The sequence below is a fragment of the Sulfitobacter sp. G21635-S1 genome, from assembly GCF_027213915.1.
Classification (GTDB): domain Bacteria; phylum Pseudomonadota; class Alphaproteobacteria; order Rhodobacterales; family Rhodobacteraceae; genus Sulfitobacter.
Genome location: NZ_JAPWGV010000038.1, coordinates 1 through 44725 on the forward strand (window position 1 = coordinate 1; position 44725 = coordinate 44725).

General features: G+C 62.6%; 48 protein-coding genes. 31 read left to right on the forward strand and 17 right to left on the reverse strand.

The window, feature by feature from the left end; all coding sequences use genetic code 11:
* Positions 1-77 precede the first annotated feature (77 nt).
* Positions 78-446 (forward strand): response regulator, encoded by a 369-nt coding sequence (locus O4H53_RS24850; protein WP_114274668.1) that lies wholly within the window; start codon positions 78-80, stop codon positions 444-446.
* A gap of 117 nt (positions 447-563) precedes the next feature.
* Here O4H53_RS24850 and O4H53_RS24855 read toward each other — a convergent pair whose 3' ends face one another.
* The 4 genes from O4H53_RS24855 to O4H53_RS24870 form a co-directional block, all read right to left on the reverse strand.
* Positions 564-923 (reverse strand): Hpt domain-containing protein, encoded by a 360-nt coding sequence (locus O4H53_RS24855; protein WP_269367620.1) that lies wholly within the window; start codon positions 921-923, stop codon positions 564-566.
* On the reverse strand, positions 920-1897 hold the full coding sequence (locus O4H53_RS24860) for a response regulator (RefSeq protein WP_269367621.1): 978 nt from the start codon (positions 1895-1897) through the stop codon (positions 920-922). The genes O4H53_RS24855 and O4H53_RS24860 overlap by 4 nt, the downstream gene beginning before the upstream one ends.
* Positions 1898-2079: 182 nt before the next feature.
* The gene (locus tag O4H53_RS24865) at positions 2080-2922 is read right to left on the reverse strand and encodes an NAD-dependent epimerase/dehydratase family protein (RefSeq protein WP_269367622.1); all 843 of its coding nucleotides are present in this window, start codon (positions 2920-2922) and stop codon (positions 2080-2082) included.
* A 34-nt stretch (positions 2923-2956) separates the two neighbouring features.
* Positions 2957-4159 carry an NAD(P)/FAD-dependent oxidoreductase gene (locus O4H53_RS24870; protein WP_269367623.1) on the reverse strand — a complete coding sequence of 401 codons (1203 nt, stop codon included), beginning with the start codon at positions 4157-4159 and terminating at the stop codon, positions 2957-2959.
* A 265-nt stretch (positions 4160-4424) separates the two neighbouring features.
* Here O4H53_RS24870 and O4H53_RS24875 point away from each other — a divergent pair, with 265 nt between their 5' ends.
* From O4H53_RS24875 to O4H53_RS24900, 6 genes are all read left to right on the forward strand, one after another.
* On the forward strand, positions 4425-4967 hold the full coding sequence (locus O4H53_RS24875; RefSeq protein WP_269367624.1) for a sigma-70 family RNA polymerase sigma factor: 543 nt from the start codon (positions 4425-4427) through the stop codon (positions 4965-4967).
* The gene (locus O4H53_RS24880; RefSeq protein ID WP_269367625.1) at positions 4964-5656 is read left to right on the forward strand and encodes an anti-sigma factor; all 693 of its coding nucleotides are present in this window, start codon (positions 4964-4966) and stop codon (positions 5654-5656) included. Before O4H53_RS24875 ends, O4H53_RS24880 begins: the two co-directional genes overlap by 4 nt.
* Before the next feature lie 415 nt (positions 5657-6071).
* Entirely contained in the window at positions 6072-6470 is a 399-nt protein-coding gene (locus O4H53_RS24885) for a DoxX family protein (RefSeq protein WP_269367626.1), read from the forward strand.
* Positions 6471-6534: 64 nt separating this feature from the next.
* Positions 6535-7515 (forward strand): membrane dipeptidase, encoded by a 981-nt coding sequence (locus O4H53_RS24890; protein WP_269367627.1) that lies wholly within the window; start codon positions 6535-6537, stop codon positions 7513-7515.
* Positions 7512-9155, forward strand: a complete 1644-nt coding sequence (locus O4H53_RS24895; RefSeq protein ID WP_269367628.1) for a hypothetical protein — start codon at positions 7512-7514, stop codon at positions 9153-9155. Before O4H53_RS24890 ends, O4H53_RS24895 begins: the two co-directional genes overlap by 4 nt.
* 20 nt (positions 9156-9175) lie before the next feature.
* A complete protein-coding gene (locus tag O4H53_RS24900; RefSeq protein WP_269367629.1) occupies positions 9176-9643 on the forward strand; it encodes a hypothetical protein in 468 nt (155 codons plus the stop codon).
* 105 nt (positions 9644-9748) lie between these two features.
* Here O4H53_RS24900 and hrpB read toward each other — a convergent pair whose 3' ends face one another.
* Positions 9749-12157 carry an ATP-dependent helicase HrpB gene (hrpB, locus tag O4H53_RS24905; RefSeq protein ID WP_269367630.1) on the reverse strand — a complete coding sequence of 803 codons (2409 nt, stop codon included), beginning with the start codon at positions 12155-12157 and terminating at the stop codon, positions 9749-9751.
* A 79-nt stretch (positions 12158-12236) separates the two neighbouring features.
* Between hrpB and meaB the strand changes: the two genes are divergently transcribed.
* Positions 12237-13208: a methylmalonyl Co-A mutase-associated GTPase MeaB gene (gene meaB, locus O4H53_RS24910; RefSeq protein ID WP_114275021.1), complete on the forward strand. Its 972-nt coding sequence runs from the start codon at positions 12237-12239 to the stop codon at positions 13206-13208.
* Between the two features lie 299 nt (positions 13209-13507).
* On the opposite strand, the gene O4H53_RS24915 is transcribed toward meaB, so the two are convergent.
* The 3 genes from O4H53_RS24915 to fsa all read right to left on the reverse strand — a co-directional run bounded on the left by O4H53_RS24915 (position 13508) and on the right by fsa (position 15960).
* Positions 13508-14458 carry a tyrosine recombinase XerC gene (locus O4H53_RS24915; protein WP_269367631.1) on the reverse strand — a complete coding sequence of 317 codons (951 nt, stop codon included), beginning with the start codon at positions 14456-14458 and terminating at the stop codon, positions 13508-13510.
* Positions 14455-15162, reverse strand: coding sequence for a DUF484 family protein (locus tag O4H53_RS24920; protein WP_114274658.1), 708 nt, complete (start codon positions 15160-15162; stop codon positions 14455-14457). Before O4H53_RS24920 ends, O4H53_RS24915 begins: the two co-directional genes overlap by 4 nt.
* Before the next feature lie 144 nt (positions 15163-15306).
* Positions 15307-15960 (reverse strand): fructose-6-phosphate aldolase, encoded by a 654-nt coding sequence (fsa, locus tag O4H53_RS24925; RefSeq protein WP_114274657.1) that lies wholly within the window; start codon positions 15958-15960, stop codon positions 15307-15309.
* A gap of 118 nt (positions 15961-16078) precedes the next feature.
* On the opposite strand from fsa, the gene O4H53_RS24930 reads away from it, so the two are divergent.
* The 6 genes from O4H53_RS24930 (at position 16079) to O4H53_RS24955 (ending at position 22745) form a co-directional block, all read left to right on the forward strand.
* Complete coding sequence (locus O4H53_RS24930; RefSeq protein WP_269367632.1) at positions 16079-18274, forward strand: primosomal protein N'; 2196 nt, start codon at positions 16079-16081, stop codon at positions 18272-18274.
* Between the two features lie 120 nt (positions 18275-18394).
* Positions 18395-18583: a hypothetical protein gene (locus tag O4H53_RS24935; RefSeq protein WP_269367633.1), complete on the forward strand. Its 189-nt coding sequence runs from the start codon at positions 18395-18397 to the stop codon at positions 18581-18583.
* A 209-nt stretch (positions 18584-18792) separates the two neighbouring features.
* The gene (locus tag O4H53_RS24940; RefSeq protein ID WP_269367634.1) at positions 18793-20025 is read left to right on the forward strand and encodes an MFS transporter; all 1233 of its coding nucleotides are present in this window, start codon (positions 18793-18795) and stop codon (positions 20023-20025) included.
* Positions 20025-21419 carry an MATE family efflux transporter gene (locus O4H53_RS24945; RefSeq protein WP_269367635.1) on the forward strand — a complete coding sequence of 465 codons (1395 nt, stop codon included), beginning with the start codon at positions 20025-20027 and terminating at the stop codon, positions 21417-21419. Before O4H53_RS24940 ends, O4H53_RS24945 begins: the two co-directional genes overlap by 1 nt.
* On the forward strand, positions 21419-22291 hold the full coding sequence (locus O4H53_RS24950) for a 50S ribosomal protein L11 methyltransferase (RefSeq protein WP_269367636.1): 873 nt from the start codon (positions 21419-21421) through the stop codon (positions 22289-22291). Before O4H53_RS24945 ends, O4H53_RS24950 begins: the two co-directional genes overlap by 1 nt.
* A 109-nt stretch (positions 22292-22400) precedes the next feature.
* Positions 22401-22745 carry a hypothetical protein gene (locus tag O4H53_RS24955; protein ID WP_269367637.1) on the forward strand — a complete coding sequence of 115 codons (345 nt, stop codon included), beginning with the start codon at positions 22401-22403 and terminating at the stop codon, positions 22743-22745.
* A gap of 147 nt (positions 22746-22892) precedes the next feature.
* Here the strand turns inward: O4H53_RS24955 and O4H53_RS24960 are convergent, their stop codons facing one another.
* Complete coding sequence (locus O4H53_RS24960; RefSeq protein WP_114274652.1) at positions 22893-23111, reverse strand: DUF1127 domain-containing protein; 219 nt, start codon at positions 23109-23111, stop codon at positions 22893-22895.
* Positions 23112-23442: 331 nt separating this feature from the next.
* Here O4H53_RS24960 and ruvC point away from each other — a divergent pair, with 331 nt between their 5' ends.
* From ruvC to folD, 16 genes are all read left to right on the forward strand, one after another.
* Complete coding sequence (gene ruvC, locus O4H53_RS24965) at positions 23443-23949, forward strand: crossover junction endodeoxyribonuclease RuvC (RefSeq protein WP_269367638.1); 507 nt, start codon at positions 23443-23445, stop codon at positions 23947-23949.
* Positions 23946-24608: a Holliday junction branch migration protein RuvA gene (gene ruvA / locus O4H53_RS24970; RefSeq protein ID WP_269367639.1), complete on the forward strand. Its 663-nt coding sequence runs from the start codon at positions 23946-23948 to the stop codon at positions 24606-24608. Before ruvC ends, ruvA begins: the two co-directional genes overlap by 4 nt.
* 46 nt (positions 24609-24654) lie before the next feature.
* Positions 24655-25674 (forward strand): Holliday junction branch migration DNA helicase RuvB, encoded by a 1020-nt coding sequence (gene ruvB, locus O4H53_RS24975; protein ID WP_269367640.1) that lies wholly within the window; start codon positions 24655-24657, stop codon positions 25672-25674.
* A gap of 35 nt (positions 25675-25709) precedes the next feature.
* Positions 25710-26333 carry a hypothetical protein gene (locus tag O4H53_RS24980; RefSeq protein ID WP_269367641.1) on the forward strand — a complete coding sequence of 208 codons (624 nt, stop codon included), beginning with the start codon at positions 25710-25712 and terminating at the stop codon, positions 26331-26333.
* Positions 26330-26728: a YbgC/FadM family acyl-CoA thioesterase gene (locus tag O4H53_RS24985; RefSeq protein ID WP_269367642.1), complete on the forward strand. Its 399-nt coding sequence runs from the start codon at positions 26330-26332 to the stop codon at positions 26726-26728. Before O4H53_RS24980 ends, O4H53_RS24985 begins: the two co-directional genes overlap by 4 nt.
* Before the next feature lie 118 nt (positions 26729-26846).
* Positions 26847-27542: a protein TolQ gene (gene tolQ / locus O4H53_RS24990; RefSeq protein ID WP_114274647.1), complete on the forward strand. Its 696-nt coding sequence runs from the start codon at positions 26847-26849 to the stop codon at positions 27540-27542.
* Between the two features lie 2 nt (positions 27543-27544).
* The gene (gene tolR / locus O4H53_RS24995) at positions 27545-28015 is read left to right on the forward strand and encodes a protein TolR (RefSeq protein WP_114274646.1); all 471 of its coding nucleotides are present in this window, start codon (positions 27545-27547) and stop codon (positions 28013-28015) included.
* A 3-nt stretch (positions 28016-28018) separates the two neighbouring features.
* Positions 28019-29173 carry an energy transducer TonB gene (locus O4H53_RS25000; RefSeq protein WP_269367643.1) on the forward strand — a complete coding sequence of 385 codons (1155 nt, stop codon included), beginning with the start codon at positions 28019-28021 and terminating at the stop codon, positions 29171-29173.
* A 126-nt stretch (positions 29174-29299) separates the two neighbouring features.
* Complete coding sequence (gene tolB / locus O4H53_RS25005; protein WP_269367644.1) at positions 29300-30622, forward strand: Tol-Pal system beta propeller repeat protein TolB; 1323 nt, start codon at positions 29300-29302, stop codon at positions 30620-30622.
* An 87-nt stretch (positions 30623-30709) separates the two neighbouring features.
* On the forward strand, positions 30710-31231 hold the full coding sequence (gene pal / locus O4H53_RS25010; RefSeq protein ID WP_269367645.1) for a peptidoglycan-associated lipoprotein Pal: 522 nt from the start codon (positions 30710-30712) through the stop codon (positions 31229-31231).
* 16 nt (positions 31232-31247) lie between these two features.
* Positions 31248-32069, forward strand: coding sequence for a tol-pal system protein YbgF (gene ybgF, locus O4H53_RS25015; RefSeq protein ID WP_269367659.1), 822 nt, complete (start codon positions 31248-31250; stop codon positions 32067-32069).
* Between the two features lie 7 nt (positions 32070-32076).
* Complete coding sequence (gene tilS / locus O4H53_RS25020) at positions 32077-33330, forward strand: tRNA lysidine(34) synthetase TilS (RefSeq protein ID WP_269367646.1); 1254 nt, start codon at positions 32077-32079, stop codon at positions 33328-33330.
* 104 nt (positions 33331-33434) lie between these two features.
* Positions 33435-35357 carry an ATP-dependent zinc metalloprotease FtsH gene (gene ftsH / locus O4H53_RS25025; protein ID WP_114274642.1) on the forward strand — a complete coding sequence of 641 codons (1923 nt, stop codon included), beginning with the start codon at positions 33435-33437 and terminating at the stop codon, positions 35355-35357.
* A 112-nt stretch (positions 35358-35469) separates the two neighbouring features.
* Entirely contained in the window at positions 35470-36051 is a 582-nt protein-coding gene (locus O4H53_RS25030) for an MOSC domain-containing protein (protein WP_269367647.1), read from the forward strand.
* A 141-nt stretch (positions 36052-36192) separates the two neighbouring features.
* Positions 36193-37869 carry a formate--tetrahydrofolate ligase gene (locus O4H53_RS25035; RefSeq protein WP_269367648.1) on the forward strand — a complete coding sequence of 559 codons (1677 nt, stop codon included), beginning with the start codon at positions 36193-36195 and terminating at the stop codon, positions 37867-37869.
* Positions 37870-37950: 81 nt separating this feature from the next.
* Positions 37951-38853, forward strand: coding sequence for a bifunctional methylenetetrahydrofolate dehydrogenase/methenyltetrahydrofolate cyclohydrolase FolD (gene folD / locus O4H53_RS25040; protein WP_269367649.1), 903 nt, complete (start codon positions 37951-37953; stop codon positions 38851-38853).
* A 24-nt stretch (positions 38854-38877) separates the two neighbouring features.
* Here the strand turns inward: folD and O4H53_RS25045 are convergent, their stop codons facing one another.
* The gene (locus tag O4H53_RS25045) at positions 38878-39282 is read right to left on the reverse strand and encodes a DUF2306 domain-containing protein (protein WP_269367650.1); all 405 of its coding nucleotides are present in this window, start codon (positions 39280-39282) and stop codon (positions 38878-38880) included.
* A 114-nt stretch (positions 39283-39396) separates the two neighbouring features.
* On the opposite strand from O4H53_RS25045, the gene O4H53_RS25050 reads away from it, so the two are divergent.
* Entirely contained in the window at positions 39397-40125 is a 729-nt protein-coding gene (locus O4H53_RS25050) for a LytTR family DNA-binding domain-containing protein (protein WP_269367651.1), read from the forward strand.
* 12 nt (positions 40126-40137) lie between these two features.
* Here O4H53_RS25050 and O4H53_RS25055 read toward each other — a convergent pair whose 3' ends face one another.
* The 7 genes from O4H53_RS25055 to O4H53_RS25085 all read right to left on the reverse strand — a co-directional run.
* Positions 40138-40557: a PaaI family thioesterase gene (locus O4H53_RS25055; protein WP_269367652.1), complete on the reverse strand. Its 420-nt coding sequence runs from the start codon at positions 40555-40557 to the stop codon at positions 40138-40140.
* An 8-nt stretch (positions 40558-40565) separates the two neighbouring features.
* Complete coding sequence (gene pdeM, locus O4H53_RS25060) at positions 40566-41228, reverse strand: ligase-associated DNA damage response endonuclease PdeM (protein ID WP_269367653.1); 663 nt, start codon at positions 41226-41228, stop codon at positions 40566-40568.
* A gap of 287 nt (positions 41229-41515) precedes the next feature.
* Entirely contained in the window at positions 41516-41992 is a 477-nt protein-coding gene (locus O4H53_RS25065; RefSeq protein ID WP_269367654.1) for a hypothetical protein, read from the reverse strand.
* Positions 41992-42342: an STAS-like domain-containing protein gene (locus O4H53_RS25070; protein WP_269367655.1), complete on the reverse strand. Its 351-nt coding sequence runs from the start codon at positions 42340-42342 to the stop codon at positions 41992-41994. The genes O4H53_RS25065 and O4H53_RS25070 overlap by 1 nt, the downstream gene beginning before the upstream one ends.
* Positions 42335-43426, reverse strand: coding sequence for a hypothetical protein (locus tag O4H53_RS25075; RefSeq protein WP_269367656.1), 1092 nt, complete (start codon positions 43424-43426; stop codon positions 42335-42337). The genes O4H53_RS25070 and O4H53_RS25075 overlap by 8 nt, the downstream gene beginning before the upstream one ends.
* 98 nt (positions 43427-43524) lie before the next feature.
* Positions 43525-44334, reverse strand: coding sequence for a DNA adenine methylase (locus O4H53_RS25080; RefSeq protein ID WP_269367657.1), 810 nt, complete (start codon positions 44332-44334; stop codon positions 43525-43527).
* A gap of 193 nt (positions 44335-44527) precedes the next feature.
* Positions 44528-44725, reverse strand: a 198-nt coding sequence (locus O4H53_RS25085) for a hypothetical protein (protein WP_269367658.1), incomplete at its 5' end; no start/stop codon positions are given.

Sequence of the window (44725 nt, forward strand, 5' to 3'; positions counted from 1 at the left end):
TAGATCAGACATGTTCACCGCTCGTTTTTGAACCGTGAATCATGCCGCTATGCAGAAATCAATGGGTCCAGAGCCTAATGCTTAAACTTATTCATGTAGAAGACGATGCGGACATTCGTGAAATCGCCAAGATGTCTTTGGACCTTGCAGGGGATTTCGATGTGATCCAGTGCGAGTGCGGCGAGGAAGCTCTGGCACGGGTGCAGGATTATACCCCTGACGTCATTCTGCTCGATATGATGATGCCGGGCATGACCGGGCGTCAGACGCTTGAGGAAATGCGCAAGCTGCCGCATCTGGCCAATGTGCCGGCGATCTTCATGACCGCCCGCGCCCAGCACGCCGAGATTGAGGAACTGCGCAATGTCGGCGCGGCCGATGTGATCAGCAAGCCCTTCGACCCGATGTCGCTGGCCGACCAGATCAAGAGCGCGATCCGCAAGTAACCACCGGGAAAAGACAAAGGGCAAGAAAAAGCCCCGGACGCAGTTGCAGCCGGGGAGGGAGGGATGTTGTTTCGGGATCTGGCCCCGGCCGGATGGGGATCAGGGGCCGGATGGGGATCAGGTCAGCGTGCTCAGCGTTTCTTCGCACTGCTTCACGAAGAGATCCATGTGATAGATGATTTCCCCAGGGCAAATCGCCAGATCGGCATCCGGGCCTTCGAGATGTGCAATGACTTCGCCCTCGCAGGCGCGCGCAGCAACCCCAAGATCGGTGAATCCGAGTGAACCGGCCGTTCCCGCAATCTGGTGCAGGATGGCTTTTGCCGCTTCCAGGTTGCCGTTGATGTCATCCAGGGTCTCGCCTTCCCAGGCGCTCAGGGCGTGTTCCGCAATAAGGGCCTGACGGTCCACCAGCATTTCCAGAAACCGTGTCCTTACCTTGGCCAGACCGGGAAGTTCATCTACCATGTCTTTCATGCGATCTGTCCCATATTCCAATAGTCGGTCTGCGACTTGCCATGGGCCGCGCTGGCGGCCTCGGCGGTCGCATGTGCCGTTGCCAGCGCATCCATGACCGCGGCGCCGCTTTTCCAGATCAGGCGGACGACGTCGCCGCCCGAGACCCGGGGATGCAGCCGCTCGCCTGCGTTGTTGTAAAGTTCCGTGCGCGCCAGCGACAGGTTCACCGCGTCGACAAGCCTGCCCATATCGGGGCGCCAGCCGCTTTCCGTGATGCAGACGAAGGTTCCGCTGCCTGCGTAGGACATCAGGAACTGGTGCCCCTGCAGCGTGTCCGAGATGATCTCGGCCATGTCGGAGATCAGGCTGTAGAACTCGAACGGGCTCATCGCCGCGTGATATTGCTCGATCTCGCGCATGGTGAAGGCAAAGGTCGACGACCCGAACAGCGAACTGCGGGTCAACTGCTGGACATAGTTTTCCATCGCCACGTATTCGATGACGTTGTCGACGTCATGGATGGAAATCGGTTCGTGCAGCTCGATCGTGGCGGAGCCTGACTGTGCCCCGACAGCGCTTGCGGCAAAGATCTTGCGGGTGCGCGCCCGGCGTCCTTCGATCATGCCGGCGACCAGACCCAGACGGGCCTTCAGCTCGGCCACTTCGAAGGGCTTGGTCACATAGTCGGTGGCCCCCGCAGCGAAGGCGCCGTCGATATAGCGTTTGTCCGCCATCGCGGTCAGCATCAGAACCGGCGTTTCGGCATAGCGCGACATCATGCGGATGCGGCGGGTCAGTTCGATCCCGTCCATGTTCGGCATCTGGATGTCGAGCATGAAACAGTCGAAAGTCCCCTTCGCTTCGGCACGCAGGAGATCCAGCGCTTCGCTGCCCGATTCCGCCGTAACCAACTCATGGTCACCCACAGCCTGAACGAACTGCGTCAGCAGTTCCAAGATGATCAGGTCGTCATCCACTGCCAGAATTCTCATCGGTTTCTCCACCACAATTGACATCAGCGCAGTTTGCACAGGGGCTAACTATCAATTTTACGGGGAAGTGTGGCGTAATTTTGGCAACTTGAGAAAAAATGCCAATAAAATTAGTGGACTGTTTCCTTTACCGCAGGTTTTTGGTGCGGCGGATGCATCGGGCCGATGCATCCGCCGGGGGGTCAGGTTTTTTTCCGGTCGTCCACGATGGTCATCTGCGCAAGACCACTCTGGCCCAGATCGACGGCTGCAAAGGGCCCGCCCTGCAGCATTTCGGCCGGATCGGTCACATCGGCGGCAGGGGTGTCGGCCAGAACGGCCTCGGCAAATTGCTCTGCATTGTCCTTGGGCCGGTAGCCCAGGAAGGCGGCTTTTGCGTTGTCCACCGGCGCGCGGTCGTTGTTGGACACGCCGTAGATCACGGTAAAGCCGACAGAAGGCGTGTCGATGGCCCGTGTCACCAGGTGGATCAGATCGTCATAGGACAGCCAGGACCCCAGCGCGCGCGCGTTGTTGACCTGTGCGGCGGACAGGATGCGCAGATGCACGCTCTCCATCTGGCGCTTGTCCCAGTACATGGAACCCAGGTCTTCGGTGAAGCATTTGGCAAGGCCGTAAAAGGTATCGGGCCGGTGCGGCGCATCGGTGCCGATGAAATCGCGCTTCTTGTGCATGCCCACCGCATGGATGGACGAGGCATAGACGATCCGGCGCACGCCATGCTGATAGCCCGCTTCCCAGATATTGTAGGATCCGATGAAGTTCGGACCCAGCAGTTCCTCGAAGGGTTTCTCATCCACGATGGCGCCGAAATGCACCACCATGTCGGCACCTTCCAGCAGCGGGTGGATTTCATCGAACTTTGCCAGGTCCGCGCGGGCATAGCTTTCACCGGGATAAAGCGTTCCGATCTCCTCGGCGATGTCGGTGCTGAGCAGTTCGTCGCACATTTTCGACAGCGGCTCGCGCAGATATGACCCCAGCCGTCCCGCAGCCCCCGTCAGCACAAGTTTCTTGAATTTCATGGTATTGGCCTTTCTTTGGTCAAAGCGGCGATCGTCAGATTATCGCTTTTTCGAGGAATGATTTCTGCGCGCCTATGCGGTCAAAGGCAAAGGCGGTCAGGTCGATGGTGCGGAATTCGTGGTAGGTGATCCATTCTGCCACACCCCGCCCGATGGCGGGGGCCTGTTGCAGGCCATGGCCGGAAAAACCGTTCACGAAGATGAAGTTTGCCACCTCGGGGTGCGGCCCGACAATCGCGTTCTGATCGAAGGTGTTGTAGGCATAATGGCCGACCCATTCGTTGATAACCTTGACCTCTTCAAAGGCGGGCACACGGGTGGCGATGGCGGGCCAGACCTTGTTTTCCCACAGGCTGTGGTCAAAGCCGAAATCGTCGTAAGCCACATCCGGGTCGTCATCCGGGGGGCAACCGGCAAGATAGTATTTCCCTTCGGAGCGCACATGGACCCCCGAGGGGTCGATGGTCAGCGGCAGATCCCGGTCCAGCGGATGGGCGGCGTCAAAGACAAAGGAATAGCGCTTGCGCGGGTACACCGGCAGGTCCAGCCCCGCCATCCGGGCGGTGGCAAGCGCCCGGGGGCCCGAGGCATTGACCACGGTCCCGCAAGACAGCGTATCGCCTGATTTGAGGGTGACGCTCTGCACCGCTGTCCTGCTGTCGTTCAGGGTCATCGCGGTCACTTCATCGTGGATGTATTCGACCCCGGCACGGCGGGCCATGCGCTTGAACCAGTCAAACATGGTGCCGCCGTCGAAATAGCCTTCGTCCACGGTATTGTGGTTGCCTGCGATGATGTCGTCGAGGGCGTAGAAAGGATAGGCAGCGGCGATCTCGTCGCGCGTCATGTGGCGGGTCTGCGCCCCCAGTGCTGTCTGCACCTGCTGGGCCTGATGCAGGGCGGTGGCGAATTCGGGTGTATCGGCCAGATAGAGATATCCGAAACTTTGCAGGGTCAGGTTCGGCACATCCGGATCACCGCCCATGAAGTCACGGAAATTCTTGATGAATTCCGCGCCGAACTGTGACACGCGGATGTTGGCCTCGTTGGTGAATTGCTGCCGGATGCAGGAATTCGTATGGCTGGTCGAGGCAAATTCATAGCTGGGGTCGCGTTCGACCACCAGAACGCTGCCGTCAAAACCCGCCGTGCGGGTCAGCCACCAGGCCAGCGCCGATCCGTGCATGGCGCCGCCGATAATGACAACATCGTAAGAGGATTGTGCAGCAGCACCCATAGTCGCATTCCCGATTCGATTGACCGTCCTGATCCCGCGTACCGCAGAATGCACTGCCGGGTAAACTTCTGTGAAACACCAAAAGACGGACAGCGCGATTTGCGGGTCCTTATCGGCCTGCGAAGGGGCGGATTAGGCAGGGCCGGGGGCAACAATTGCCGAATGCCTGTTTGACTTACCGGCCAAGAGCCTCAAGTTACCCCTGGTGCGGGAAGTGGTTTCCGCGCGTCTGAAGTATGTCGCTGGGCGGAGACCGATTTAGAGTATGGACCGCGAAGAGATAGAGCGCCTGATCGCACGGGTGGCCCTCAAGGATCGTGCAGCCTTTGAAGAACTTTACGATCGTGTCAGTGCGAAACTTTTTGGTGTGTGCCTGCGTGTGTTGAACAAACGCGCCGCAGCAGAGGACGCCATGCAGGATACTTTTGTCAAAATCTGGAACAACGCCGATCGCTATCAGGCGAATGGCCTGTCGCCGATGACATGGTTGATCACCATCGCACGGAACACCTCGATTGACCGTCTGCGCGCGCGCAAGAAGGGTCATCAGGACATTGATACGCCGGGTATGGAGCTTGTTGCGAGTGGCCCTTCGCCCGAACAATCCGCCATTGCCGCTTCCGAGGCCAGCAAGCTGACCGGTTGCCTCGATGCGCTTGACGCCGACCGGGGCGCGGCCATCCGTGGTGCCTATCTTGACGGTGAAACCTATGCCGATCTGGCCGAAAGGTTCAAAGTACCGCTCAATACCATGCGGACCTGGCTCAGACGCGGGCTGATCTCCCTCAGGGAGTGCATGAGCCAATGACAGATCTGCCACCCCCAACACCGGAAGAGGAAAGCGAATTTCTGGCCGCTGAATATGCGCTCGGACTTTCCGAAGGTGAGAATCTGACGGAGGCCCGTGACCGCGCGCGCCGTGACAGCCTGTTTGCCGGCGCTGTGGCCGCATGGCAGGAACGCCTGGTCGCGATGACCGATGCCATTGCGCCGGTGGCGCCGCCCGCGCGGGTCAAAAAGGCGCTGATCAAGTCGCTGTTCCCCAATATCCGCGTGCCTTTCATGCAGCGGCTCTGGGTCTGGCAGGGGCTTACCTTCGCCTCGCTGGCGATGCTGGCAGTCCTTGCGATGCCGATGCTGCGGCCTGATGCCCCGACGATTGCCGGCCCGATCTATGGCACTCAGCTGACCGGAACAATCGACGATCTGCAGGTCTATGCCGTGCTTGATCCGTCCCGTGGCGGTATCGCCGTGACCCGAACGGCCGGTGCCCCGCCATCAGGGCGTGTGCTGGAACTCTGGGCTTTGCTGCCCGATGCCGCGCCGGTCTCGCTGGGGCTCGTGCCGGATGATGCGACCCATCTGAAACTGCCGCCGGAAATTGCGGCGCAGATTGATAACCTGACCCTGGCAATTTCCGACGAACCGCCCGGCGGCGCGCCCGAGGGGGCACCGACAGGCGAAATCCGCGCTGTTGGTACGGTCGAGGAAATCTAGCAGTCACTTGTTGACAGCCACCGCTTGGGTTTGACGGACCTTTGCCGTACCGCCTGCGAAGGGGCAGGAACAATGTCTCTGTCCATCAGCGGCAATGGTGCTGCCGGGCTGCCCGCCGTATCCAGGGCGCGTGTCCCAGCCAGAACGCGCCAAAAAAACCAAGGACATCGGGGAGATTTCCCAAAAATTCATCAAATTTAAATTTTTTTGCAACTTGTTGGAAACCGCAACGTGTCTGTTTCAAGGACCACGTAAGACGGAGGTCACACTCTGGTTTCAGCGCGGTTCAGACCGGGTTGCAATGTGTTTGCCCGGTTATGTGATGTAACAAGTCCGCAGATGTTTCCTGCGCAGTGACGAGTAATGCCGGGCTGGCAGCTTTAGGCGTCAGCCCGACATTTTTTCCGAGGAGGTCATGGACACAGCTCAGCCACATCTTTCTCACCGCCGCGTGATGGGCGCCGATGCCCTTGTCCTGATGGGGCGCTTTTGCATTGCGGCACTATTCGTGACGGGTGCCGCCCAAAAGATCTATGCGCCGGAAATCGTCCGGCAAATGCTCGCGGCACACCATTGGGTTGAATTCCTGATCTGGCCCGCCGTGGCGCTGAATTTGTTTGGCGCGGTCTTTCTGGTGACGGGGTTCTTTCTGGTGCCGACGGCATTGATCCTGGCCGGCTACTGCATGGTGACGAGCATTTTCCATTTTCTGCCGGACGACCCCTGGCAGATGTCGATCTTCGTGAAGAACTGGGCGATTGCTGGCGGTCTGCTGATCCTGGCGGCTGCCGAATTGCGCGCGCCGCGCGGCTGACAGCGGGGCGGGCAAGGCCCAGTTTTTCATTGAGAAACCGCAGCACCCCCGCCATGCTGCCGGTATGAAGGCACCGTTGATCGACAACCTGCAATACGCGAATTTCTCGCCTGCCATCTTTGAGCAGATGCGCGCAGGCGGGGTGGATGCGGTCCATGTGACCATCGCCTACCACGAGAGTTTTCGCGAGATGGTGCTGAACCTTGAACGCTGGAACCGCTGGTTCGAGGATCATGCGGACCTGATCTTCAAGGGGACCACGGCTGCGGATGTGATCCATGCGCAGGAGAGCGGGCGCACTGCGGTCTTTTTCGGGTTCCAGAACCCCAGCCCGATAGAGGATGACATCGGCCTGGTGGAAATCTGCCACCAGCTGGGCATCCGCTTCATGCAGCTGAGCTATAACAACCAGTCCCTGCTGGCGACGGGCTGCTATGAGGACGACGACACCGGCCTCACCCGGATGGGCCGCGCCGTGGTGGCAGAGATGAACCGCATCGGCATGGTGATCGACATGTCCCATTCCGCCGAACGCTCCACGCTTGAGGCGATTGACCATTCCACCCGTCCCATCGCGATCACCCATGCCAACCCGCATTGGTGGCATCCCGCCCTGCGCAACAAATCCGACAGGGTGCTTAAGGCTCTGACCGGGGCAGGGGGGATGCTGGGCTTTTCGGTCTATCCGCATCACCTGAAGGGTGGATCGGACTGCAGTCTCGACAGCTTTTGCCAGATGATCGCCGAAGCCGCCGCGCGCTATGGCGCGCAGAACCTCGGCATCGGCACGGACCTGTGCCAGGACCAGCCCGACAGCGTCGTCGAATGGATGCGCGTGGGCCGCTGGACCAAGGCGATGGACTTTGGCGAAGGATCGGCCGCCAACGCCGGTTTCCCGCCAATGCCCGATTGGTTCAGGGACAACCGCGATTTCGGCAACATCCGCCGGGGTCTGACCGCGACAGGGTTGAGCGCGGCAGAGGTCGACGGCATCATGGGCGGCAACTGGCACAGGTTCTACGCCCAGGGCTTTGGCCCTTCATGAGGGACGAGGCTCAGCCACCGCAGACCGCGCTGCGCCCCCCGGAAGAGGTGATGCGGCTGGCGCGCATGGGGTCGATGTTCCCCACGCGGCTGAGTTTCCTGCGCAGTCTGATCCGCCGTCTTGCTGCCGAAAAGGTCACTGTCACCCGCGCGGTCTGGCAGATGGACGCAGGCGGTTTTGGCCATGCCGTCTATAGCCTGCGCCTTGGCGGCCATGAGTATGCGCTGGTCGCCGTCTCCTCCGATCTGCCAGCCGACCAGCGGACCGACCGGGTCATCGCCACCGCCTGGGACAGCGCCTTTGTGCTTTACGACGGCATCCCGGAGGCGGCAGAGATTGACCGCATCATTGCCAGCGCACCCAGGCAGGAGGCGGCGCGGTTTACCGAACGCGATCTGATCCTGAGCCGCGCGAACAAATCCCTGCGGCTTTTTGCCCATGTCACGCAGGCCCTGCAGGAGGGCCGCCAGCCGGATCCGGAGATGATCCGCAATGTGGGTTACCTGATGCGCACGACTGCCGTTTACGGCAATGGCAAGTTCGGCATCGCCGACCGTCACCTGATTGCCCAGCGGCCGGGGCTGGAAGGGCCCTTTGCCGCAGAGATGCTGACCGTCTGGCTGATCCGGCACTTCACCCATGACCTGGCGGAACATGTGGGCGGCGGCAGGCTCGACCGTGCCCTGAAACGCCACCTTGGCATCGGCAATGCGACCGGGCTGGGCATGGCCCCCTTTCTGGTCACCCATCCGGTGCTTCTGAACAACTGGATGCAGGCGCGCGAAACCGCGCTGGCCCGTGTGCGGGCCTTGCCGCGGCTGACATCTGCGCAACAGGACAGGTTGCACTTGCTTGCCGCCCGCGCCGCCGCGCATCTGCGCGAATGGCAGGTGCCTGACCCCGCGCATCAGGCCCGTATCGTTGCGTTGCGCGGCGATTGGGAAACGGCGTGCAACGCGCTCGATCTTTCCGGCTTGCGCCCCCTTGATGCGGCCATGCACCGGGTCAAGGCGGCAAGCCTGGATGTACAGGAATTGATGGCCGGGCTGATCCTCGAACCCTTCGGCGATCTGGTGGACGATCTGGCCGCAACCATGGGCGATCCCTTTGGCCCGCTTTGCGCGCCACTCCCGGACACCGTTGAACTGCGCGCGCGGATCACGAGCGATTTCCGCTGGGCGCTGGCGCCCGACTACGATGCGCCAGAGGCCTGCGGCCAGTTCTGGTACGTCTCAGCGGCCAAGCAGGAACCCCGCCTCGGGCGGCGTTTTGCCGAAGAGGGCGCCGAGCAGGAAACCCCGCTGGACATCGGCCGCCGGGTCAAGGCGCTCTACCAGGATCTCGAAGGGGAAAATGCGCTGCTGAGTGACTTCCTGTCCCGCCATCCGGATCACGCGCTGGCGGCAGAGCGTGTGGCCATGGCCGGGCGCTACCCCTATGGAGAAATCCGCGACAACCTGATTGCCGAAGACTGCCTGCCCATCGACATGTTGCGCTGCAAACTGGCGTTCTTTGGCGCGGCCAAGTTCGACCCCAAATCGGACCGATGGACCCGGATCACCCTGTGCCAGGGCGCGCCGCTGGCGGATGAACTGGGGCCGGGGGCAGACGATTGGTGGCTGCCGGTCTTTGCCTCATGAAGCTCTCCGTCAATGAGGTGATGAGCCTGGCCGACCGGGCCGCGCGCGGGGCGGGGGCACCACCGGCACAGGCCGCCGCCTTTGGCCGCGCGGCGATGTTCCACCTTGCGGCGGAGCGGGCGGAGGGCACCTTGACTGCCGCGCTTGAGGCCTTGCCACGGGGGCCTATCCTGACCCTGCCTTTGGTCTTTATCCGTGTTCTGACCGAAGAATGCAGCGATACCCCGTTGCCCCCGGATGTGGACACGGCACTGGTGCAAAGCTACGCCGAGGCGCAGACTTTCCTAACCACGCTGCGCCCCGAAGGGCCGCTGATGCAGATCACCGTCGATCGCAAATCTGCATCGCCCGGACCGGCAATATCCCGGATCACTATGTCGGAAGACCTGTTCACTTTTCTCAACCACCTGGCTGCGCGCATCCTCGTCCCTGAAAGCGAAGCCTCGCGCATCGGTGGTGCGGGTGCGGGCCTCACCGACAACGACTGACCCCGGGGTTCTTTTGCCAAGAATATTCGGGGGTTCGGGGCAGGTCCCCGGGAACCGCGCCGCATGCGCGTATTCTCTCTTCAAGCGCGGCTTGGCGCATTTCTACTATTTTGTGCGCGGTTTGGCGCGCAACGTGGGGTCCGCCTGCGTCGGGTCCTCCGGCCAGGGGTGCTTGGGGTATTGCCCCCGCATGTCCTTGCGCACATCCGCATAGGACGAGGCCCAGAACCCCGGCAGGTCCGTTGTCACCTGAACCGGACGCTGGGCGGGGGAGAGCAAAGTCATCTGCACCGGCTGTCCCGCCACCATCGGGTGTCGCGTGACGCCAAAGACCTCTTGCAGGCGCAGTGCAATCGCGGGCTGCGCGCCGTCATAGTCGATGGGGATGCGGCGGCCCAGCGGCGTTTCGAAATGTGCCGGGGCGGCGCGGTCCAGCGCCTGCTGCTGGTCCCAGTCAAGCCGTGCCCGAAGGGCGGGCAGCAGGTCGAACCCTTTCCAGTCCCCGGCGCTGCGCAGCCCGGCCAGATGCGGCAGCAGCCAGTCCTCCAGGATTGCCATCAGATGGGTTTCGGAAAAATCGGGGAAGGGCGGGGGCATCAGCCTTGCACGGGCCAGAAAGCGCCGGGCCGCGGCACCGGGCAGCAGTCCCAGCTGCCGCACACCCTCCAGCATCGCCAGCGCCACCTGATCTTCCGGCGCATCGGTCCAGTTGCGGTCCTGCAGGACCAATGCACCGAATGTTTCCTGCTGACGGGTCAGCACCCGGTTGTCACGCCGCGACCAGATGCAGACGTCTTTCCAGGTAATCTGACCCTCGAATGTCGCGCGCAGATCGGCCTCTTCCAGCCGCGCGGCCTGCCGGATGCGCGCCTCGCGCGGATCGCCGTCCAGATCGGTGGCCACAATCAGCCGCGCCTGGGCCATCGCGTCACCCTGTGGCAGCATGGCGCCCTTGCCGCCCGACAGGACATAGCGCGGCGCGTCGCCGGGCCTGCGCAGGCCGACACGGTCGGGATAGGCCAGCGCCGCCAGCACTGCGATATCCTCGGGGCCCTGCGCCGTCTGGCCTCTGGCGAGGCGTTTGGCCTCCTGCCGGATGCGCGCCACCGTTGCCGCATGGGCCTGCGGGTTGCCGCGTAGGATGGCCTGAATGCGCAGCATCAGGTCCACGCCGGTGCCGCGCAGCGGATCACGCTCTGCCAGCAGGGCCGCAAGCATCGGTGCCCGCGCGCCGCCCCGTGCCACCATATGCGCAAGGCGGGGGTGCAGCGGCAGGCGCGCCAGCGCCCGGCCGTGATCGGTGATCCTGCCCTGCGCATCCAGCGCTTCCAGCATCTGCAGAACGCGCCGCGCCTCGGCCAGACGGCCCTCATGCGGGGGCGTGACAAAGCGCATCTCTTCGGCCTGACCACCCCAAAGCGCCAGTTCCAGCGCGAAACCTGTCAGGTCTCCGGCCTCGATCTCTGCGGGCGGATAGGCGGCCAATGCACCCTCCTCCCCCTTCGTCCAAAGCTTGTAGGCCACCCCGGGCGCCATCCGGCCCGCCCGGCCCGCGCGTTGCGCGGCCTCGGCCCGGGTGACCCTTTCGGTGATCAGCCGCGACATGCCGGAGGCGGGGTCAAAGCGCGCCCGGCGCGCCCGGCCCGCATCCACGACGATGGTGATCCCCTCGATGGTCAGGGAGGTTTCCGCGATGGAGGTGGCAAGCACCACCTTGCGGCCCGACGGGGCGGGGGCGATGGCGGCGCGCTGGGCCTTGAAGTCCATCGCGCCAAAAAGCGGGGCAATGGTGAACCCCTTGGGCAGCTGATCGCGCAGGATCGCCTCGACCTTGCGGATCTCGCCCTCACCGGGCAGGAACACCAGCGCCGATCCCTCCGCCTCGGCCAGGGCCTGCAGCACAAGATCTGCGGTCGCCTGTTCGAGACGTTTGTTGCCAAAGGGTTTGTCCAGCCAATACGGGGTGACCGGAAAGCTGCGCCCCTGTGAGGTGACCACAGGTGCGGCCATCAGATCGGCCACCGGGGCCGCGTCCAGCGTGGCGGACATGGCCACCAGCAGCAGGTCGTCGCGCAGCGCCTCCGCCACCTCCAGACAAAGCGCCAGACCGAGGTCCGCATTGAGCGAACGTTCGTGGAATTCGTCAAAGATCACGGCACCCACGCCGGGCAGATCCGGCTCTGCCTGCAACATCCGGGTGAGGATGCCTTCGGTCACCACCTCGATCCGGGTCGTCCTGCCAACCGCCGAAGCCCCGCGCACGCGGTAGCCGACCGTCTGGCCGACCTCTTCGCCCAGGGTGGCGGCCATGCGTTCTGCTGCGGCCCGCGCGGCAAGGCGGCGCGGCTCCAGCATCAGGATCTTGCCCTTTGTCAGCGCTGCGTCGAGCATCGCCAGGGGGACGCGCGTGGTCTTGCCCGCGCCGGGCGTAGCCTGCAGCACCAGACGGCCGGTTTCGCGCAGGGCGGCGATGGCCTGCGGCAGGACCGCGTCGATGGGCAGGGTAAAGGACATGTCGTCTTATCCGGCAAACCGCCTGGCGCGCCAAGGGCCAGGGCTGGACATTTTTGCGCTGTCCCGCAAAAGATGCGCCATGGATATCAAGGACCTTGCCAGCCGCATCCGCGCACAGGAGCGCCGGGCGCTCGCGCGTGCGATCACGCTGGTGGAATCGGGCCGCGCCGATCACCGCGCCGCCGCCGCCGAATTGCTGGCTGCCCTGCCGCAGGAGGGTCAGGCGCTGCGCATCGGTCTGTCCGGCACCCCGGGCGTGGGCAAATCGACCTTCATCGAAAGCTTTGGCATGATGCTGACCGGCATGGGCAAGCGGGTGGCGGTGCTGGCGGTCGATCCGTCCTCCTCCCGCTCCGGCGGGTCGATCCTGGGCGACAAGACCCGGATGGATCAGCTCAGCCGCGATCCCAATGCCTTCATCCGGCCCTCGCCCAGCCAGACCCACCTGGGCGGCGTGGCGCGGCGCACCCGCGAGGCCGTGCGCCTGTGCGAGGCGGCGGGTTTTGACGTGGTGCTGATCGAAACCGTGGGTGTCGGCCAGTCCGAAACCGTGGTGGCAGAGATGTCCGACCTTTTCGTGCTGCTGCTGGCGCCGGCGGGCGGGGACGAATTGCAGGGCGTCAAACGGGGCATCATGGAAGTGGCGGATGTGATCCTGATCAACAAGGCCGATGGGGAACTGAAGGCGGCGGCCACCCGCACCTGCGCCGATTACGCGGGCGCGCTGCGCCTGCTGCGCAAGCGTCCGCAGGACCCGGCGGGCTATCCCTGTGCGATGACGGTTTCCGCGCTGGAGGAGAACGGGCTGGATCAGGCATGGCGGGCGCTTGAAGACCTGTCAGACTGGCGGCGAGAAAACGGATTCTGGGACCGGACCCGTGCCGCGCAGGCGCGTTACTGGTTTCTGGAGGACGTGAAGCAGCGCTTGCTGGCGCAATTGTCCGAAGCCGAAACACAGGCGCGGCTCACCGCGCTGAGCGACGCCGTTGCCGCCGGGGAGCAGGACCCCTCAGCCGCCGCTCAGGATTTTGTGGACGGGATGCGCAGGTAGGTATCCTGACGGAATTTTCGAAAATTCCGGTTCGATTTCTTTGAAGAAATCGGCGGTTCACGCGGTTTTCCGGGGCTTGATATGACGGCGGAGTTTTCGAAAACTCCGGTCCGTTTTCGTTGAAGAAAACGCATGTTTTCCGAACCTTGAGGTGTAGGGAAAGTCACAAAGTCGGAATTTTCGAAAATTCCGGTTCGATTTCTTTGAAGAAATCGGCGGTTCATGCGGACTTCAGGGGCTTGATATGACGACGGAGTTTTCGAAAACTCCGGCCGGTTTTCTTTGAAGAAAACGCAATCTCATCCCGCCTTGGGATGCGCCCGGTTGTAGACCTCCATCAACCGCGCCGTGTCGACCGCCGTATAGGCCTGGGTGGTGGAAAGCGAGGCATGGCCCAGCAATTCCTGGATCGCGCGCAGATCGCCGCCCGCGTCCAGCAGATGGGTGGCAAAGCTGTGGCGCATTGCATGGGGTGTCGCGGTCGCAGGCAGGCCAAGCTGCATGCGCGCATCCGCCATCACCTGCGAAATCGCGCGCGGCCCCAGGGGCCCCCCACGCACGGCGCGAAACAGCGGGCCATCGGCCTCCTGCGGGAAGGGGCAGGCGCGCAGATAGGCACCGACCGCCTCGCGGGCGGCAGGCAGAACCGGAACCACGCGTTCCTTGCCGCCCTTGCCGGAAATGCGCAGCGCCTCGGGCAGGGGGGCATCCGCGCCCCTGAGGCCAAGCGCCTCGGATATCCGCAGACCGCAGCCCCAAAGCAGGGTCAGCACCGCGACGTCGCGGGTTGCAACCCAGGGGTGACGCGATTGCAGTTCGACACAGTCGATCATCGCACGCGCGGCATCCACCGCCAGCGGGCGGGGCAGTTTCCTGGAAAACTTCGGCGCGCGGGTGGTCAGGACCGCTGTGGGTTCAAAGCCTTCGCGTTCTGCCAGCCAGCGGTAAAAGGCTTTCACCGCGGACAGCTTGCGCGCCATGGAGCGGGGGCCGACGCCGGGGCCGCGTGTGCGGGCCATCCAGGACCGCATGTCCGAAATCGTGATCTGTGCCAAGGCGCCCAGGCCCTGCGGTGCCGCCTTATGGGCGGTCATGAAGGCCAGGAAATCCGCGACATCGCCCTGATAGGCGGTCAGCGTATTCTCTGCCGCCCCTTTCAAGGCGCGCTGCTGGTCCAGCCATGTGGCCAGCGCATCGCGCGCGGCGGGGCTGATCAGCCCGGTCTGTGCTGCTGTGTCGCCGCGCTTCAAGACAGCCAGCGGCGCATCGCGCGCTCGAACACACCGGTAAAGAAGGTCAGCAGGTCGGTGCCCTGCTGGGGGCCGAACATATGCGGATCCTCCGCCCCCAGAACCAGCAGGCCGGGCAGGCGGCCCGCGCCGAAATCGAGCTTCAGGCAGGCTTCGGACCGGATCCAGTCGGATTTCTCGCCATAGATCTGATGCGCCCCGTCCTGTACGCCACGCAAGGTCACCTGGCGGGGCGCGCCGCCGCGGCCATGGGTCAGGTAGCTGTCGATAAAGCCCGGTTCTGCCACGCTCAGCACATCACCCAGCCGCTGTACCGCCGGGTCATTGTCGTTCTGAACCGATTCAAGAACCAGCTTTACCGCATCGACGCGCAGGATATCAGCCACTTCGCCGCCCAGATCGCGCAGGAAGGGCTCGAATTCGACCGGGTCGAGCATCCGCAGGATGGCACGGTGGATCTGGTTGGTCCCGGCCAGGTTTTCATAGGCGGCGGCGATCACGCTGCGGTGCGTGTCCTCCAGCCGGTCGAGCCGCGATTCCAGCCGTTCCATCGCGATGCCGCGCAGATCGACGATATTGCCGCCCATCGCCCTTTCATTGGCAGCGATCAGGGCCTGCATCAGATCGGTGTCGTCGAGTATCACATCGGGTTGCGAAATGATCGCCTCGCGCAGGGCGTCGTCAATCTTGGGGCTGCTGCTCATATCAGTCTCTGCTTGATTTGCTCCGGTATAGCACCGCTGGCCGACAATTGCCGCCCCTTTTTCGCCTTGCCGGGGCAAAAACCCGTGGCGTTGCGAAATTGTGCCCTTCGGGGTGCGGGGCGGGCATGCCGCCCCGAAACCGGGTCAGAGGATTTTCTGGCCGGTCTTTTCCCAATCCTTGGTGAACTGCTCAAGCCCCTTGTCGGTCAGCGGGTGGATCGCCAGCTTCTTGATCACCTCTGGCGGCGCTGTCATCACATCGGCGCCGGCCAGCGCACATTCGTGGACGTGGTTCACCGACCGGATGGAGGCGGCGAGGATGTTTGTCTCGAACCCGTAGTTGTCATAGATCGTGCGGATGTCGTGGATCAGGTCCATGCCGTCGATGTGGATGTCATCCAGCCGCCCGATGAAGGGCGAGATGAAGGTCGCACCGGCCTTGGCGGCCAGCAGCGCCTGGTTGGCAGAGAAACACAGTGTCACATTGACCATGCGGCCCTCGCCGGACAGGATCTTGCAGGCTTTCAGCCCGTCCCATGTCAGCGGCAGCTTGATGGTGATGTTGTCCGCGATCTCGGCCAGCTTGCGGCCCTCGGCGATCATGGTCTCCGCATCCAGGGCTACCACTTCGGCACTGACCGGGCCGGTGACCAGAGCGCAGATCTCGCGGGTGACCTCGATGATGTCGCGGCCCGACTTGAGGATCAGGGAGGGGTTTGTGGTAACGCCGTCTACCATGCCCAGGTCGTTCAGCTCGGCAATCGCGTCAATCTCTGCGGTGTCTACGAAAAATTTCATCTCGGTGTCCTTATCGCTTGGAATGGTGGCGCTAACGGTTATCTCTGTCGCCTTGGCTTTATCGCATGATCTGCGATGCTGAAAGCCTTCAATTGTGAATTTCCAAGGTGGGGCATCCGTGGACGGTCCGGAATTCTTCGATCAAGGCGACCTGGTGGCGGTGCTGACGACCCAGCCTTTGGGCCGGGCGCTGGATTACCGCGCGCCCGAGGGGGGCTGTCACCGGGGCGCGTTTGTGGAGGTGCCGCTGGGGCCGCGCAAGGTGCTGGGCGTGGTCTGGGGGGCGGGGCAGGGCGATTATGACCTGTCAAAGATCCGCTCCGTGATCCGGGTTCTGGATGCCGCGCCGATGCGCGAGGAAATGCGCAGCTTCCTTGCGCGGGCCGCCGCCTATACGCTGACGCCAATGCCCGCGATGCTGCGTCTTGCGACCCGTGCGCCGGGCCTGGGCGACCCGCCGTCGATGCGCAGGGTCTACCGACGCGGTGTGTCGGAGCCCGAGCGGATGACCGACGCCCGCCGCCGCGTCCTGGCCACCCTGCAGGATTATGGCGATCTTTCCTTTACCCTCAAGGAACTGGCCGAGATGGCCGGGGTGACCGCATCGGTGGTCAGGGGGCTGGTGGCACAGGGCGCCGTGGCCGAGGAAGAAAGCCCCCGCGATCTGCCCTTTCCCCGGCTGGACCCGGAACTGCCGGGCAAGGCGTTGACCGCGGATCAGGCCGCCGGGGCAGAGGTTCTGGCAGAGGCGGTGCGCAGCCAGAGCTATGGCACCACCCTGCTGCGCGGTGTCACCGGCTCGGGCAAGACCGAAGTCTATCTTGAAGCTGTCGCTGCCACCCTGCGCATGGGCCGTCAGGCGCTGGTGCTGCTGCCCGAGATCGCCCTGACCGAGCAATTCCTGCACCGGGTCGAGGAACGTTTTGGCGCGAAGCCCGCTGAATGGCATTCGGGGGCCACCATGACCGAACGCCGCCGTATCTGGCGCATGGTGGGACAGGGACACGCACAATTGGTGATCGGGGCGCGGTCGGCCCTGTTTCTGCCGTTTCAGAATCTCGGGCTGATCGTCGTGGATGAGGAACATGACACCTCCTACAAGCAGGAGGACGGCGTGCTGTACCACGCGCGCGACATGGCGGTTCTGCGGGCCTCCATCTGCGGCGCCCAGGTGGTGCTGGCAAGCGCCACACCCTCGCTTGAGACCTGGGCGAATGTGGAAGCAGGCAAATACCGGCGTCTTGAACTGACCTCGCGTTTCGGCCCTGCGGTGATGCCGCAGATGGGGGCCATCGACATGCGCGACGAGGGGCTGCCCTCTGACCGCTGGGTGTCACCGACACTGCAGGACGAGGTGAACAAGCGGCTGGAAAAGGGCGAACAGGCAATGCTCTTCATCAACCGCCGCGGCTATGCGCCGGTCACGCTGTGCCGGGCCTGCGGGCATCAGATCGGCTGCGACCATTGCGATGCGCGCATGGTGGAGCACCGGTTCCTCAAGCGCCTGATCTGTCACCAATGCGGTGAAAGCAAACCCATGCCCGAAACCTGCCCCTCCTGCGGGGCGGAAGGCCGGCTGGCCCCGGTGGGGCCGGGGGTCGAAAGGCTGGGCGAGGAGGCGACGGCGCTTTGGCCCGATGCGCGGGTGGCGGTGCTGTCCTCGGACATGTACGGGTCGGCGCGGGCGCTGAAGGCCGAGATCGCAGGCATTGCGGCGGGGGCGGCAGACATCATCATCGGCACGCAACTGGTGGCCAAGGGGCATAATTTTCCCAATCTCACCCTTGTTGGCGTGATCGACGCGGATCTGGGGCTGATGGGGTCTGACCTGCGGGCGGCAGAGCGGACATTCCAGCTGATGCGCCAGGTGGCAGGCCGGGCGGGCCGGGCGGAGGCACCGGGGGCGGCGCTGTTGCAGACCTATCAGCCGGATCATCCGGTGATCCGGGCAATCCTGGCGGGCGATGAAGAGGCTTTCTGGTCGGCAGAGGCAAAGGAACGTCACCAGGCCGGGGTGCCGCCCTATGGCCGGATGGCGGGGATCATTCTGTCCGGCCCGGATGTGGCGCAGGTGTTTGATGCGGGCAACCTGCTGGCGCAGCGCGACGCGCCGCTGCGGCGCATCGGTGCGCAGGTCTTTGGCCCGGCCCCGGCACCCATCGCCCGGGTGCGCGGTCGGCATCGCGTCAGGCTGCTGGTCAAGGCGGAAAAATCCGCGCCCCTGCAGGAGGCGCTTGCGCAATGGGTGGCGCAGGTGAAGCTGAAAGGTGAGCTGCGCCTTGCAGTGGATATCGATCCGCAGAGCTTCTACTGACCCTGCCCGGTCACCGCTGCGACGATCCATCACTTTTTGTGAAGTGATCCCGCATAAACATTCATTTCAATGATTTGCTGGCGCTCCCTATCTATGGCTCACACAGCATAGGAGTCTACCATGTCACTTCAGGAACAATCTTTCAAATCTTCACAGATGCATGTCCGGATGACCGCCCCGGTCGCCCTGCTGATCGGCGCGGTTTTTGCCGCTCTTCTGGTCTGGGCCGTGCAGGGCACCGACGCCGCGGGCGACGGGCCGGTCTGGTACGGCAATTCCGGACCCGTCGCGGCGCAGACATCGCTTTGATGGGCGCGGAACGTCGCGCAGCGCTGTTGCGCTGCGCGCAAGCCGCCCCGCCCGCCGTCCCGTGTGGTCTGACATGGCGAGGCTCCATGCCGGGAGGCGTCGCGCAGGGATATTTGGGGCCAAAAAGAATGCGGAGCGGTGCATTCGGGAAGGGCGGATGTGCGTTTTTGGCCTCGTCTTTGGCCTGATGCAGGCGTATTAGCGCTGGCATGACGCATTTCGTGACCCTTGAAGACGCCAAGCATCAGCCGTTCTGGCGGCGACCCGTGGCCCTGCTGTTTCTGATGGCGCTGGCGATGCCGATTGCCTTCAACACCTGGTCGGCGTTGCTGAACAACTTCGTCATCGAGGTCGCGGATTTCGACGGCTCCGACATCGGGCTGCTGCACACGGTGCGCGAGATTCCGGGTTTCCTCGCGGTGGGGGTGATCGCGATCATCATTTTCGTGCGCGAACAGGTGCTGGGGCTGGTGTCGCTGGCCCTGCTGGGCGCTGCAACAGCGGTTACGGCCTGGTTCCCCTCCATGGGCGGCATCCTGACGATCACCATGCTGTCCTCCATCGGGTTTCATTATTACGAGACGGTGAACCAGTCGCTGCAGCTGCAATGGCTGAAGATCGAGGATGCGCCGCGCATGCTGGGCTGGCTGCTGGCGGCGGGCTCCTTTGCGACGCTGGTGGCCTATCTGGCGATCATGTCCCTCTGGGAGACGCTGGATCTGAGCTATAACGCCGTCTACCTCGCGGGGGGCGGGGTGACGCTGCTGATCGCGATCTTTGCCATGGTGGCCTATCCGCAGTTCGAAGCCCCCACGCCGCAGATCAAGAAGATGGTGCTGCGCCGCCGCTACTGGCTCTATTACGCGTTGCAGTTCATGGCGGGCGCAAGGCGGCAGATCTTTGTGGTTTTTGCCGGGTTCATGATGGTGGAACGGTTCGGCTATGAGGTGCATCAGATCACCACGCTCTATCTGGTGAACCTTGTTGCCAATATGGTGCTCGCCCCGATGATGGGCCGTGCGGTCGGCTATTTCGGTGAGCGCCGCACGCTGGGGTTCGAATATATCGGGCTGATCATCGTCTTTCTCAGCTATGGCGGTGTCTATTACCTGGGCTGGGGCGTGATGGTGGCTGCCGTGCTTTATGTGCTGGATCACATCTTTTTCGGGCTGGCGCTGGCGCTCAAGACCTATTTCCAGAAGATCGCGGACCCGGCGGATATTGCGCCGACAGCGGCGGTGGCCTTTACCATCAACCATATTGCGGCGGTGTTCCTGCCGGTGCTGCTGGGGCTGTTGTGGCTGGTCTCGCCTGCTGCGGTCTTCTTCCTTGCCGCGGGGATGGCGGGCGTTTCACTGAGCCTTGCCATGCTGATCCCGCGCCACCCGGCGCCGGGGAACGAGACGATCTTTGCCAGCGCGGTGCCGCAGGCGGCCGAGTGATGGCCGAACAGGGCCGTTTCCTGACCGGTGGCACGATGGGCCATGTGGTGCGGATGACGGCGACCGGGGCGATGGGGATCACCTTTGTCTTTGTGGTGGATGCCGCCAACCTGCTGTGGATTTCGCAGCTTGGGGATCCGCGGCTGGTGGCCGCCATCGGCTTTGCCTATGCGGTACAGTTCTTTTCGGTATCCATTGCCGTGGGGCTGATGATCGCCACCACGGCGGTGATTTCACGCAGCATCGGGCAGGGCGCCCATGCGCAGGCGCGCAGGCAGGCGGCGGCGGGCACGGTGATCGCCGCCGCGATCCTGACCCTGGTAGTCGCGGCGATTGTCGGCTTCCGGCATGAGCTGATTGCGCTGGCCGGCGCCACCGGAGAGACGGCGCGCCTCGCATCACGTTACCTGGCGATCACGATCCCCTCGCTGATCCCGATGTCGGCGGCGCTGGCCTGTTCCGGCGTGCTGCGGGCCCATGGCTATGGGGCCAAGGCGATGTATGTCACGCTGTTTTCCGGATTTGTGCTGCTGCTTCTGGACCCTGTCCTGATCTTCTATCTGGGCTGGGGGCTGGACGGGGCCGCGATCGGGCTGGTGCTGTTCCGCTTTTCGCTGCTGGGGCTGGCCCTGTATTACGCCGTCGTGCAGATGGGGCTGCTGGAGCGTCCCCGGCTGCGCACCCTGCGCAACATCGCGGGGCCCTTTGCCGCCGTGGCGATCCCGGCGGTTGCCACCCAGATGTCCACCCCTGCGGGCAACTACTTTCTGACCATCGTCATGGCGCAATACGGCGATGACGCAATGGCGGCCTGGGCGGTGATCGGGCGGCTGACAGTAGTGGTCTTTGGCGGCGTCTTTGCCCTGTCGGGGGCGATCGGCGGTATCTTCGGGCAGAATTACGGCGCGGGCCGGATGAGCCGCGTCCGCAGCACCTACCGGGACGCGCTGCTGTTCTGCGGCATCTATACATTGCTGGCCTGGGGGCTGCTGATCATGGTGACGCCACATGTGATCGCGCTTTTCGGGCTGAGCGGCCTGGGCGCGGATGTGCTGCGCTCTTTCACCTTTGTGGGTGTAGGAGGCTTTATCTTTATCGGGGCGCTCTTCGTGTCGAACGCGGCATTCAACAACCTCGGGCGCGCCGGGCGCTCCACCCTGGTGAACTGGATCAAGGACGGGCTGCTGAGCTGGCCTGCCGCTGCGTGGCTTGCGGCCCTCTTTGGGGCGCAGGGGGTGATCTATGGCCAGGCGCTGGCAGGGGGTGTCGTCGGGATCGGGGCGGCACTCTGGGGCTGGTTCTATGTCAGGGGGCTGCGCGACCCTGTGGGCGCGCCCCTTGACCCCGGCACGCCACGGCCCTACCCGAACCCTGACAGATACCGGAGACGCTGATGCCCACCTTCACCGCATTGACTACCCTCGAAGGCCGCGCGCCCGCCTACAAGCTGGGCGAGGCGATGGAGGGGATGACCCCCGAACCCACCGGCATCGGCGTGTTCGAGATGGAAGACGGATCGGGCCTCTGGGAGGTCGGCGGCTATTTCGAGGAGGCCCCGGACGAGGCAAGCCTGGCCCTGCTGGCCGCAGCGATGGGCGCGAAACCCTTTGTGGTATCAGAGTTGCCAGAGACCGACTGGGTCGCCCATGTGCGCCGGGAACTGGCCCCGGTGGAGGCTGGACGTTTCTTTGTCTATGGCAGCCATGATGCGGACAAGGTGCCGGAAGGGGTCGAGCCGCTGCTGATCGAGGCGGCAATGGCCTTTGGCACCGGGCACCACGGCACCACGCTGGGATGCCTGCGCGCGTTGGACCGGCTGGCGACGGGCGGTTTTGCCGGTGCGAATGTGGTGGACATCGGCTGCGGCACGGCGGTTCTGGCCATGGCGGCGGCGCGGATCTGGCCGCAGAACGTGCTGGCCAGCGACATTGACGAGGTCGCGGTGGAGGTCGCAAAGGCAAATGTGGCGGCAAATGGGCTGACCGGCCGGGTCTCCTGTGTCGAGGCGGCAGGCTTTGGCCATCCCGTCCTCGCAGCGGCGGCGCCTTTCGACCTGATCTTTGCCAACATACTAAAGGGTCCGCTGATCGCGCTGGCCCCCGACCTGGCCGATTCCCTGCAACCGGGCGGATATGCGATTCTCTCGGGGATTCTGAACGAGCAGGCCGACGAAGTGATCGGCGTTTATGCACGATGCGGCATCAATCTGGTCGAACGGGAGAGCATTGTCGACTGGACGACACTCACGCTGCAAAAAAACACCTAGATTGAAGGGGTTTTAAGGTACATTTGAGGCAGTTGCCCAGAATTTGCCACATTCCTTGTCTAATTCTGATTTCAACAGCGGTGGGGGCCGATGTTGAGAGAAATAAGACATGGTTGAGACACACGACCACTTTGTTGCCCGCCTTTCGAACCTGGAGAAAAAGCACGCGAAGTTGGCGCATGGCTATTCCACCAAGGTGGGCCGCGATGGCCTGATCATCGTGACGCCGAAACGCCGCCGTCGCGGATTCCCCTTCAAGCTTCTGATCATGTTCGGGCTTGGCTTTCTTGGCCTCAAGGTCTTCATGGTCGCGGCTGTCGGCCCGGTGACCTATAATGACCGCCTGGCGAAACTTGAAAGCGGCACTGTCATCGAACAGGCGGGTGCAAAGGTTCTGGCGATTGATCCGGTGACCGAAACGCTTGCCAGCATGACCGGCCCGGTCCTGCGCTGACGAAAACGGCAGTGCCCCGGTCACGGGCTGCTGCATCCGCCATTCTCCGACAATCCGCTGTCCGGCAAAGAAAAACCGCGTTCCCCAGGTTTGGAGAACGCGGTTTTTTGTCTAGGCGTGGCGGCGGGAGAGCCCGCCGCGCCCCGATCAGCGGATCAGGTTGGATTGTGCAACCAGGTCGATGTCGCCACGGACCAGGCCGATATCGTCAAGTTCGCGGTCGGTCAGCGAGGACAGCGCGCGGCGTGTTGCGCGGGCGTCGTTCCATGCGACCAGCGTTGCCGCCAGTGCGTTCAGACCGGAAAAGAAACGAGAAACGGCAATGATGGAGCCGTATGCGGTGCGGGTGGTGTCAATAGCTGCCATTGGAGCCGTCCTTTTACATTAGTGTTATGCCGGTTTTCCCGGCGGTGTGCTGCGCAAATAGGCGGATATGAAACCCGGCACAATCACCAGAAATGCATGTGTGTTCTGCGGCTATTGCATAGGTCCTCCTTGCGCGTAAAACGCTGAAAATTAATGGAAAGAGACCCGCAGTTCCTGTCGTTTGCGGGTGATTTTACGGCGCAAACAGGCCGCGTGTCTCAAAAGCGACGCAAGGCATGTCGCAACCAGGCCTCACGCGAAAGGACTTGGTGAATGTTCGCCTTTCGTGCTAGTGCATCAAAAAAACCACATAGAGGCGAATTCGGACAGGATGATACGGGTAATCGGCATTGATCCGGGGCTGCGCAACCTTGGTTGGGGGGTGATCGACGTGGCCGGACCACGGCTTTCCCATGTGGCCAATGGGGTGATCGTGTCGCAGGGCGACGATCTGGGGCAGCGGTTGCTGTCGCTGCATGCGCAGCTGACGCGGATCTTCGCGACCTATCGCCCCCAGGCCGCGGCGGTGGAGCAGACCTTTGTCAACAAGGATGGGGCCGGCACGCTGAAGCTGGGGCAGGCGCGGGGCATCGCGATGCTGGTGCCGGCGCAGGCGGGGCTCTGCGTTGGCGAATATGCGCCCAACACGATCAAGAAGACGGTTGTTGGCGTGGGCCATGCCGACAAGGGCCAGGTCGCCCATATGGTGCGGATGCAGCTGCCGGGGATCGAGATTGCCGGTCCGGATGCGGCTGACGCGCTGGCCATCGCCATCTGTCATGCCCATCACGGCGGGGCCTCGGGGCTGGCGGCGGCCGTGGCGCGGGCCAGCGCATGATTGGCAAGATCACGGGACGCATTGATTACCGCGCGGCGGATCACCTGCTGATCGACGTGCGCGGTGTGGGCTATCTGGTCTATTGCTCGGACCGCACCCTTGCCGCCCTGCCCGGTGTGGGCGAGGTCGTGGCGCTTTATACCGATCTGGTGGTGCGCGAGGACCTGATGCAGCTTTTCGGGTTCCAGACCCTGGTGGAAAAGGAATGGCACCGCCTGCTGACCTCGGTGCAGGGGGTCGGGGCCAAGGCATCGCTGGCGATCCTGGGCGCATTGGGGCCGGATGGCGTCAGCCGTGCGATTGCGCTGGGCGACTGGAACGCGGTCAAGGCGGCCAGGGGCGTCGGCCCCAAGATCGCGCAGCGCGTGGTGCTGGACCTCAAGGACAAGGCCCCCGGTGTCATGGCAATGAGCGGCACGCTGGCGCAGGCGCAGGGCGAAGACCCCGCCGAGGTGATCGAGACAGCGGTTTCCCGCCCTGCGCGGGCGGCGCCTGCCGCCACATCGGCGCAGGCTGACGCTTTGTCGGCGCTGGGCAATCTGGGCTATGGCCCCGGCGACGCGGCGGGCGCGGTGGCACAGGCAGCAGGCGACATGCCCGCGGCCGATACCCCCGCCCTGATCCGCGCGGCGTTGAAACTGCTGGCACCGAAGGGGTAGGGTGCCGTTCAACAGCCCCAAGGGCCGGGAATGGCGCGGATGACAGATGACCGAGATTGACCCCACAGTGCGGCCTGACCCGCTGCCCGAAGACCTCGACCGCGCCCTGCGGCCGCAGATGCTGGACGAATTCGTAGGCCAAGCCGAGGCGCGGGCGAATTTGCGGGTGTTCATCCAGTCGGCGCGCCAGCGCGGCGAGGCGATGGACCACACGTTGTTTCACGGCCCTCCCGGCCTGGGCAAGACCACGCTGGCGCAGATCATGGCGCGCGAACTGGGGGTGGGGTTCCGCATGACCTCCGGTCCGGTGCTGGCCAAGGCGGGGGACCTGGCGGCGATCCTGACCAATCTTGAAGCGCGCGATGTGCTGTTCATCGACGAGATTCACCGGCTCAACCCGGCGGTGGAGGAAGTGCTTTACCCTGCACTGGAGGATTTCGAGCTGGACCTCGTGATCGGCGAGGGGCCCGCGGCGCGCACCGTGCGGATCGAGTTGCAGCCTTTCACCCTGGTGGGAGCCACGACGCGGATGGGATTGCTGACGACACCGCTGCGGGACCGTTTCGGCATCCCCACGCGGCTGGAGTTCTACAGCGAGGACGAGCTTTTCATCATCGTCGACCGCAATGCCCGAAAGCTCGGCGCACCGGCAGACGAACATGGTGCCCGCGAGATCGCCCGCCGCGCGCGGGGTACCCCCAGGATCGCCGGACGGCTCTTGCGGCGGGTCGTGGACTTCGCGCTTGTGGAGGGCGACGGCAGGGTGACAAGGGCGCTGGCGGATATGGCCCTGACACGGCTGGGGGTGGATCATCTGGGGCTGGACGGGGCCGACCGGCGCTACCTGACCCTGATTGCGGAGAATTATCAGGGCGGGCCGGTGGGGATCGAGACATTGTCGGCGGCCCTGTCGGAAAGCCGCGATGCCCTGGAAGAAGTGATCGAGCCCTTCCTGTTGCAGCAGGGATTGATCCAGCGTACCCCGCGCGGGCGGATGCTGGCGGCGAAGGCCTGGGCGCATCTGGGGATGGCACCGCCCAGGGGGCAGAGCGATCTGTTTGGCTGAACTGTCGGTGATGTGTATTTTGGGAACAATGAAACATGGATGCTGAACAGGTCGAGGCGCTGTTTACCCGTGGGGACGGGAGTTTTGCCTTTGCGCGCTGGGGGCGGCCGGTCTGTCCGGTGGTCTTTGGCGTGGATGATGCCACGCTGAGCGTGGTCAAAGGCGCGGTCGAGGCGGTGTGTGGTCTGGCGGGTCACGAGATGGGCGAGATGGACGCGGAGCTGGGCAGCAATCTGATGATGTTCTTCTTCCGCGACTGGAAGGAGCTTCTGGATGTGCCGGGCATGGACCGGTTGGTGGAGGACCTTGCACCGCTGGTGGCCCGGCTGGAGGCGGCGGAGGCGAACCAGTACCGGTTCTTCCGCTTCGACAAGCGCGGCGCGATCAAGGCCTGTTTCGTCTTTCTGCGGATGGATGCGCATCTGAGCGCCGTGCCTGCGCATACCCTGGCCCTGAGCCAGATCGTGCAGTCCATGCTCATGTGGTCGGATGGGGCGTTTCAGGACCGGTCACCGCTGGCCGTGGCGGGCGAGACGACGGTGCTGCAGCCGGATGTGGCCGCGTTGCTGCGGGCGGCCTATGATCCGGTGCTGCCGGTTGCGGCCCGGGACCCGGCCCATGCATTGCGGCTGGCTGCAAGGATCGGTGTGTTGCAATGAGCCATCGTTTCCCGATCCGCATCTTCTATGAAGATACTGACATGGCCGGTATCGTCTATTACGCCAATTACCTGCGCTACATTGAACGGGCGCGCTCCGATATCGTCGAGCAGTTCGGGCTCGACCAGCGCGAGATGCGGGCGCAGGGCATTGTCTTTGTCGTCACCAGGGTCGAGGCCGATTATCTGGGCACAGCCGGGTTCGGCGACCGTCTGGAAGTGCGCACAACACATTTCGCCAAGGGGGCGACGCGCTGGATCTTCCATCAGGATGTCTGCCGGGAGGACAAGGTGATCTTCCGCGCCCTTGTCACCGCAGTCTGCATGACCACCGACGGAAAACCCACCAGATTGCCAGCAAAACTCCGCTCACTGCCGAAGGATGCGGCGGGTTAACGCCAATGTTCTGGCTTTCCCGCTTGCACTGGGATAAGTTTGCGCCAAATAGCGCCTTGGAAAACAGGGCCGCAGAGGCATGCAGCCGCGACGTGGCGGCACAACAAGAGCAGGAATAATGGAAGCAGAAACGCTGGCATTGGCGCAGGAGATTGATTTCTCCGTGTGGGGACTTTTCGCGCGGGCGACGCTGGGAGTCAAACTGGTCATGATCATTCTGATCATCGCCTCCTTCTGGTCGTGGTCGATCATCGTGCAGAAGCTGTTGCAATATCGCCTTGCGCGTTCGGAGCAGAAGGCTTTCGATCAGGCGTTCTGGTCCGGGGAGCCGCTGGACGGTCTTTTCGATCAGATCGGCCCGGATCCCAGCGGGCCTTCGGAAAAGATATTCGCCTCCGGGATGACCGAATGGCAACGTTCGCACCGGGATGATGGCGGGCTGATCCCCGGTGCCACGGCGCGCATCGACCGGTCGATGGATGTGGCCATCGCCAAGGAGGCCGAGCGCCTGCAAGGCGGGCTGACGGTGCTGGCGACGGTCGGGTCATCTGCGCCCTTCATCGGCCTTTTCGGCACGGTGATCGGCATCATGAACGCCTTTGTCGAGATTGCCGCCCAGCAGAACACCAACCTTGCGGTTGTCGCCCCCGGCATTGCCGAGGCGCTGCTGGCCACCGGTCTGGGGCTTCTGGCCGCGATTCCGGCGGTGATTTTCTACAACAAGCTCAATGCCGACAGTGAACGTATCATCGGTGCGCATGAAGCGTTCTCCGATGAATTCGCCACCATCCTGTCGCGTCAGTTGGACAGCTGAGCATGGGCGCGGGTGCGATCAAGAAACAGGGCGGCGGACGCGGACGGCGGCGCGGGCGCGCCCAGCCGATGTCCGAGATCAACGTGACGCCTTTCGTGGACGTGATGCTGGTTCTGCTGATCATCTTCATGGTTGCGGCGCCGCTGCTGACCGTGGGCGTTCCTGTGGAATTGCCCAAGACCGCCGCCGGTGCCCTGCCCGCAGAGCAGGAGGAGCCGCTGACGGTGACCGTCAGCGCCGATGGTGCGGTGCAGATCCAGACCACGGATGTGGCCCGCGACCAGCTGGTGACGCGGCTGCGCGGGATTGCGGCGGAACGGGCCAGCGACCGCGTCTATCTGCGTGCCGATGGCAAGGTGCCCTATGCGCAGGTGATGGAAGTCATGGGCGCGCTGAACGCGGGCGGTTTTTCCAACATCGGGCTGGTGACCGACATCGGTGGTCCGGCGTTGGACAGCCCGGGGTCAGAGTGACACTTGCACCGCAACGATCTTCATATCGGGCATTATGTATCGGGAGCCGGCCACCTGACGGTGATCGGCTGGCTGCTGCTGGGTAATGTTTTCACCTCCGAGCCGCCGCCTTTCGAGATGACCGAGGTGTCGGTGATCTCAAGCACCGATTTCGATGCGCTGGTGGCAGGGCAGCAGGCGCCCGATACGGCGACCGAGGTGGCACAGCCTGCGGCACCCGAGGTGACACCTGATCAGCCTGAGGTCGCGGCGGAGCCGGACACGCAGGTTGAGCAGCCCGCACCGGCCCAGGCCGATCCGCCCGCCGATGACACGCCGCCCGATGTGGTGGAGCTGGCTTTGCCGCCGCAGACGGATGTGGCGGATACGCCGCCGGTCCTGGATGAACCTGTTGGCGATCAGGCCGTATTGGTGCCCGAGGTCGCGCCCGAAGCCGCCCCGCGCCCGGTCGAGCGTGTCGCACCCGAGCCTGTCGCGCAGCCCGAGCCCGAGGCGACGCCGGATCCGGTGCAGCAGGAAGCCGTGGCACCGGACGAAACCGGCGATGCACCGCAGGAAAGCCAGGAAGCCACCGCGCCGGAAGAGGCGACAACCGAGATCGTGACGGAGGCCACCAAGGCACCCGCCGCTTCGCCGCGCCCGCCCGGGCGGCGCCCCGCGGCCCCGGTGGTCGCCGAAACGCCGGTGGAAACTCCGACCGAAACGCCGCGCGTGGCCGAGACACCGGCCCCGACCAGGACACCGGACGCAGACGTAGATGCCGACGCCATCGCCGCTGCTGTTGCCGCGGCGCAGGCGGCAACCGAGACACCGGCAAAGCCTGCGCCGAGCGGTCCGCCGCTGACCTCCGGGGAAAAGGAGAATCTGCGTGTTGCGGTGTCGAACTGCTGGAACGTCGGCTCGCTTTCTTCCGAGGCGCTGCGCACGACCGTGGTTGTCGCGGTGAACATGGCGCAGGACGGGACCCCCATCATCGGGTCGATCCAGATGATCGGCAGCGAGGGCGGATCATCCGCCGCCGCCAAACAGGCGTTCGAGGCGGCCCGCCGCGCGATCATCCTGTGCGGATCGAAGGGCTATCAGCTGCCGGCCGAAAAATACAGCCAGTGGCAGGAGATCGAGATGACCTTCAACCCCGAGAGGATGCGGGTAAAATGATGGAACATGTGTCGTTTCACCGGCATTATTCCGCTATGGTGTTATTTTGCGTGAACTTCCCCTCGAATTATCGGCAAAGCCGCGAAATAGTGGATTTACGTTTAAGCCCGAAAGGATGCTGACGAGATGAAATTGCGTTTTTTGAGCCTGTTCCTGGTGCTGATCTGCGCCCTGTCCGGTGCGGTTGCGGCCCAGCAGGGGCCCCTGCGGATCGAGATCACCGAAGGGGTCATCGAGCCTTTGCCCTTTGCGGTGCCCAGCTTCCAGCCTGAAAGCGCGGAATCCGGGCAGCTTGCCGGTGACATCTCCCGGGTGGTGTCGGAGGATCTGACGGGAACCGGCCTGTTCCGCGAGGTTCCGGCATCGGCCTTTATCTCTACGATCAGCGATTTCAACGCGCCGGTGCAATATGCCGACTGGAAGGCGATCAACGCGCAGGCGCTGATCACCGGGGCGGTGAATGTGCAGGGCAATTCGGTCAGCGTGAAGTTCCGTCTCTATGACGTGTTCTCGGGTGCGGAACTGGGCGATGGCCTTCAGTTTTCGGGGACCACCGAAGGCTGGCGGCGCATGGCGCACAAGGTGGCGGATGCGGTCTATAGCCGGATCACCGGCGAGGGGGCCTATTTCGACAGCCGCGTGGCCTATGTCTCTGAAACCGGGCCGAAGGATGCGCGCCAGAAGCGGCTGGCGATCATGGATTACGACGGGGCGAATGTTCAGTACCTGACAGATTCAGGCTCCATCGTGCTGGCACCGCGCTTTTCGCCCTCGGGTGACCGGGTTCTCTATACCAGCTACGAAAGCGGCTTTCCGCGGATCTATGTGCTGGACATCGGTTCGGTGCAGCGGCGGGTGCTGGAAAGCGCCGAAGGCACCATGAGCTTTGCACCGCGCTTCTCGCCCTCCGGACAGACCGTGGTCTATTCGCTGACCCAGGGCGGCAATACCGACATTTACACAATGGACATCGCCAGCGGCCAGTCCGTGCGCCTGACCAATACGCCCGCGATCGAGACCGCGCCCAGCTTCAGCCCCGATGGCGGCCGTATCGTGTTCGAGAGCGACCGTTCCGGCACCCAGCAGCTTTACATCATGTCCGCCACCGGCGGAGAGCCGACGCGCATCTCCTTCGGCGAGGGGCGCTATGGCACGCCGGTCTGGTCGCCGCGTGGCGATCTGGTGGCCTTTACCAAACAGAACAAGGGCCGTTTCCACATCGGTGTGATGCGGCTGGACGGTTCGGAAGAGCGTCTGCTGACCGCTTCCTTTCTGGATGAGGGGCCGACATGGGCCCCCAATGGCCGGGTGATCATGTTTGCCCGCGAAACCCAGGGGGCGGGCGGGTCATCGACCCTTTATTCCGTGGACATTTCCGGACGCAACCTGCGGCCGGTGCGCACACCGGAAGGGGGCTCGGATCCGTCCTGGTCGCCTTTGCAAAAATAACACGAAGTTGTTGTAGCGAATTTCCAATGGCCGCGGGCCTGTGCTACTAAAGGTTAACAAAAGTCGCCACCAAAGAGAGGCACCACGATGAACAGATTTCTGACAAGCGGTATTTTGATTGCAGCATTGGCGCTGGGCGCCTGTACCAACCCGGACCGCTTTGGCGCCGATGGTGCCGGTGCAGGGGCAAACGCAGGTGCCGGTGCCAATGGTGTGGTGCCGGGCAGCGCCAATGACCCGACCTCGGCTGCCTATTTCCAGCAGTCGATCGGGGACCGTGTATTGTTTGAAGTGGATCAGTCGAACCTGACCGCCATCGGCCGCGCGACGCTGGACGGGCAGGCGCAGTGGCTGATGACAAACTCGGACTACCAGGCCGTGATCGAAGGTCACGCGGACGAACAGGGCACCCGTGAATACAACCTGGCCCTGGGCGCGCGCCGTGCCAATGCGGCGCAGGAATACCTGATCTCAAAGGGGGTCCCGCCGGGCCGTCTGCGGGTCATAAGCTATGGCAAGGAACGCCCCATCGAGATCTGTTCCGAAGAATCCTGCTATGCCAAGAACCGCCGCGCGGTGACAGTTCTGGCAGGCGGCCTGACAAGCTGAGGCTGATCTGATGAAGATGCGTTTGGTAATGGGTATGATGCTGGGGCTTATGGTCAGCCCCGCGGCCGTGTTGGCACAGGATGATCAGACGCTGGCAGATGTGCGTCAGGAACTGAACATCCTGTTTGTCGAGGTCCAGAAACTGCGGCGCGAATTGTCCACCACGGGTGGTGTTTCGACCAGCACCGGGGGCGCGTCGGTGCTGGAGCGCTTGGGCGCGATGGAAAGCGAATTGCAGCGCCTGACCTCCAAGACGGAAGAACTGGAAAACCGCATCAACCGTATCGTCGACGACGGGACCCGCCGGATCGGCGACCTTGAATTCCGGCTGGTCGAACTTGAAGGCGGCGACGTGGGCAAGCTGGGCCAGACCACCACACTTGGGGGAGAGGGTCAGGCTTCGGTCTCGGCTCCGCTGACCGCCCCGGCCACACCGACTGACGAGGCCTCTCTTGCGGTTGGTGAAGAGGCCGATTTCAAGCGGGCGCAGGAGGCGCTCGCATCCGGTGACTTTCGCGCCGCCGCAGACCTCTTTGCGACCTTCAATCAGACCTATCCGGGCGGTCCGCTAGCCGCCGAGGCCGAATTGCGCCGGGGCGATGCCCTGCAGGGTCTGGGCGATTCAAAGGAGGCGGCACGCGCATTCCTGACCGCTTTCAGCACAGCGCCCGAAGGGCCGATGGCGCCACAGGCGCTTTTTGAGCTGGGACGTGCCCTGGGGCAGCTTGGGCAGACCCAGGAAGCCTGCGTCACGCTCTCCGAAGTCGGCGTGCGCTTTCCATCGACGCCAGCGGTTGCCGAGGCCGAGAACCAAAGGCTTGCGCTAGGATGTAGCTGACGTGACCATGGCCTGGCTGACCCAGCAAGTGTCCAGCGCTTTCCTGCCCCATCCGCCGGACAGGGTTGCGGTCGCGGTTTCGGGCGGTGGCGATTCCATGGCGCTGCTGCATCTGATGCACGGATTTTGCAGGCTGCACGGATCGCGTCTTTTTGCTGTGACAGTGGATCATTGCCTCAGGCCGGAGGGAGCCGAGGAAGCCGAGGCTGTGGGTGCCTATTGCGCAACGCTTGGCGTGCCCCATGATATCCTGATCTGGGATGACTGGGATGGCATTGGCAATCTTCAGGCAGAGGCCCGCGATGCGCGTTATGAATGCGTATCGGATTGGGCAAAGGAGCGCGGAATCCGCACCGTCGCGGTGGGACATACCGCGGATGATCAGGCTGAAACGGTTCTGATGCGTCTTGCGCGCCGCGCCGGTGTGGATGGGTTGTCGTCAATTTCGCCCCGGATGTTACGCCATGGTATCCATTGGGTGCGGCCTTTGCTGTCTGTCACCCGTGAAGACCTGCGGAGCTACCTGCGCAGTCAACAGGTCAGCTGGGTAGAAGACCCGAGCAACGATGACACGAGTTTTGAACGCATCAGGGCACGCAACGCACTGGCAGAACTGGGCAAGCTGGGTATTGATGCAAGCGCTCTTGCCACCGTGGCCGAACAGATGCGTCAGGCGCGGGCTGCGTTGAACTGGCAGACCTTCCTTGCCGCCCGCGATATCGCACGTGTGGAGAAAGGTGCCATTGCACTGGATGAACGGCGGCTGCGGATCCAGCCTGAAGAAATTCAGCGCCGCCTGCTGGTTCATGCGCTGAGCTGGATCAGCGGCAATCCCTATCCGCCCCGACGGGCCGCTGTTGCCACGCTGATGGCGGCGCTGCGCCGGGGGCTGGCCTCGACGCTGGATGGGTGCCACGCCCTGCGCGAGAAAGAGAGCATCTGGGTGTTCCGCGAGCATAAGGCGGTGCAGGACCTGCGGGTGCCGGCGGGACAATTGTGGGATTCACGCTGGCGCGTCAAACCGGCCACTGAAGAGGCTGCCCGCCAGTGCCACTATGTGGCCGCGATGGGCCCGCAGGGGGTCGAGCAATGCGGAGATTGGCGTGCATCCGGGCTGCCGCTGCAGGCGGTCATGTCCTTGCCTGCCGTGTGGCAAGATGACGTCCTTCTTGCCGCCCCCCTTGTCCGACCGGACCAAAACTGGCATGCGGCACTGGAAGGTGGAGAAGAGACCTTCTTTGGCGGGCTATTATCGCATTGAATCTACTGTGATGATCCCTATCTTAGGTCAGTGTTCGATGAGACCATTCGACATGCGCAACTCAGCCTCGACAGGCGCAAATTGTTGTTATTAGGAGAACTTCCTTGGGAAATATGCGTAACCTCGCGTTTTGGGTCGTCTTGCTTTTGCTGGTGTTGGCGCTGTTCAACCTCTTCAGCGGCTCAAATAATGCCCTTCAGAGCAACGAAGTCACCTATTCCGAATTCGTAAGCTCGGTTGAAAAGGGCGAAGTGCGGAACGCCACCCTGGACGGAGAACAGGTCCGGTTTCGCAAGGCGGACGGGTCTGATTACGTCACGGTCAAACCCGAGGACGCAGAAATCACCAACCTGCTGATCAACAACAACGTGCCGATCAAGGTGCGGCCCCAGGAACAATCGGGCTTCCAGACGTTCCTGATGTCGCTGCTGCCCATCGCCTTGCTGATCGGTGTGTGGATCTATTTCATGAACCGGATGCAGGGCGGCGGCAAGGGCGGGGCAATGGGCTTTGGCAAGTCGAAGGCCAAGATGCTGACCGAGAAACATGGCCGGGTCACCTTTGACGACGTGGCAGGCATCGACGAGGCCAAGGAAGAACTTGAGGAAATCGTCGAGTTCCTGCGCAATCCGCAAAAATTCAGCCGCCTTGGCGGCAAGATCCCCAAGGGCGCGCTGCTGGTCGGCCCTCCGGGCACAGGTAAGACACTGCTGGCGCGCGCCATTGCGGGCGAGGCGGGCGTGCCTTTCTTCACGATTTCTGGTTCCGACTTTGTCGAGATGTTTGTGGGTGTCGGCGCGAGCCGTGTCCGTGACATGTTCGAACAGGCGAAAAAGAACGCGCCCTGTATCGTCTTCATCGACGAGATCGACGCCGTGGGCCGCCATCGTGGCGCAGGCTATGGCGGCGGTAACGATGAGCGTGAACAGACGCTGAACCAGTTGCTGGTCGAGATGGACGGTTTTGAGGCCAACGAGGGTGTGATCATCCTGGCCGCCACCAACCGCCGCGACGTGCTGGACCCCGCGCTGCTGCGTCCGGGCCGTTTCGACCGTCAGGTCACCGTGCCGAACCCCGACATCAAGGGCCGCGAGAAGATCCTTGGCGTTCATGCCCGCAAGACGCCACTTGGCCCCGACGTCGACCTGCGCATCATCGCGCGCGGCACGCCCGGGTTCTCGGGTGCGGACCTCGCCAACCTGGTGAACGAGGCGGCGCTGATGGCCGCACGTGTGGGTCGGCGTTTCGTGACCATGATCGACTTCGAGCAGGCCAAGGACAAGGTCATGATGGGGCCTGAACGCCGCAGCATGGTCATGACCGCCGAACAAAAGGAAATGACAGCCTACCATGAGGCCGGTCATGCGCTGGTCGGCATGTCGCTGCCGAAATGCGATCCGGTCTACAAGGCCACGATCATCCCGCGCGGCGGTGCGCTTGGCATGGTGATGAGCCTGCCCGAAATGGACCGCCTGAACATGTTCAAGGACGAATGCCACCAGCGCCTGGCCATGACCATGGCGGGCAAGGCTGCGGAAATCCACAAATATGGGCCAGAGGCCGTGTCCAACGGCCCGGCCGGCGACATCCAGCAGGCCAGCGCGCTGGCCCGCGCGATGGTTCTCCAGTGGGGCATGTCCGACAAGGTCGGCAACATCGACTATTCCGAAGCCGCGCAGGGCTATCAGGGCAATACGGCGGGTTTCTCCGTCTCTGCCAACACCAAGGAACTGGTGGAGAAAGAGGTCCAGAAGTTCATTCAGGACGGCTATGAATGGGCGAAGAAGATCATTTCCGAGAATGAGGAAAAATTCGAGCGTCTCGCCCAGGGCCTGCTGGAATACGAGACCCTGACCGGGGATGAGATCAAGCGCGTGATGGACGGGCTGCCGCCCTCCGACGAAAATGACGAGAGCGGCCCGGACGAGGGCAACGCCCCCAGTGTCACCGCGATTCCCAAGGCCAAGGGCAAGGGCAAGAAACTGCCCCCCGCGGATGGCGGTCTGGAACCGGAACCGACCACCTGATCACAACCGCTGATCATGGCGTAACAGAATGTCATAAGGCCCCGCCACGGCGGGGTCTTTTCTTTTGCGCAGGGTCTGACCAAAGTGGCGGCGACCATAAGGAGCCTTGACCATGCCTGAACTACTGCCCACCGATCATACCGCGACCATCGTCTGGATGGGGATGGTGCCGCAGGACCGCAGCGATATCCGGTCACAGGAAATCGACCGCGCCCGCGCCACCTATGCCGGGTTTGCAGGCGATTTCCACGCGGGGCTCGCCAGACCATCCTGCGTGCGGGTGAAATCGCAGTATCCACAGGGCACCGAGATCCGCAACACGCGGCAGTTTTCGATCCTGTCGGCAGAGGAACTGGCCGAGATCGCCGCTGAGATCGGCGTCGACAAGCTGGACCCCCGGCTTTTGGGAGCGTCGATCGTGGTGCAGGGCATTGCCGACTTTACCCATATCCCGCCCGCGTCGCGGTTGCAGTCGCCCTCCGGCACCACCCTGACCGTCGACATGCTGAACGGCCCCTGCAACCTGCCAGCGCGCGAGATCGAAAAGGAAGCGCCGGGGCATGGCAAGGGGTTCAAGGCGGCAGCGATGGGACGCAGGGGCGTCACCGCCTGGGTGGAGCGCGAAGGCGACCTGGCCATCGGCGATACCTTGCGTCTGCATGTGCCGGGGCAGCGGGCCTGGGCGCTCCTTTAGCGACGATCGTTTCCAAAAAGAAACGGTTTATCGGTCCACCGCCGCATCGGGTGGTGGAAATGTCGGAATTGCGACCTGTGGTCCGGACGATTGCACGATAAGAGGGGCAAACGGCACATCGGTCTTTAGGGGAACCCTCACATGGCTTACAAATCCGACATCGAAATCGCACGCGCAGCGAACAAACGCCCCATCCAGGAGATTGGTGAGAAGCTTGGGATCGGCAGCAAGGACCTGCTGCCCTATGGCCATGACAAAGCGAAGGTCAGCCAGACATTCATCGACAGCGTCCAGGGCAACAAGAACGGCAAGCTGATCCTGGTGACAGCGATCAACCCGACCCCTGCGGGTGAGGGCAAGACCACTACCACAGTGGGTCTGGGTGACGGGCTGAACCGGATCGGCAAGAAGGCCGCGGTCTGCATCCGCGAAGCCTCGCTTGGGCCGAACTTCGGGATGAAGGGCGGGGCGGCCGGCGGCGGCTATGCCCAGATCGTGCCGATGGAAGAAATGAACCTGCATTTCACCGGCGACTTCCACGCCATCACCAGCGCGCATTCGCTGCTGTCGGCGATGATCGACAACCACATCTACTGGGGCAACGAGCTGGAAATCGACACCCGCCGCGTCGTCTGGCGCCGGGTCGTGGACATGAACGACCGCGCGCTGCGCCAGATCACCACCTCGCTGGGCGGGGTCGCCAACGGCTTCCCGCGCGAAGCGGGCTTCGACATCACCGTGGCCTCCGAAGTCATGGCGATCCTCTGCCTTGCCAAGAACCTTACAGATCTGCAGGAACGTCTGGGCAACATGATTGTCGCCTACCGCCGCGACAAGTCGCCGGTCTTTGCCCGTGACATCAAGGCGGACGGCGCGATGACAGTCCTGCTGAAGGACGCGATGCAGCCGAACCTGGTGCAGACGCTTGAGAACAACCCGGCCTTCGTGCACGGCGGCCCCTTCGCCAATATCGCGCATGGCTGCAACTCGGTCATTGCGACGACAACCGCGCTGAAACTGGCGGATTACGTGGTGACCGAAGCGGGCTTTGGTGCCGATCTGGGGGCCGAGAAGTTCCTGAACATCAAGTGCCGCAAGGCGGGTCTTTCGCCCTCTGCCGTGGTGGTTGTGGCAACTGTCCGCGCGATGAAGATGAACGGCGGCGTCGCCAAGGCCGATCTGGGCGTCGAGAATGTCGAAGCCGTGAAATCGGGCTGCGCCAACCTGGGCCGCCACATCGAGAACGTGAAGAGCTTTGGCGTGCCGGTGGTGGTGGCGATCAACCACTTCGTCACCGATACCGATGCCGAAGTGCAGGCGGTCAAGGACTACGTGGCCAGCCAGGGCTCCGAAGCGGTGCTGTCCCGGCATTGGGAACTGGGCTCCGAAGGCTCTGCCGATCTGGCAACCAAGGTTGTCGAGACAATCGAGAAGGGCGAGGCGAATTTCGCACCGATCTATCCCGATGAGATGAGCCTTGCGGACAAGATCAACACCATCGCCACCAAGATCTATCGCGCCGACGAGGCGGTGATGGACGGCAAGATCCGCGCCCAGCTGAAGGAATGGGAAGATCAGGGCTATGGCAACCTGCCGGTCTGCATGGCCAAGACGCAATACAGCTTTACCACCGATCCCGAGCGGCGCGGCGCGCCCACCGGTTTCGACATCCCGGTGCGCGAAGTGCGCCTCTCTGCGGGTGCCGGTTTTGTGGTGGCGATCTGCGGTGAGATCATGACCATGCCCGGCCTGCCACGGGTGCCTTCGGCCGAGAACATCCGTTTGAACGCCGACGGCGACGTCGAAGGCTTGTTCTGATCAAGAGTGGTGCGCAGTAAATGCGCACCCTACGAAACCCTTGTAGGGTGCGCATTTACTGCGCACCTCAGGAAAGATAACATGACTGCAATGATCATCGACGGAAAAGAATTCGCCGCCCGCGTGCGGGCCAAGGTGGCCGGGCATGTGACCCGTTTGAAGGATCAGCACGGCATCACGCCCGGTCTGGCAGTGGTGCTGGTGGGCGAGGATCCGGCCAGCCAGGTCTATGTCCGCTCCAAGGGCAAGATGACCGTCGAGGTCGGCATGAAATCGATCGAGCACAAGCTGGAGGCCGACACTTCGGAGGCGGAGCTTCTGGAGCTGATCGACCGGCTGAACAACGATCCGGAAATCCACGGTATCCTGGTGCAACTGCCCCTGCCGAAGCATCTGGACGAGGATCTGGTCATCAACTCGATCAGCCCGGCCAAGGATGTGGACGGTTTCCACATCTCCAACGTCGGGCTGCTGGGCACGGGACAGAAAAGCATGGTGCCCTGCACGCCGCTGGGCTGCCTGATGATGCTGCGGGATCATCACGGATCACTCTCCGGCATGGATGCGGTGGTGATCGGACGCTCCAACATCGTGGGCAAACCGATGGCTCAGCTTCTGCTGGGCGACAGCTGCACCGTGACCATCGCCCATTCGCGGACAAAGGATCTGGCCGATGTCGTGCGCCGCGCCGACATCGTAGTCGCCGCTGTGGGCCGCCCCGAAATGGTGCCGGGCGACTGGATCAAGGAAGGCGCCACCGTGATCGACGTGGGCATCAACCGGCTGGACGCGCCGGAAAAGGGCGAGGGCAAGACCCGGCTCGTGGGCGATGTGGATTATGACAGCTGCGCCGCGCGTGCGGGGGCGATCACCCCGGTGCCGGGTGGCGTCGGCCCGATGACCATCGCCTGCCTGCTGGCCAATACAGTGACGGCCTGTTGCCGGGCCAACGGGCTGGATGAGCCCGAGGGCCTGACCGCCTGAGGGCATCACACCCGGGGTCAGACCCTAGGAGGCCACACCAAAGACCACCGCATGCATGATCCGGCCGGGCAATAGAGTGAAGCCTCCCGCGATGATCAGCGCACCAAAGACCAGCGTCCGCATGATGCGGGCATGTGTGCCCCGGTCGTGCCGCCGCGCGGCCCGCACCCCGAGAACCAGACTGACCAGCGTGACGACCGACAGGATGTGGATCGGGCCGAAGGGTCCGATCCAGCGTATCTGATTGATCCAGAAACTGGACAGCGCCACGGCAGCCATCATCAGAACCCAGGTCCAGCCGAGGGTGCGGTGCAGGGGGCTGCCCTTGCGCAGGGTGAGGATGCATGCGGTCAGCACTACTGCGGCCAGCGCCAGAAAGGCATGGATCTGAATGACAGCAGGGGCGGCGAAAAGCGGATCGAATGACATGGTAAACCTTGTGTTTTGACGGGTTGCCTTTGCATGGCAGGATGGCCCATTCAGACACAGTGGAATTACGTGAAGCGCAGTGCTGCTTCGTGAATGGCAAAGAGAAGGCGGCAGATGCATCTGACGCATCGCGAGTGGCAAAGGCTTGGTTTCCTGGTGGCTTTATGGCTGCTGGTGACACTGCTTTGTGCCGTTGCGGGCCCCTTCGGCACCCATGAAGCGCTGGGTTTTGCGGGCCGCGCCGCCTATTGGGCGGGGGTCGTGGCGCTGTCGATCCTCTGCACCACGTTGCTGCGGCGGTTCGTGCCTGACAGCCTGCCGCGCAAGATTGCCTTCTGGTCCGTCTTTGCGCTGGTGCTGGCCACCTTGATCCATGGGATCAACTCTATTGTCTTTGGCGGACAGGTGGGCGGAGGCCTTGGATACATGATCGCCATTGTCGGCGCGACGGTGCTGGTGGCGAACGGTCTGGTCTATCTTGCACGCAGGTGGCTGGCCAACCCGCAGCCGACAGAGGCACCCGCCGACCCCGCCGCCTTGTTTCTGCGCCGTCTTCCGCTTGAACTGCGCGGTCCGCTGGTGCGGATCGAGGCGCAGGACCATTACCTCAAGATCGTGACGGCGCGGGGCAGCACCCTGATCCTGATGCGGCTTGGCGAGGCTGTCGAAGCGCTGGACGGGGTGCGGGGCCTGCAAACCCATCGCTCCCATTGGGTCAGCCTGGATGCGGTCACCGCCCATCGGCGCGTGCAGGGGCGGGATGTACTGTTGATGTCGGATGGTGCCGAAGTTCCTGTCGCGCGGGGCAAACGCGACGCGGCAAGACAGGCGGGCTTGTTCTGACCCGGTAAGGGGTCAGATCGGCACAGGCACCATTGTGCCTTGCAGGATGGCGATGCGCTTTTGCCTGCCATCCGTTTCCGCAAAAACTTCCGCTGTCACAACGCAAAGCCGCTTGCCGGGTTTCACCACCTTGCCAATGGCAAACAGGCGGTCGCCGCGCGCCGGGGCCAGCAGGTTGATCTTGATCTCGGCGGTGACGACCTCATTGTCCATCGGCAACACCGACAGCGCCGCATAGCCCGCAGCAGTATCGCCCAAGGCAAAGGTCAGCGCCGCATGGCCGAAGCCCTGCTGTTGCCGTGCGCCCGGCAGGATCGGGGCCGAAATGCGGATCTCGCCGCTGGCCACCGCATCAAGGGAAGCCCCCAGCGTGGCCATCATGCTTTGCGCGGCAAAGCTGTCGCGGATGCGCTGAACGGCTTCTGGTGACATCGGGTATCCTATCTTGGCATGGGGATGGCGAGGGGGGTCTTGCCGGTCAGGATGGCGCGGGCTTCGGGGCGCATCAAGGCGCAAAGCACCTCGGTGTGACTGTGCAATCCGCCGGTATAGGTGCCATAGGCGGGCAGGATCAGACGGTCGCTGTCATGCAGGAAGGCAGGCCGGGTGATGCGGGTGTTGCGGGTGCTGACGCTGGCCTTGGGATGGTAATGGCCCGACACTTCGCCGCTGGCACCAGCCTGGGCGATATGGCGAAAGGTCAGCGGCGCCAGGGGCAGTTCCACCAGATGACTGCCGCCAAGGTCCATCGGGCCGGGGTCATGGTTGCCCTCGATCCAGATCCAGCGCCGCCCCGCCTGCAGCCGCGCGATCCACAGCCGTTCCTCCTCGGGCAGGGCGCGGGCCGCCTGCGCATCATCAAAGCTGTCGCCAAGGCAGACCACCGTCCGCGCCCCTGACAGCGCAAGGTCAGCGGCCAGCCGGGTCAGCGTGTCGCGGGTGTCATAGGGCGGCAGCGCAGCCCCGCCGCGCCGGGCGATCCGCTCGGATTTGCCAAGATGCAGATCGCTGATACAGAGCAGGCTTTGCTCCGGCCACCAGAGCGCCCCGGACCCCAGCGCGGTCAGCTGCGTGCCGGAAAGGGTGAAGTCACATCCGTTCATCCTTTGTTCATGTTTTAAATGACCCGGTTTGGCAAGGGGGCGGATGAAGGTGTTTGGATTGTAGCGTGACGCGAAAATCTGCAGTGATTTACAGAGATATTTGCAGCAAACGGTTTTGAGGTTTTGACCAGAGGCGCTGCGTCTTTCAGCTTGAGATCAGTCGACTGCGCCGTTCGGACGTCTTCCTGCCGGTGTGTACGGGTGCCACCGAGGACAGTGGGCACCTCAAATGGCATGCTGCACCAAATTTAATCTAGGAAAAGCCCCTAACCCAATGGTCTAGGTTTCTAGCCGAACCAGTAGGGACGAAGCTTTCTCCTACAGGTTTTCACTTTGTCTTCCAAAGCAACGCCACATAGCTGAATTTTCCTCAACCGCTCCATATCGGCGGTCCGCTTGTTCGTTCCAAAATCTCCGCCGGTCACCGCTTCGTCAAAGCGATCAAGTTCAAGAACACAAGCTTCGAGCAGTTTTTCTCTGCCATCAAAGAGTCCAGAGATGAGCGCAGTCAGTTGAGCGATCTGCCCAGACAACATGGCCTCGAGCCCCTTGTCGCTTGGAAGGGCGGCGTCTCGACTCCAATACCCTAAAGCAATACTCGATGTGGATTCCGTGGTTTCACGGATGCGACTGACATCTTCACTGCGTTCTTTCTCACGGGTTGATGCTTTTGAAATGTATGCGTCGAAGAAGGCCGTCGCTATTTTGGCAATTACGAAGCCAAAAGCCGACGCTAGGACCGTCGATCCAAAAGCTTGCAACATCAGCCCGGTTGCTTCTCGCCAGCACTTACCACTTGGGCAGCGCGGTCTATATGTTCCCAGATTTTTCCAATGTACCTGCTGAACCCAGGTTGACCAGCTCTAAAATCAAACCGTTCGCGAATCGTTGATGCGGAGATACCAGCTCGAACAAGCCCCCCAAATGCCTCTTCAAGAAAGGAGGAAGGATACCCGGGCGCGCCATCTAGATCGATGATAACACGGGCTCCACGTTGAATGGCTGGCATCAGGAATTTGTCCCTAAATGTGGTGCCGTTCCCAGGACCATCTTCAGGATATCGTCCAGCTGGGTATGGATGAAAATCAGTTACGACCTTCAAAACTTCACTCATTTTGGTTGTCTCCAATGCGGGGATCTGCGGGCAAGCACCATTCGATCAACGTTCCGCCAACGTGCCTAGACAGCTCTTTAAGCTCCATGTCTCCGTCTCTCCTATATAGCATCTCTCCGCTCCCGCTCAAGATGCGTACACGCCCCCCTGAAGTTTGGGACACCGGCGACAAAACGTCGGCTAAGCCTTGGCCCCTTCCGTTTTCTCTGTTCTTAGAGGTACGTGAGACTTCTATCGCGGCGGCAATCATCCGCGCATCTTGCTTAACAATTTGTGAAGTGACAGCTCCTACCGAGAGCTTTTCTCGCAACTCTTCCCATAGAGTCCACTTTGGCAAAGTCTGTGGGATACCCACCCCCTGATCAATAACAACAAAGCGAATTTCTTTTTTTTCTGCTGAGTAGCTCGCGGCTGCCCACCACGCCCCTATGAAAGCTCGAAATCTGTATGTCTCGGTTTCAGGATACGCGTGGTCATTAACATTGAGGGTAGCTTCCACCATCGCGTCGTACACGTAAGAAGAATGGTTGAAAAAATCTGCTACGCCATGGAGCTCATTTATCAACTTCCCGATACGTTCTGGCTGGAAACTGAACCCGACGCGCATTTTGAGGAGGCTAAACTCGTCGGTGAACAGGTTGTCCGGGAAAGCCAGATCGAAGTTAATTCCAAACAGTGAGAAAAAGCCCAGGTCATCGAGTTTAGCCGCGACCTTCAGGTCCCAGTCCATCAAATTTTTGGGAACAATTCTCAGTTGCCGGTTTCGGGGGCGCTCAAGTGATAAGACACGATCAATCTCTGAAGAAAGGACAAGAACTGCCGCCAAAGCGGCGTCCTCAACATCTGTAAGGTCAATCTCGATTTTTAATGGCTTAACTGTATATGAATGGCCAATTTCCTTAATCTTTGAAATGGCTTCGATAGTTCCAGAATAGTTTCGCGATAAGCTGAAAATCTTGGGAAACTTAACAGTGTAGAGTTCATCGGTGATATATGTGAAGTACCGACGACGAATATACGCCCGCTCCCGAAAGAGCTGAATGCGTCTATTCCGCTCTCGTTGTTTGGCACTGAGCTTCTTCATCTTTCGTTTGCTACTGCCCCAATCCAGGTACTTATTGTGCGTATGTAACCACAGCAATTCGGGGCAGGAGTCCAGAGTCAATATCGGCTTGGTATCTGTCAGAAATTGCTTATCAGCACCTCGCCCCGCTTCCCACTCCCCTGATCCTGCTGTCCGATCGAATACGTCGTCTCCACCGCCTCGATCGTGAACGCCGCGAATATCTCTCTGACCTCAGGCATATCATTCAAGGACAGCAGGAACTTCCCCTGAATCGCGGCAAGTTGCTCCGCCATTCTGCTGAAGTCATCACGGTTGAACATCGCCTTTCCGTAGTCGTCCTCGCAGCCCCAGTAGGGCGGATCGAGGTAGAACAGCGTGCCAGGGCCGTCATAGCGGCGGATGAACTCCGCATAATCGAGGCACTCGATCACCACGCCAGACAACCGGGAATGCAGATCTTCAAGCATGGGCTCCAACGTCGTGAGATTGAACCGGGCTGGCCGATCCTTCGCCACACCAAAATTGCGGCCCGACACCTTTCCGCCAAACGCGGTGCGCTGCAGATAGAGGAACCGGGCCGCGCGCTCGAGGTCGGTCAGCGTCTCCGGTCGGGTGTCGACCAGGCGCAGAAATTCAACCCGCGTGGTCAGTTGGAAACGTAGCAGCTCGAGGAACTGCGGATAGTGCCGCTGGAGGATTCGGAAGAGGTTGGCGACGTCTCGGCCGTAATCGTTGATCACCTCGGCCCAGGGACGCATGGAGCGCCGCAGGAACACGCCTCCCATGCCCACAAAGGGCTCGGCATAGGTGGTGTGCGGGGTGGCGTCCAGAATGGCGGTGATGCGCTTGGCGAGGTTGCGTTTTCCGCCCACCCAAGGCGCGACAGGGAGGGTCTTTTCAACGGGGGTTAAAACAGGGGTTTTCATAGGATGTAGAATCGCCTCAAGAAGGCCTTACCCTGAAAAAGGGTAGGGAGCGGCCATAAGGCTTTAGCTGGTCGGCGGGGGCCAGGTGTTAGAACTTTTGCCCCGTGTCGTTGGGTGTTTGCGCACCCAGCGGCCTCCCGATCAGGGAAGGCCGCGGTGTTTAATCAGATCAGCGTGATGTCGGTGGCCCCACTCAGAACGTGACGCCCTTGGCCTCAGCGATGGTCTGCATATAGGCCATGTGGGCTTGTGCTTCTGTTTCAGTAAACGTCCTGGCATAGGCAGCGACGGCATAGACATGCGCGATAGTCGACGCTGCCGAACGGGTTGCAGTGTGCGGCCAAACGCCGATCTCCAAATTGCCCCGATTGGTCACGCCGTCATAAAACGT

What these genes read in the sequence shown, in the direction of transcription:
- O4H53_RS24850 (WP_114274668.1), top strand. Translation starts at nt 78, where the DNA reads ATGCTTAAACTTATTCATGTAGAAGACGATGCGGACATTCGTGAAATC.
- O4H53_RS24855 (WP_269367620.1), bottom strand. Translation starts at nt 923, where the DNA reads ATGAAAGACATGGTAGATGAACTTCCCGGTCTGGCCAAGGTAAGGACA.
- O4H53_RS24860 (WP_269367621.1), bottom strand. Translation starts at nt 1,897, where the DNA reads ATGAGAATTCTGGCAGTGGATGACGACCTGATCATCTTGGAACTGCTG.
- O4H53_RS24865 (WP_269367622.1), bottom strand. Translation starts at nt 2,922, where the DNA reads ATGAAATTCAAGAAACTTGTGCTGACGGGGGCTGCGGGACGGCTGGGG.
- O4H53_RS24870 (WP_269367623.1), bottom strand. Translation starts at nt 4,159, where the DNA reads ATGGGTGCTGCTGCACAATCCTCTTACGATGTTGTCATTATCGGCGGC.
- O4H53_RS24875 (WP_269367624.1), top strand. Translation starts at nt 4,425, where the DNA reads ATGGACCGCGAAGAGATAGAGCGCCTGATCGCACGGGTGGCCCTCAAG.
- O4H53_RS24880 (WP_269367625.1), top strand. Translation starts at nt 4,964, where the DNA reads ATGACAGATCTGCCACCCCCAACACCGGAAGAGGAAAGCGAATTTCTG.
- O4H53_RS24885 (WP_269367626.1), top strand. Translation starts at nt 6,072, where the DNA reads ATGGACACAGCTCAGCCACATCTTTCTCACCGCCGCGTGATGGGCGCC.
- O4H53_RS24890 (WP_269367627.1), top strand. Translation starts at nt 6,535, where the DNA reads ATGAAGGCACCGTTGATCGACAACCTGCAATACGCGAATTTCTCGCCT.
- O4H53_RS24895 (WP_269367628.1), top strand. Translation starts at nt 7,512, where the DNA reads ATGAGGGACGAGGCTCAGCCACCGCAGACCGCGCTGCGCCCCCCGGAA.
- O4H53_RS24900 (WP_269367629.1), top strand. Translation starts at nt 9,176, where the DNA reads ATGAGCCTGGCCGACCGGGCCGCGCGCGGGGCGGGGGCACCACCGGCA.
- hrpB (WP_269367630.1), bottom strand. Translation starts at nt 12,157, where the DNA reads ATGTCCTTTACCCTGCCCATCGACGCGGTCCTGCCGCAGGCCATCGCC.
- meaB (WP_114275021.1), top strand. Translation starts at nt 12,237, where the DNA reads ATGGATATCAAGGACCTTGCCAGCCGCATCCGCGCACAGGAGCGCCGG.
- O4H53_RS24920 (WP_114274658.1), bottom strand. Translation starts at nt 15,162, where the DNA reads ATGAGCAGCAGCCCCAAGATTGACGACGCCCTGCGCGAGGCGATCATT.
- fsa (WP_114274657.1), bottom strand. Translation starts at nt 15,960, where the DNA reads ATGAAATTTTTCGTAGACACCGCAGAGATTGACGCGATTGCCGAGCTG.
- O4H53_RS24935 (WP_269367633.1), top strand. Translation starts at nt 18,395, where the DNA reads ATGTCACTTCAGGAACAATCTTTCAAATCTTCACAGATGCATGTCCGG.
- O4H53_RS24940 (WP_269367634.1), top strand. Translation starts at nt 18,793, where the DNA reads ATGACGCATTTCGTGACCCTTGAAGACGCCAAGCATCAGCCGTTCTGG.
- O4H53_RS24945 (WP_269367635.1), top strand. Translation starts at nt 20,025, where the DNA reads ATGGCCGAACAGGGCCGTTTCCTGACCGGTGGCACGATGGGCCATGTG.
- O4H53_RS24950 (WP_269367636.1), top strand. Translation starts at nt 21,419, where the DNA reads ATGCCCACCTTCACCGCATTGACTACCCTCGAAGGCCGCGCGCCCGCC.
- O4H53_RS24955 (WP_269367637.1), top strand. Translation starts at nt 22,401, where the DNA reads ATGGTTGAGACACACGACCACTTTGTTGCCCGCCTTTCGAACCTGGAG.
- O4H53_RS24960 (WP_114274652.1), bottom strand. Translation starts at nt 23,111, where the DNA reads ATGGCAGCTATTGACACCACCCGCACCGCATACGGCTCCATCATTGCC.
- ruvC (WP_269367638.1), top strand. Translation starts at nt 23,443, where the DNA reads ATGATACGGGTAATCGGCATTGATCCGGGGCTGCGCAACCTTGGTTGG.
- ruvA (WP_269367639.1), top strand. Translation starts at nt 23,946, where the DNA reads ATGATTGGCAAGATCACGGGACGCATTGATTACCGCGCGGCGGATCAC.
- ruvB (WP_269367640.1), top strand. Translation starts at nt 24,655, where the DNA reads ATGACCGAGATTGACCCCACAGTGCGGCCTGACCCGCTGCCCGAAGAC.
- O4H53_RS24980 (WP_269367641.1), top strand. Translation starts at nt 25,710, where the DNA reads ATGGATGCTGAACAGGTCGAGGCGCTGTTTACCCGTGGGGACGGGAGT.
- O4H53_RS24985 (WP_269367642.1), top strand. Translation starts at nt 26,330, where the DNA reads ATGAGCCATCGTTTCCCGATCCGCATCTTCTATGAAGATACTGACATG.
- tolQ (WP_114274647.1), top strand. Translation starts at nt 26,847, where the DNA reads ATGGAAGCAGAAACGCTGGCATTGGCGCAGGAGATTGATTTCTCCGTG.
- tolR (WP_114274646.1), top strand. Translation starts at nt 27,545, where the DNA reads ATGGGCGCGGGTGCGATCAAGAAACAGGGCGGCGGACGCGGACGGCGG.
- tolB (WP_269367644.1), top strand. Translation starts at nt 29,300, where the DNA reads ATGAAATTGCGTTTTTTGAGCCTGTTCCTGGTGCTGATCTGCGCCCTG.
- pal (WP_269367645.1), top strand. Translation starts at nt 30,710, where the DNA reads ATGAACAGATTTCTGACAAGCGGTATTTTGATTGCAGCATTGGCGCTG.
- ybgF (WP_269367659.1), top strand. Translation starts at nt 31,248, where the DNA reads ATGCGTTTGGTAATGGGTATGATGCTGGGGCTTATGGTCAGCCCCGCG.
- tilS (WP_269367646.1), top strand. Translation starts at nt 32,077, where the DNA reads ATGGCCTGGCTGACCCAGCAAGTGTCCAGCGCTTTCCTGCCCCATCCG.
- O4H53_RS25030 (WP_269367647.1), top strand. Translation starts at nt 35,470, where the DNA reads ATGCCTGAACTACTGCCCACCGATCATACCGCGACCATCGTCTGGATG.
- O4H53_RS25035 (WP_269367648.1), top strand. Translation starts at nt 36,193, where the DNA reads ATGGCTTACAAATCCGACATCGAAATCGCACGCGCAGCGAACAAACGC.
- folD (WP_269367649.1), top strand. Translation starts at nt 37,951, where the DNA reads ATGACTGCAATGATCATCGACGGAAAAGAATTCGCCGCCCGCGTGCGG.
- O4H53_RS25045 (WP_269367650.1), bottom strand. Translation starts at nt 39,282, where the DNA reads ATGTCATTCGATCCGCTTTTCGCCGCCCCTGCTGTCATTCAGATCCAT.
- O4H53_RS25050 (WP_269367651.1), top strand. Translation starts at nt 39,397, where the DNA reads ATGCATCTGACGCATCGCGAGTGGCAAAGGCTTGGTTTCCTGGTGGCT.
- O4H53_RS25055 (WP_269367652.1), bottom strand. Translation starts at nt 40,557, where the DNA reads ATGTCACCAGAAGCCGTTCAGCGCATCCGCGACAGCTTTGCCGCGCAA.
- pdeM (WP_269367653.1), bottom strand. Translation starts at nt 41,228, where the DNA reads ATGAACGGATGTGACTTCACCCTTTCCGGCACGCAGCTGACCGCGCTG.
- O4H53_RS25065 (WP_269367654.1), bottom strand. Translation starts at nt 41,992, where the DNA reads ATGTTGCAAGCTTTTGGATCGACGGTCCTAGCGTCGGCTTTTGGCTTC.
- O4H53_RS25070 (WP_269367655.1), bottom strand. Translation starts at nt 42,342, where the DNA reads ATGAGTGAAGTTTTGAAGGTCGTAACTGATTTTCATCCATACCCAGCT.
- O4H53_RS25075 (WP_269367656.1), bottom strand. Translation starts at nt 43,426, where the DNA reads ATGAAGAAGCTCAGTGCCAAACAACGAGAGCGGAATAGACGCATTCAG.
- O4H53_RS25080 (WP_269367657.1), bottom strand. Translation starts at nt 44,334, where the DNA reads ATGAAAACCCCTGTTTTAACCCCCGTTGAAAAGACCCTCCCTGTCGCG.